This window comes from Halegenticoccus tardaugens (assembly GCF_004116405.1).
In the GTDB taxonomy this organism is placed as follows: domain Archaea; phylum Halobacteriota; class Halobacteria; order Halobacteriales; family Haloferacaceae; genus Halegenticoccus; species Halegenticoccus tardaugens.
Window position 1 is genome coordinate 111663 of sequence record NZ_SDIC01000011.1, and the last position, 54597, is coordinate 166259.

The following is a 54597-nucleotide window of genomic DNA, read 5'->3' on the forward strand; positions in this document are numbered from 1 at the left end:
CCTCGTCGCGCGAACCGCGTGCAACGCTTTTTAACGGAAGAGGGCCAACGGCATGGTGATGCAGGTAGACGACCATGCCGAGGAACTCGCCTCCGACCTCGGCGTAGACAAGGAGGAGGTCAAACGCGACCTACAGAACCTACTGCAGTACAGCGTCCCCATCGAGGAAGCGAAACAGAGCGTCCGACGCAAGCACGGCGGCGGGGGCGGCGGGAGCGCCGCCCCGACGACGAAGGACGTCGCGGACGTGACGCCAGACGGCGGCAACGTCACCGTCACCGCGCGCGTGCTCACCGTCGGCGAACGCTCCATCCGCTACCAGGGCGAAGAGCGCGTCATCCGGGAGGGCGAACTCGCCGACGCCACGGGGAAGATCTCCTACACGGCGTGGCAGGACTTCGGCTTCGAGCCGGGGGACTCGGTCACCGTCGGCAACGCCTCCGTCCGCGAGTGGGATGGCAAGCCCGAGCTCAACCTCGGCGAGAGCACCTCCGTCGCGATGGAGGCGGAGCCGGTCGAGGTCGAGTACGACGTCGGCGGCGACTCGACGCTCCTCGACCTCGAACCGGGCGACCGCGGCCGAAACGTCGAGGTCCGGGTACTGGAGGTCGAACGGCGGACCATCGACGGCCGCGACGGCGAGACGGAGATCCTCTCCGGCGTCCTCGCCGACGGCACGGCGCGGCTTCCCTTCACCGACTGGGACCCCCGCGACGAGGTGGTCGAGGGGGCCGACCTGCGCTTCGAAAACGTGTACGTCCGCGAATTCCGCGGCGTCCCATCCGTGAACCTCTCGGAGTTCACGACCGTTTCTGTGCTCTCGGAGCCGGTCGCGGTCCGCGACTCGGCACCCCGCCTGTCCGTCGCGGCGGCCGTCGGCAGCGGCGGCATGTTCGACGTGGAACTCGTCGGCAACGTCCTCGAAGTCCGCGACGGATCCGGGCTCATCGAGCGCTGCCCGGAGTGCGGACGCGTCATCCAGAACGGCCAGTGTCGGAGTCACGGGGCGGTCGACGGCGAGGACGACCTCCGGGTGAAGGCGATCTTCGACGACGGCACTGACACCGTCACGGTCGTCCTCGACGACGGCCTCACCGAGGAGGTGTACGGCGGGACCCTCGCGGACGCCAAGGAGGCGGCCCGCGAGGCGATGAACAAGGAGGTCGTCACCGACGACGTCGCCGAGACGCTCGTCGGTCGGGAGTTCCGCGTCCGCGGCAACCTCTCGGTCGACGAGTACGGCGCGAACCTCGACGCGACGGAGTTCGAGGAGACCGAGGACGACCCGGCTGAGCGGGCGCGCGACGCGCTCGACTCGGTCGGCGACGAGGGGGTGAGCGCGTGAGCGCCGACGACGGCGGTCCGGGACGCCGGGAGGTGGCCTACCGCCTCTTCGCCGCCGAGTACGACGACGCCTCGCTGTCGTACTCCGAGAGCGACGAGGAGCGCGCGCCGAATTACGTCGTCACGCCGACGGGACTGCGCGTGAACCGCCTGTTCGCGGTCGGCGTCCTGACGGAGGTCGAACGCGTGAACGACGACGTGCTCCGCGGCCGGATCGCCGATCCGACCGGTGCGTTCGTCACCTACGCCGGGCAGTACCAGCCCGACGCCGCTGCGTTCTTCGAGCGGACGGCCCCGCCGGCGTTCGTCTCGCTGACGGGGAAGGCGCGGACCTTCGAGCCGGAGGACTCCGACCGCGTCTACACGTCCGTCAGGCCGGAGAGCGTCAACGTCGTCGACGCCGACACGCGCGATCGGTGGGTCGTCTCGACGGCCGAGGCGACGCTCCGCCGGGTGGGCGTCTTCGCCGAGGCGCTCGAAACGGACGTGCGCGGCGACGACCTCCGAGAGGCGCTGCTCGAAAGCGGCGCGAATCCCGCGCTCGCCGCCGGAATTCCGCTCGCCATCGACCACTACGGGACGACGACAGCGTACCTCGAAGCGGTCCGACGGCTCGCGGTCGACGCGCTCGAAGTCGTCGCCGGCGACCGGGATGGGGTCAGGCCGCTCGATCTCGCGCCCGGCGAGGGCGGCGAGGCGACGCTCGGGCCGCTCCCCGGCGACGGCTTCGAGATCGACGCGGGCGCGGCGACAGAAGAGCGGGCGGCCGTCGCAACGACGGACGCGACTTCCGAGCCGGAATCGGCGAGGATGAGGGACTCAACGGAGTCGGCAGAATCGGCGGAAGCGGCGGCGAACGACGACGTCTCGACCGACGAAGCAGAGGCCGAGGCGACGTCCGCGTCCGACGCCGACGGCGATCTCTCCGATAGAGAGGCCGGTTCGACTCCCGATCTCTCCGGCGACGAGACGGATTCGACCTCTGCACTCGGCGATTTCGACGACGACTCGACGTCCGATCTCTCCGGCGATGAAGCCGGTTCGACTCCCGATCTCTCCGGCGACAGTGCCGGTTCGACTACCAACGTCGACGAGTTGGACGAGGAGGGCCTCTACGAACTGGACGAGGAAGAACGCCGCGAGGTCGAAGAGGAGTTCGGAACGGAGTTCACCACCGGTTCGTCCGTCGACGCGCCCGGCGAGGCCGGAATCGACGTCCCCGACGCCGACGAACTCGCGGACGAAACGAACGAGACGAACGGTGCCGAGGGAGACCCCGCCGGATCGTCGACGGACGAACCCGCCGCCGCGTCGACGGACGAATCGACCGGGTCCGAACCGGAGTCGGAGTCGGAACCGGAAACGGAGCCCAAATCCGACCCGGAGGCTGCCGACGTCAACCTCGAAGCTGCGGCCGTCGCGACGATGGAGGAGTTGGACGCGGGCGACGGCGCAGAGCGCGATCGGGTCGTCGCCGCCGTCGTCGACGAGCACGGCGCGGACCCCGACGCGGTCGAGGACGCGATCCAGGACGCGCTGATGAGCGGCCAGTGCTACGAACCGGACGAGGGGCGCCTCAAGGCGATCTGATGGCGACGGTCGAGCCGGTTCCCGGCGAACCGGCTGCCGTCGCCGAACCCTCGGCGCTGGAGGGCGAGGGAGGAGAGGGCGACGACGCGGAGCGCGCGCTCGTGATCGCGGACTACCACGCCGGCATCGAGGCCGCCCTCCGCTACGAGCGCGGCGTCGAACTGGCGAGCAACGCCGACCGCCGACGCGAGCGACTGCTCTCGCTCCTCGATCGGACCGGCGCGGATCGCGTGATCGTCCTCGGCGACCTCGGCCACCGCATCGGCGAGCCGAAGGGCGCAGAGCGCGAGGAACTCGCGGCGCTCGTCGACGCCGTGACCGAGCGCGTTCCGCTGACGCTCGTCAAGGGGAACCACGACGGCGCCGTCGCGGAGGCGTTCGGCGACCGGATCGACGTGACGCCGGGCGACGGCGCGCGGTTCGGCGACGTGGGGGTTCTCCACGGCCACACGTGGCCCGCGGCGGACGTGCTCGCGGCCCGGACGGTCTGCGTCGGACACGAACACCCGGCGGTGAAACTGACCGACGTCGTCGGCGGCAGTCGCGTCGAACCGGCGTGGCTCCGCGGATCCCTCCGACGTGACGCGTTCGCGGACGCGCTCGGCGTCGGCGCGTCCGCGCTGGCGTGGAACGATCCGGAGCTCGTCGTGTTCCCCGCGTTCAACGAGCGCTCCGGCGGGACGTGGATCAACGTCGACGGACAGGGCTTCCTTTCGCCGTTTCTCCCGGACGGGCTCGCCGACGGGGAGGCGTACCTGCTCGACGGGACGCGGCTCGGTGACTACCGGACCGTGTGAGCTCCGTCGGCCGTCCCCCGTCGGCCGTCCCTCGTCGATCACCCGCCGTCGATCGTTCCCTCTGTCCGTTCCCCCGTTCACCGCGGGGCTGTTCCGACGACCACGGCGTCGATGACCTCCCCGACCGGCGCCCAGTCTTCGGTCGGCTCTTCCAGCGTCGATCGCTGGAGGTGCGCCGCGTGCCACCCGTCCGCCAGCCGGTTCGCCGTCACCTTCAGCCTGCCGTCGAGCGCGGCCGATTCGAGGGCGACGCGGAGCCGTTCGTCGGGCACGCGATCGACGTCGTCGACGCGCGCTTCGACCGTGTCGCCGGTGTCGAGCGTGAGCCGCACCGTGTCGAAAGGTCGCAGTCGAAGGAGTACGGCCATTACCGACATGCTAACCGAGCGGCACGACGCCGCGGGGCATCAATCTCCAGATCGGTTCGGTCGCACCGAACGAAGCCACGGCGACTGCCGACCGCGAACGGATCGCAAATGTCGCTCCACTCACGGTCCGGCCGCAATCCGACCGGTGGCGAACGCACCCGGCGACATCATCACGGGGGTGTTCGGTCCCGAGAGGCGCGCTCGCGCGTCGAGAGCGGTGTCCTTAATCCGCTCGCGCCGGTAGGGGAGACGATGCCGAACAGCGAGCCCGCGTCGGGGGCGGCGGCGTTCGCCAGCCTCGGCGATCGGGTCCGCGACGCGCTCTCCGAACGCGGTTTCTCGACGCCGACCGAGCCGCAGCGCCGCGCGATCCCGCCGCTCGCCGCCGGGACCAACGCCCTCGTAATCGCGCCCACCGGGACCGGCAAGACCGAGACGGCGATGCTCCCGGTGTTCGACTCGATCGTGGAGGCGGAGCCGCGGTTCGGGATCTCCGCGCTCTACGTCACCCCACTGCGGGCGCTCAACCGCGATATGCGCGAGCGACTGGAGTGGTGGGGCGAACACCTCGACGTCGACATCGGCGTCAGGCACGGCGACACGACGCAGTACCGGCGGCAGCGGCAGGCCGAGGAGCCGCCGGACGTGCTCGTGACGACGCCCGAGACGCTGCAGGCGATGCTGACAGGGAAGAAGCTCCGGAAGGCGCTCTCCGACGTGGAACACGTCGTCGTCGACGAGGTGCACGAACTCGCCTCGTCGAAGCGCGGGGCCCAGTTGACGGTCGCGCTGGAGCGGTTGCGGTCGCTCGCGGGACCCTACCAGCGGATCGGCCTGTCGGCGACGGTCGGATCCCCCGAGGAGGTCGCCCGGTTCCTCACGGGCCATCGGGACGGGCTCCCGCCGGCGGAGGCGAGAGAGCGCGCGTTCGAGATCGTCGAGATCGACGTCGGCAGCAGGGTCGATTTCACCGTCGCGCGGCCGCGGGTGACGGAGGCGGACGAGCGGCTCGCCGGGACGCTGGCGACCGATCCCGAGATCGCGAGTCACGTCCGCGCCATCCGGGATCTCGTCCGCGAGAACACGTCGACGCTCGTGTTCGTCAACACCAGACAAACCGCCGAGGCGCTCGGCTCGCGATTCAAGAAACTCGGCGAGCCCGTCGGCGTCCACCACGGGTCCCTGTCGAAGGAGGCCCGGATCGACGTCGAGGACCGGTTCAAGGCCGGCGAGATCGACGGGCTCATCTGCACGTCGTCGATGGAGCTCGGAATCGACGTGGGCCGCGTCGATCACGTCGTCCAGTACAACAGCCCGCGGGAGGTCGCCCGCCTGCTCCAGCGTGTCGGCCGCGCCGGTCACAGAGCCGGCGTCACGAGCGAGGGGACGATCGTCACGAGCCACCCCGACGACACGCTCGAAGCGCTGGCGATCGCCCGTCGCGCGGCCGCGGGCGAGGTCGAACCCGCCAGCATCCACCACGGCAGCCTCGACGTCGTGGCGAACCAGATCGTCGGCGTCGTGATGGATCGCGGCGAGGTGAGCGCCCGGGAGGCGTACGAACTCGTCACGAGCGCGTACCCGTTCCGCGAGTTGACCGAGGAGGGGTTCAAAGCGGTCGTCCGCGAGCTGTCGGGCAACCGCCTGCTGTGGCTCGACGAGGAGAAGGACCTCCTGGAGAAGTCGGGCGGAACGTGGCAGTACTTCTACGCCAACCTCTCCATGATCCCCGACGAGGAGACGTACGAGGTCCACGACATGTCCTCGCGGAATAGAATCGGCACGCTCGACGAGCGGTTCGTCGTCAACTTCGCGGAGCCGGGGGAGGTGTTCGTCCAGCGCGGCGAGATGTGGCGGATCAACGACATCGACGAGGAGGAGGCGCGCGTCAACGTCGCTCCCATCGAGGATCCCGGCGGCGAGGTGCCGTCGTGGGTGGGCCGGGAGATTCCGGTTCCCGAGCCGGTCGCGCAGGAGGTCGGCGAGATGCGGGCCGTCGCGGCGGCCCAGTTCGAGGCGGGCGCGGACGCCGCGTCGGTCGCCCGCGAGTTCGCCGGCCGCTACCCGGCCGACGCGGACGCGATCCGGAACGCGCTGGAGCCGATCGAGCGCCAGGTCGAGGTCGGCGCGCCGGTGCCGACCGACGAGCGGATCGTCGTCGAAGGGCGGGGGCGGACGGTCGTCGTCAACGCGTGCTTCGGTCACAAGACCAACGAGACGCTCGGTAGACTCCTGTCGGCGCTCATCGGCCAGCGGACCGGATCGTCGGTGGGGATGGAGGTCGACCCCTACCGGATCGAGTTCGAGGTGCCGCCGAAGGTGAGCGTCGCGACGTTCGTCGAGGCGCTGGAGACGACGCGGCCGGAGCACGTCGAAGGGCTGCTCGAACTGGCGCTCAAGAACTCCGACTCGCTCAAGTTCACGCTGGCGCAGGTCGCGGAGAAGTTCGGCGCGCTCAAGCGCTATCAGGGCAACGGTCGCTTCGGCGCGGACAGACTGCTCGCGGCGCTCTCCGACACGCCGGTCTACGACGAGGCGGTCCGCGAGGTGTTCCACCGCGATCTCGCGGTCGACGCGGCTGCGGATGCACTCCGACGGATTCGACGCGGCGACCTCGAACTCGCGACCGCGCGCGAGCGGACGCCGATCGGCACCGGCGGGCGGTCGAGCGGCAGGGAGCTACTGGTCCCGGAGAACGCGGACGCGAGCGTCATCGAAGCGATCAGGGAGCGCATCAGAAACGACCGGGTCATCCTCCTGTGTCTGCACTGTGCGAAGTGGACGCGGAAGACGAAGGTGCGTCGGGTTCCGGACCGACCGGAGTGCCCCGAGTGCGGGTCGACGCGGATCGCCGCGCTGAACCCGTGGGACGAGGAGACGGTGAAGGCGGTCCGGTCGCGGGACAAAGACGAGGAGCAAGAGCGGCTGACCCGCCGGGCGTACCGCGCCGCGAACCTCGTCCAGAGCCACGGGAAGCAGGCCGTGATCGCGATGGCGGCGCGCGGCGTCGGGCCGCAGAACGCCGCGCGCATCATCGCGAAGCTCCGCGAGGACGAGGACGACTTCTACCGGGACATCCTGGCGCAGGAGCGTCAGTACGCCCGGACGCAGTCTTTCTGGGACTGAGCGGAATCCGCCGTCACTCGTCGACCATCCAGTTTCCCAGCACCTCCGTCACCGCCGCCGACAGCGCCTCGAAGTCCTGCATCGTGATGCCGTCCGTGGTCACGAACACGCCCGTGTCCTCGGTGGTGATGCGGACGAGGTACCCGTTGTCGAAGACGCGGATCGTGTAGCGGTAGTCGCCGAGCTCCGACCCGCGGTAGGCGTCCTGCGTGGTCTTGAAGTCGTGCCACTCGTTGCCGATGAAGGAACTGAGGTCGGCGTCCTGCCGGAGGTCCTCCCGGAGGTAGACCTGCTCGTAGTCGAACCGGTTGAAGTAGGTGAGCGATCGGAGGCTGTCGCCGGCGGCGGTGCGGCACACGGTCGTGAGTCGGTCCCTCGCCTGAGGGGTCAGCAAGCCGTCGTCCATCGTCCGTGTGGGCGCGACCCACCCACATATAACCGAGGGGGAAAACGGCGACCGCGATCGAAGAAGCGAAAGCCGACCCGCGCAAGCGATTTGACGGTCCGGCGTCGAGAGACGCCATGGGAACCGACGAACTCAGGGCGGGGCTGGAGAACGTCGTCGTCGCGGAGACGCGGCTCAGCTCGGTCGACGGCGAGGCCGGCGAACTGCTCGTCGCAGGCTATCCGATCGAAGAACTCGCGCCGAACGCGTCGTTCGAGGAGACGCTGTACCTGCTCCGCAACGGCCGCCTGCCGACCGCGGACGAACTCGACGACTTCCGCGAGAAGCTCGCGTCGCGTCGATCGATCCCGGACGCCACGATCGACCTGCTCCGCGCCGCCGCCGAAGACGACGGCCAGTCGGCGATGGACGCCCTCCGGATGGGCGCGGCGACGCTGAGCCTCGGGGCGGCCGACGGAAGGGGCGGCGAGGGTGAGCGGGAGCGAGAGGACGAAAGCGGGCCGGTCGGCGGCGACCCCGATCGGGACTCGCTCTCGCTCGTCGCCGCGTTTCCGACGGTCGTCGCCGCATACTGGCGGCTTCGGAGCGGCGAGGAGCCCGTCGACCCGCGGCCGGACCTCCGGCACGCGGCGAACTACCTCCGCATGCTGACCGGCGAACTGCCGACCGAGGCGGAGACGTGGGGGCTGGAGACGTACCTGAACGCGGTCGTCGACCACGGGCTGAACGCCTCGACGTTCACCGCGCGGACGATCGCCTCGACCGAGTCGGACCTCGTCTCGGCGATCACCGGCGCGGTCGGGGCGCTGAAGGGGCCGCTTCACGGCGGCGCGCCGGGACCGGTGCTGGCGATGCTCCTCGACGTGGACGAGTCGGGCGACGCCGAGGGGTACCTCCGGGAGAAACTCGACGCGGGCGAGCGGATCATGGGCTTCGGCCACCGGGTGTACCGGGTTCGCGACCCGCGCGCCGCGGTCCTCTCCGACGCCGCGGAGCGGTTCTACGCGGCCGAATCCGGCGGCGACGAGGCGTTCTTCGAGTCGGCGCGGACGTTCGAGGGGACCGCCGTCGACCTCCTCGCGGAGTACAAGCCGGGGCGAAACCTGGAGACGAACGTCGAGTTCTACACGGCGGTCCTCCTCCACGGGGTCGGGGTCCCGCAGGAGCTGTTCTCCGCGACGTTCGGCGTCGCCCGAGTCGGCGGCTGGACGGCGCACTGCCTCGAACAGCTGGACGACAACCGTCTCATCCGCCCCCGCTCGCGCTACGTCGGCGCGAGGGGGAGGGAGTGGACGCCGATCGAGGATCGGTGATCTCGGTCGACGGCCGCACACCCGCACATCCGCACACGCGCCGATGCGCTCACCCCAGCGTCGCCCCGACGGTCTCCAGCGCCGCCTCGAAGTGCTCGGGGCGGAGCACCACCTCGTCGGCCCGCTCGTTCGCCTCCTCGGGGTCGTACGCCTCCGCGACCTCCCGGATGGCGAGCACCGCGGCCTCCCGACAGACCGCCGTGAGGTCGGCCCCGGAGTAGCCGTCGGTCCGCGCGGCGAGGTCGTCGAGGTCGACGTCCGACGCGAGCGGCTTCTCGCGGGTGTGCACCCCGAGGATCGCCCGCCGGGCCGCCTCGTCCGGCGCGGGGACCTCGACGTGCGATTCGAGGCGGCCGGGGCGCAACAGCGCCGGATCGAGCGCACCGCGTCGGTTCGTCGCCGCGAGCACGACGAGGTTCGGGTTGTCGGCCGCGTTGTCGAGTTCGGTGAGCAGCTGGGAGACGACGCGCTCGCCGACGCCGGAGTCGCCGCCCGCCGCGTCCCGGTTCCCGGCGATCGCGTCGATCTCGTCGAAGAAGACGATCGCCGGGGCGGCCTGGCGGGCGCGCTCGAACACCTCGCGGACCGCCTTTTCGGACTCGCCGACGTAGCGGTCGAGCAGTTCGGGGCCGGCGACGTGGATGAAGTTGACCTCGCTCTCGCCGGCGATGGCGCGCGCGAGGAGCGTCTTGCCGGTCCCGGGCGGGCCGTACAGGAGCACGCCGGACGGCGGGGCGGCGTTCGCCGCCTCGAACAGCGGGCCGTAGGCGAGCGGCCACGTGACCGCCTGCTCCAGCGTCGCCTTCGCGTCGGTCAATCCGCCGACGTGCTCGAAGGTCGTCGTCGGCTGCTCGGCGACGTACTCGCGCATCGCGCTCGGCTCGACGGCCGCGAGCGCCGCCTCGACGTCCGCGCGGGTCACTTCGAGGTCGTCGAGCGAGACCCGCTCGCCCTCCCTGCGGCTGCGTCGCAGGGCGGTCATCGCGGCTTCCTTCGCCAGCGATTCGAGGTCGGCCCCGACGAAGCCGTGGGTGCGCGAGGCGACGCGTCCGAGGTCGACGTCCGACGCGAGCGGCATGTTCCGCGTGTGAACGTCGAGGATTTCGCGTCGTCCCCTCTCGTTCGGGACGCCGATCTCGATCTCGCGGTCGAACCGCCCCCCGCGCCGCAGCGCCGGGTCCAGCACGTCGACGCGGTTCGTCGCGCCGATGACGATAACCTCGCGGCGGGCGTCCAGCCCGTCCATAAGTGTGAGAAGCTGCCCGACGACGCGGTTCTCCACGTCGCCGCCGTCGTCGCGCTTTCCGGCGATCGAGTCGATCTCGTCGAAGAAGACGATCGCCGGGGCGTTCGACGCCGCCTCCTCGAACCGTTCCCTGAGCTTCTCCTCGCTTTCTCCCTTGAACTTCGAGATGATCTCCGGGCCGGAGATGGTGATGAACGTCGCGTCCACCTCGTTCGCGACGGCCTTCGCGATGAGCGTCTTGCCGGTCCCGGGCGGCCCGTGCAGGAGGACGCCCTTCGGCGGTTCGATGCCGAGCCGGGCGAACACCTCCGGTTCCGAGAGCGGGAGTTCGATCATCTCGCGGACGAGGTCGAGTTCGTCGTCTAGACCGCCGATGTCCTCGTAGGTGACGCCGGTCCGCACGTCCGCCGTCGACCCGCCGACCGTCACCCGAACGCCGTCGTCCGCCGGTTCCGCGCCGACGTCGTCGATTCGGTCGCGCCCCGTCCCGCCGCGCTCGTTCCCGCGGCGCTTCGTCCCGTCGCGCTCGCGCATCGAGACGGTCACCCTCGTGTCGTCCGTGACGCGGACGGTTCCGTCCGGCGTCGTCGCGGCGACGACGAACGCGCCGCCGCCGAGCCGTTCGAGGTGTACCTGCTCGCCCTCGTGGACCGGGCGGTCGAGCAGATCGCGCTTCGCCGCCTCGACGATCGTCTCGCGGTCCACGTCGGCGGCTTCGAGACCGGGCGGCGCGGCGATCGTCACGGCCGTCGCCTCGCGGACGGAAACCTTCGACACGCGGACGGTTTCGCCGATCTTGACGCCGGCGTTGGCCCGCGTGTCGGCGTCGACCTGTATCGTGCCGGCGGGCACGCCGCCCCGGGCGGGCCACACCTTGGCGACCGTCTCGCGCCCCCCGGCGATGACGACGGTGTCGCCGCTCAGGACGCCGAGCCGTCGCCGCGCCGCTTCGGGGAGGCGGGCGATACCGCGACCCGCGTCGCGCTTTTCCGCGCTTCGAACCGCGAGTTCGAGGCCCGTCTCGTCGCTCATGTCGTCGCCTTGGTTCGGGCCCGCCTTTACGCTTCCTCAGCCGACGTCCCCCCGTTGTCGGTCCCGGCGCGCAGCCCGCGACCGGAGTAACCGATATATTCCGTGGTATCCCATCACACGCCATGGTGACCGCCACGCAGCGCGAGGAGGGGACCTGGTACGAGTGCGAAAAGTGCGGACTGCTGTTCGACGATCGCGAGGACGCGGCGCAGCACGAGGAGAACTGCGACACCGACTCGCCGTCGTACCTGCAGTAGCGTCGGCACGGTTCGGGAGCGCGGACGGGGATCGACGGCCGAACCGCCGCCGTCGACGTGGAATGCGACCGGGTGGGGACGGACTACCGATGCTCCTCCGCCAGCCGCTCCGCGTGCGCCTTCGACGCCGCCTCCTCCCATCGAACCTTCGTCGCGGTGCCGTACGCGAGCGCCTCCTTCAGTTCGTCGCGCAGCGGCCCGACGCCGAGTTCGACGACCTCACCGTCGGCGTCGCCGAGTTCGTACACGCCGTAGCGGGTCGGCGCGCGCGCGACCGTCTCCCTGTCGAGGGTCCGCCAGCGCTTCCGGAGGCTCATTCGTCGCCGTCGTCTCCGTCGGCGCGGTCGCCCTCGTCTCCGTCGGCGTTCTCGCCGTCGGCGTTCGGGTCGCTCACGAACTCGAAGCTCTCCTCGCCCCAGTCGTCCTCGACGAAGACGAAGACCCGCCCGCGGGCGATCTCGGGGTCGGCCTCGATCTCGTTTCGCTGGCCGCCCGCCCGGCGGACGGTCACGCCGGGGAACACCTCCTCCTCCTCGCCCGGTTGGAGGATGATCCGACCGACGCCGGTGTCTTCGAGGATGTCGTCGTGGGTCTTGAGATCGTTGACGTACAGCATCACGCCCTCCGTCTCGGTCGGGTCGGTGACGAGGACGTGCGTCTCCTTGCCGGGACCGGTCGTGAGGGCGTCCGTCACCGTCTTCGGGACGCCGCGGTACACCGTCCGCCGACCGTCGAGGTACTCCACCTGCACGCCGTACTCGAGGAGTTCGATCCCGAGGGTGCTCGGGGCGACGTCGTTGCGCGCGCTCATGGTCGTCCACTACCGGCGGCGGTGGGAAAAGGCTCGCGTCTCGGCGGCGGGGGAAACGAAGGGACGGCGGGAGGGATCGAGCGAAATCCGCGCGGACCGGCACACCTAAACGCCTCCTCGTCCGTCACCCCGTATGCACGGCCGCGCGGCCGCCCTCGGGGCGGGGACCGTCCTGAACGCCCTCGCGACCGGCGTCGGCTCCGCGTTCGCCATCGACGCGGAGACGCGGGCGACCGTCGAACTGGATCCGACCGGCGACGTCACCGGCGAGGTCGACGGGGCACCGGACGCCGACACGCGCCTCGTCGAGCGGTGCGTCTCGCTCGTCACGGAGACGTACGGCGACGGCGAGGGCGGTCACGTCCGGACCGAGAGCGACCTCCCCATGGCCGCAGGGCTCAAGAGTTCGAGCGCCGCGGCGAACGCGACGGTGCTGGCGACCCTCGACGCGCTCGGGATCGCGGTCGCCGGCGCGGACGACGCGCCCACCGCTGCCGACGACGAACCCGCGATCGTCACCCGCGAGGGGGCGTGTCGGCTCGGCGTCCGGGCCGCCCGGGACGTCGGGGTGACCGTGACGGGTGCGTTCGACGACGCGACGGCGAGCATGCTCGGCGGCGTCACCGTCACCGACAACCGCGAGGACGAACTCCTGCGCCGCGAAGCGGTCGATTGGAACGCACTCGTGTGGACTCCGCCGGAGCGGGCGTTCACCGCCGACGCCGACGTCTCGCGCTGCGAGCGCGTCGCGCCGATGGCCCATCTCGTCGCCGAGCTGGCGCTCGACGGCCGGTACGGCGAGGCGATGACCGTGAACGGCCTCGCCTTCTCTGCGGCGCTCGGGTTCCCGACCGATCCGGCGGTCGAGGCCATGCCCGACGCGACGGGCGTCTCCCTGTCCGGGACCGGCCCGAGCGTCGTCGCCGTCGGCGAACGGGACGATCTGGCGCGGGTGCGGAACCGCTGGGATGAGCGACCGGGGACGACGTGGCTGACCGAGACGCGGAACGACGGAGCACGAATCCTATGAACGGACGAACACGAACGCGAGGACGAGGCGCATGAGCGAGGATCGACCGACGCCCGAGGGCATGACGCTCGACGAACTGCGCGAGGAGATCGAGGAGATCGACCGGGACATCGTCGAACTGATCGCCCGACGGACGTACGTCGCCGACACCATCGCGCGGGTGAAAGCGGAACGCGACCTCCCGACGACCGACGAGTCGCAGGAAGCGCAGGTGATGGAACGGGCGGGCGAAAACGCCGAGCGGTTCGAGGTCGACGCGAACCTCGTGAAGGCGATCTTCCGGCTGTTGATCGAGTTGAACAAGGTCGAGCAAAGGAACCAGAGATAGCTGAATTCGGCATCCTCAGCCACTATAAGCCGATGATTGAATATCTTCCGGTTGCTGTTCAGATAACCCCCATTGAAGCTGGCTGGCGTCGGTGACTCTACAGAGGCTAATCAAGCCAGCGTGTGAGAAACTATTAGGCCAGAGGGTCAACCTCTATCAAGGGTAAAGATTCGATGACCAAACCTCCCGACGACCCGACTAACCAACTGACGGACGAGGAGCGGCCCACCGTTCGCATTCCCGAGTATATGAGTGGTATGAGGTCGTGAGTTGGTCGGAGGTCGATGCCGAGTGGTGGGAACACGTACAGACAGCACGGCGTGTCCACGCACAGGTCGTCGAAGAGTATGCGGATTCGCCCGGAGTGGTGTACATCGAGCGGTCACGAGGCGATTCAGAGATTGCGGGCTATGCAACTACCGTTATCACGATTATAGTTGAAGAGGATGCCCCAGTGTTGGACGTTCCTGATGAAATCGAAGGAATCCCGATTAGCATAGAAGTCGGAGAAATCAAAGATACAATCAACTGAATGACGTTTCAGTAGCCAAATTCCCTGTTACGAGTTGCTTCTCGTGAAACGAGTCACCGTGAGTTGACGGTCTCGCTTCGAAATCGTTGATACCGTAAGACACAGTATTCTGTGTTTCTATAGATATACACATGCCCACCATCACTGTGAATGTGGACGATGCGCTCAAAGAGCGGATGGAGAAGCACCCGGAAATCAACTGGAGCGAGGTCACTCGACAGGCTATCCAAGACAAAATCGAGAAGCTCGAACTGATGGACGAACTCACCGCCGACAGCGAACTCACCAACGCCGACGTTGACGAAATCGCTGCCAAAATCAACGAGAGTGCCCGGAAGCGCCTCGAAGAGGAGTCGGAGTAGTTCTGACGGATGAAGTTGGTCGTCGATGCGAACGTCGTCATCTCTGCACTCATCGCTGACTCGAAGACTCGGGAACTCATCGTCACGCTCGAACCGGAACTCCTGACAGCCGAGGTCGTCCACGACGAAATCGGGAACTACGAAGCCCTCATCGTCGAAAAATCGGGGATGGATGCAGATAGAGTCCAACAGTTCATCGACCTTCTGTTCCAGTACATCGAGACGGTGCCTGCCAGCGAGTTCTACCCGCACATAGAGGAGGTGGACGAGGCGATAGGCGATACCGACCCAGACGACGTACTGTACGTCGCCTGTGCGCTCGCTCGTGACGCAGGTGTGTGGAGCGACGATTCTGATTTCGATGACCAAGACCTCGTGCCGGTGTTCACAACCAGCGAAGTAATCGAATCGTTCGATACGATGTGATTTAGGTGAGTCCCGGGAAACGGAAGAAGAGGTGACGTGCGCCATCTCGTATGGTGGATTTCACCTATCTGAACAAAATTCACCAGCGTGAGAACCGACAACACCTATCACTGTTATTGTACAACGAGTAGTACAGAATCGTCAAACGACCGTACGGACTGTTAAGTGAGAAAAGAAACACCAGTAGCGTATGCCCCCGCAATCGATAATCTCACGTCCTACAAAAAGTACACTCCTCTCCGGAATCGTGGGCGGAATCCTCCACTTGAGTCTCGCGGGTGCGCTCTGGCTTTGGTTCGGATTCACCAGTCGCCTCGTCGGGAACGAGTTCCTCCTTCTCTACACTGCAATTGGTGCATTCACAGTCGGCGCAATTCCGAGCGCTCTGTTGTACGCGAAACGGCTCAAAGTCCCACTTATTATCGTCAGTGGATTATTCGTTGCTTCGGCGTTCAGCAACTGGGCCACCTACGTTGCTCAGTCACCGACACCGACTCCTGTTGATCCGACTGCGTTTGGCTGGTATCTGCTCGGTTGGTTCGTCGTCCTCGGAGTAGCCCTCTTTGCTGGTGGACTTGAACTTTCATTCCGTCGAAGGTGGCGAAATCGACGTGCGGAATCAACCAGTCCCTGAAAAACGGCTCTGTTACTATCTGTCATCCAAATTCCAGTCACCGACGTTCCGGTTCACAGAATTGCGGTAAAATAGGCGAAATCTGTTTCATCAGTTGAGAACCTGAACAAAATTTCCCAGCGCGAAAATCGGTAGCTCAATCCAGCTCGAGACTTAGTTTCAGTGCTTCATCCACCTCGGTCATGGTCGGCTCGCTCAGCCTTCCGACGACCGAGTGAATCCGCTTTTCGATTGAGACGACGCGAATCTGGTCGAGACGAACCGAGGAGTCCTTCTCGAACGGCGACCCTGCTGCTTCGACGAGCACCTCGAACGGGTAGCCTCGATGCGTGCCAGTTGCCGGGGCGACGATGGTCGTGCTGGAATTTCGGTTTCCAACATCGTTCTGCACGACTACGGCGGGGCGGGTCTTCTTCATCTCGTGGCCTTCGGCGGGGTCAAGTCGGACGATGGCAACGTCGCCGCGTCGAACGTCAGTACTCTCACTCATTCATCCAGTCCGCGCCACGCCTCGTCGGACACCTCGTCCCACTCCTCAGAGAGAGCCTCAGCACTCTCAGACGCTTCTCTATACGCGGCGGCCAGTTCCTCTTCGTCAGGACCGTCGGATTCGACCTCGACGATCGCGACGGTCACACGCTTATTCGCATACTCCGTCCCGAGGTAGACTCTCCCCCGGTCGTCTGTATCGTTGGTCCGGAGGTCATGAGCATCTACTTTCATCGTGTTACCCACTAAGACCCACTGCTTAATAACTCTCGCCCACTATTACCCACGAGGATTCTGATGCACGAGTATATTTGAGAAGCGGTAAATTTGGTGAAGTGACGTACGCAGTCTCACGCGGTGGATTTCATCTATCTGAACGAGGTTCATCAGCGAGTGGATAGGTGGCACACGCCACCGGGTAATTCGCGTTATTCCGCCCCGCCGTCGGATTTCTCCGTCGATGCCGTCCCCTCCGCGATCAGCGTCTCGTTTTCGACCTCGCGAACTCGTTTCCCCGCCTTGAACAGTTCGTAGGTCAGTAGGATCAGACCCAAGAGCGTGAACGGAGGGAGCAAAAGGAGCACGCCGAGGATCAATCGCCAGCGGGGAACGTACTCCAGCCGAGCCTCCACCTCCTCGATGACGTTTCTGTCGCTCATTCGGGGACCTCTACGACCGCCCGGGAAAAAAGATTGATGAAGCGACGGGGCGAGGAAGGGTTCAGTACTCCCAGAGCCGCTCGATCCGCGAGTCGATCTCCGGGTGGTCGTCGCGCAGCGTCTCGACGTCCGTCTCGCCGTCGACGTTGATCACGTGGACCTCCCCGCGGCGCTCGGAGTAGACGTCCTGGAAGTCGTACACGACGCCTACGACGCAGACGTCGTCGGGGACGTCGTCGCTCTCGACGAGGAACTCGACCTGCCTGTCGACGTTGTACTCGACGAGCCGGTTTACGGCCTCGGTTCGGCTCACCCCCGACGGGAGCGACCCGACGCCGGCCTCGAGGTGGGGTTTCAGCAGGCCGAGGCAGTGATCGATCCCCGCCGGCTCGGAGAGCCCGTCCGTCAGATCGTCGTACGCGGCCGTCACGGCCCCGCAGCCCGTGTGCCCCACGACGACGACGGTGTCGGTTCCCGTGTGCCGAATCGGATAGAGGACGTCCCCCGAGACCGCTTCCCCGGCGTCGGTTCGCTGAACGACGCGGTTTCCGATGTTGCCGCAGGTGAAGAGGTGGCCGGGTTCGTCGTTCCCCCAGGCGTGATCCTGCAGGACGCGCGAATCCGAACAGCAGACGGTGACCGCGTCGGGCTCTTGGGAGTCCTGCACGCCGTCGAACCGGGACCGGTACTCGCTCGCGTGTTCCGAATTGTTCCGCAGCAACTCGACGATCGTCTCGCGCATGGTTATGCGAACGTCCGCCTTCGGATATATTCCTTGGCTCGACCGCAAGCGAGGGGGCGTTTCGAAAGCCGGTCCGACCGGTCGATCAGTCGCTCGCCGGGTCGGCGACCCGGCCCACGTCGGTCGGATCTTCGAGTTCGCCCATCACCGACTCGAACGCGTCGGTCGCCGTCACGATCCCGACGGCCTCCTCGCCGTCCCGCACCAGCGCGAGCTCCTGCCGCTCCTCCTGAAACCGATCGATGAGTTCGCTGATCGTCGCGTCCGCCTCGGCGGTCAGCGGATCGGCGGCGAGATCCTCGAACGCGACCTCGCCGTCGCGAATCTCGTCGAGGTGCCTCGTGATCGTCGGGACGTAGACGATCCCGCGAAAGTCGGTGAGCGAGTCGCCGACGAGCGGAAACCGGGTGTGAGGATGTTCCTCCAGGACCGACAGGTTCTCTTCGAACGATCGCTCGGTCGAGAGCGTCGCCACGTTATCCGGCGAGATCGCGATCTCTCCGACCGGCCGTTCGCCGACTTTGAGCGCGTTGAGCACCTCCTCGCGACGCTCCTCGGAGAGATCGCCCCGATCGAGCACCTCGCCGATCTCGTTGCGGAGGTCCGCCCTGCTTTCGATCGCGTCGGTCTCCGCTTCCACCCACGACCGGCTGATCTCGACGCCGAACAGCCGCAGGGTCCACTTCGCGACCTTGTCACCGAGATATATGAGCGGATATATGAACATCGTGAACCAGTACAGCGGCCGCGCGCCGTACCGGGCGATGAGCTTCGTCCGCTCGACGCCGAGGTAGGTCGGCGTCTGCTCGCCGTGGGTCAGGTGCAGGAGGTTGATGATGAAAAAGGACAACGCCACGGCGACGACGTGCGTCGATCCCGGCGCGAGCGCGTCGATTCGCGCCGCGCCGAGAAGCGGCTCCAGGACCGCGACGAGCGCCGGTTCGGCGACGATCCCGACCGCGATGCTGGAGGCGGTGATGCCGACCTGACAGCTCGTCAGATAGATCTCGAGCCGTTCCGTCATCTCCCAGGGTCGCCGCAGCCCCGGTTCGTCGAACTCCGATTCCGGGTACTGGCGGACGCGCGTCAGCGCGAACTCCGTCGCGACGAAGAACGCGTTCGCGAGGATGAGAAGCAATCCCGCGACAATCCGCCCGCCGGCTACCAACGTGTCCATCTAGATTTCCCTCCCGCCGCGGTACACGAGGCACCCAAATAAGCGGGTTGGCCGAGAAGGGCGATGGGGGACGAGACAGAGACGGGCGCGCGACGACGACCGCGCCGTCTCGGTACTCGCCGACCTCCCTCGACGTTCGCCTCCTCCGTTCGACCTTCACCGACCGCGGAGCAGCGCGTACGCGCCGCCGACGGCGACGGACAGGGCGTAGCTTCCGGCGAGGAACGGGGCCCAGTACACCCACAGGGCGTAGTTGGGAAAGAGGGCGCTCCCGATCGAGCTGCCGACCGTCATGAGCAGGTAGCCGGGGTACGCGAGCGGCGTCATGAGCCGGGCGTCGAGCCGACCGACGAGAAGCGGAATCACGAGCAGCGCGTAGACGACGAGGACGGCGCGGCCGACCAGGAGGTCGCGCGCCGTCGCATCCCGGCCGCTCATCCGTCGAACGCTCCTTCGGGCACAGTCACGTCCGGAGCGTGGGCGAGCCCGTGCTGCGTGAGAAGCGCCGAGACCAGCAGCTTCGTCCAGCGGATCCGGGTCCGAACGTCGAGCAGGAAGGTCGTCGCCTCGATGATGTACCCGGCGCGTCCCAGGTCGCCGGCGACCTTGTGGACGAGCAGCGGGGCGTCGCCGTCGATGACGTTTCCCCGTTGGAAGCGGTGAAACGGCATCGCCCACGGGACGCGCTCGTCGTTCAGGTGTCCGATCGCCGCGTCGGCGTACGCGACCGCGTCGCCGACGTCCGTCGGGAAGACGGCCTGTCCGACCTGCCCCCGATGGGTCCCGTAGATACCCCGCGCCCAGTGTAAATCGAAGACGACGTCCGGGTCGTGTCGCTCGACGGTCCCCCACAGCGCCCGCGCCAGCTCCGTCGTCGGTTCCTCGCCGGGCGGAAACTGGCGGTTCAGGTCGCCGCCGACCCCGTGTCGCTCGTCCCGCTCTATCGCGACCCGGTTCGCCTCGGGCACCGCGACGAGCGTTCCGGCCTCGAACGACCACTCGGCGACGTCGGCGGCGGCGAGATAGCCGCTCCGCTCGTTGCCGTGCACGCCGCCGAAGACCATCGCGGTCGGGCCCGGTTCCGGGGCGTCGACGACGACGACCTCGGTCTCGTGGCGCGTCCCGTCGAGTATCTTCTCGCGCGACCGCTCCGCTCCAGCGCCGTTCGTCGTCGTCGCGCGACCGACGTCACCGGCGTCGCCGAAGCGGGACGGCCCCGCGCCGACGAACGGGACGGCGGCTCCGACTCCTCCGAGGGCTCTCGCGAGAAACGACCGTCGTCTCATTGTCGGGTGGACCCGTTCCGCGACCATGAGTATGTTCCTTCTCCGCCACAGCGGGCTCGAACGTCGGCGCGGCGAGCGTGCCGCTTATACGCCTGATAAATGAAAGCACCGTACTTACTCCGTCTCGCGACGGAACTCGGACCATGCCCGTGAGAGACCTCGCGAACAGCGACGTCGTGACGGCGAGCAGGGACGAATCGGTGACGGAGATCGCACGGAAGCTCGCGGACGAGAACGTCGGGACCGTCGTGATCACGGAGGGCGACGAGCCGATCGGCGTCGTCTCCGACCGGGATATCGCGCTCGCGATTCCAGAGGGAGACGTGTCGTCGATGACCGCCGAGGACTTCCTCGACAGGGAGGTCGTGACCGTTCGCGCCGACGCCGAGGGGATCGAACTGGCCCGAACGATCGGAGAGGCGAAGGTTCGACGGATCCCCGTCGTCGACGACGGGGGATCGCTCGTCGGCATCGCCACGCTCGACGACATGGTCGCGACGATCGGCGAAGAGATGCAGGAGGTCGCGAACGTCATCGAAGCGCAGTCGCCGGGGTACTCGCCCTGAGCGCCGGCGGGAGAGGCCGTTCCGCGCGGACGCGGCGCTACGGGAGTCCCTCTTCTTCAGGATTGTCCTCCTCGAACGTCCGCCGCATCTCCTCGAAGTACTCGTCGCCCGTGATCGCGTGCAGTTGGCGGAGCTGGTGGATGTGGACGGCGTGGTAGAACTCGTTGCCGCGGTAGCCGCGGTTCAGGCCGTACCAGCTCACCTCGCCGGGTTCGCGGTACTCCTCGATGTGGTCCGCCACCGTGGTGATCGCCGCCTGCACCAGCGCCTCGCTGAACTCGTCTTTCGTGAGGAGCCAGTGCTCGTATATCCCCCACAGTCCGACGTTGAAGCCGTTGAGCACGTGCGTCGGCGGATCGTGGGGGTACTCTTCGATCCAGTAGTAGCCGTCGTCGACCATCGCCGTCCACGGCTCGCCGTCCGCCGCCGATCGTTTCAGACGAGTGAAACTTCGGAACACGTCGTCGGCGACGTCCACGTACCGCTCCTCGCCGGTCGTCTCGTACAGCCGGAGGTACGCGGAGAGGGAGGTCCCCTGCGCCATCCCGGAGTACCAGGGCGCTTCGAGTTGGACGCCGGACCCGCCCTTGTCCATCGTGTAGGGGAAGTACGGGATCCCGCCGTCGACCGTCGTCGCGGTGTCGAGGAAGGCGTCGCCGATCTCGATGGCCTTCTCCAGGTACGGCTCGCGTTCGATCTCGCGGTAACAGTGCAACAGGCCCATCGCGAGCCGCGAGGTCCGAAGCGGCATGAGGCCCTCCTCGCCGCCTATGTTCGCCTCGACGACGTTCGGGAGCTCGTCGACCTGGTCCGCGTTGTACCGACACTCCTGCGGTTCTCGGCGGTCGTCGTGGATGAACTGCGGCCGCTCCTCGTAGGGGACCTCGCGCAGTTCGTACGGCTCCCGTTTCGCGACGACGCCGTCGATCTCGATCTCGGCGGCGTCGGGGCGGGGAGTCGCGGTCGCCGTCTCCGTCGCGGTCGTCTCCGTCGGCCGCTCGGTTTTCGTTCCCCCCGCGGTCGTCTCCGATCCTCGTCGGTCCGGATTTTCGATCGCGTCGGTGCAGCCGGCGACGCTCGCGGCGAGCAACGCGTCGAAGGAACGCCGATCCATCCCTCACGACCTCCGAACCAACCGGAGAGTAATAGCGGCGGCCGGAGCGTGCGGATTCCGCGGAGGGCTGAGGAGTTCAACAGGTGACATATAATTCCGGTCACAATAGTTGGCGAAGCGATATTAATGTGACGGCCGCGAACACGTTCACGTTCGACGACAGGCCGGCCGAGACGGGGGCACAGAGCGGACCGGCTGGAGTCGATCGAAGAAGCGCGGTCGATCGTTCCGATCCGGCGGCCAGAGCCGCATATATATCCGCCAGAGCGGTTCGGCAGCACCGCTATGGCTCCGCGCGTCGTGGAACCGTCCGTGATGGAGAGACGGTCGACAGAAGCGCCGCGATCGCCCTCGTTCGGCGCTCGACGGTGGTGATTCGAGTGGCACTCACGGACTGGCTGTTGGATCGGGCGTTCGGGAACCCGCGGGGGATACTCGGAAACGTCGGCGGGAGAGTGATGGCACGAACGAACGACGACGCGGCGCGGTGGGTCGTCTCGCTTCTCGACCTCGCCCCGACCGATCGCGTCCTCGAAGTCGGCTTCGGTCCCGGCGTGGGGATCGAACTCGCGAGCGCCGCCGCGTCCGAGGGATTCGTCGCGGGTGTCGACCCCGCGAAAGGGATGGTCGAGCAGGCGCGGCGGCGAAACGCGACGGCGATCGAGGCTGGCCGGGTCGAGCTCCGCCGCGGGGTCGCAGACGACCTCCCGTACGCGGACGGGACGTTCGACGCCGCGTTCAGCGTGAACTCGATGCAGGTGTGGCCCGACGCGGTCGCGGGGCTTCGGGAACTCCACAGGGTTCTGAAACCCGGCGGGAGCGTCGCCCTCGCGTTCACTCCGCACGCCGGAGGGTCGCGAGACGAACTGCCGGGACCGCTCGCCCGGGCGGGATTCGAGCGCGTCCGAATCCGGGAGCAGGACGAGGCGTTCTGTGCGACCGCGACCGCGACGAAGTGAGCGATCGGGGCCGTCTCACTGATCGACCGGCGCGGGATTCCGGTCCGCGTCGACGCCGGCGGTCGCGAGGCTCGCGCCGACGATCGCGGCCAGCGTCACCGGCCAGACGAGGATCGGGAAGTAGTCCGAGAAGACGTAGACGTTGGCGATCGAACTCGCCAGCCCGACCGCGACGCCCGCGAAGACGCCCGCGCCGGTCGTGTGGTCCCAAAAGAGGACGAAAAGCAGCGGGAGCCCCAACGAGACGCCGAGACCGACGTAGGCGAACTCGATGATCTCGAAGATCGTGCCCGGGCGAACCCACGCCAGCAGGACGCCGAACCCGGCGGCGACGACGACGACGGCGCGGCCGACCGCGATGAGTGTACGCTCGTCCGCGTCCGGATTCACGTGCGTCTCGTAAAAGCGCGTGACGTCCGAGGAGGTGACGAGCAGCATCGAGTCCGAGGTCGAGAGGACGGCGCTGACGATCGCCGCGAGGAGGATTCCGGCGAAGACCGGCGGGAACAGGTCGGTGATGGCGATCATCGCGACGTTCTCCGGGTCGTTCACGGAGCCGTAGAGGACGCGCCCGGAGATGCCGATGAAAAGCGGCACGGTCAGCCGGAGCGACTGGAACGCCACCGCGATCACCGACGCCTTGCTGACGATCCGCTCGGACCGGATCGCCTGAAACCGCATCAGCGAGTGCGGCTGGCCGATCGTTCCCATCGCGAAGGTGACCCACACGAGGACGAAGACCGCCAGTTCCGCGCCGCCGAGACCCGCGTCCATGCGGAGCAGCGCCGGGTCGATGGCGCTCGCGCGATCGACGAAGGCCGACCATCCCCCGACCTCACGGATCGCGAGCACCGGCAGCGCGACCGCGCCGACGAAGATCAGGATGCCCTGGAAGAAGTCGGTCCACACCGAGGCGTTGAACCCGCCGAGCGTGGTGTACAGCGCCACCGCCGCCCCGCCGATCACGATCGCCCACGTGTAGTCGATCCCGAAGCCGGCGTTCATCGCCTCGCCGACCGCGATGACCTGCGCGCCGACGTACGAGACCATGAACACCACGACCGCGACCGTCGCGACGACTCGGATCGCCGGTCCGAACCGCTCTCCGCCGAACGTCGACGAGACGTGGTCGGTGACCGTGACGCTGTCTATCGCCTCGGACTCGCGACGGAGCGGGGACGCGACGTACCGGTACATGAGGAGGACGATGACGAGCATGGTCAGCGAAAACCACAATCCGCTCAGACCGAACGCGAATCCGGTCCCGACCCACGCGAAAAACGTCCACCCGCTCGCGACCGACGAGACGTCCGACACCGCGATCGGCCACGTCCCGACGTCGCGACCGGCCAGCAGGTAATCCGACAGCCGCTTCGTCTCCGTCGTGAAAAAGAAGTACAGCCCGATGGCGATCAGGCCGAGCAAGTACAGGCCGAACGTGACCTGCATTCCGATCGACATTTACCGCCGTCCCCACGCGGAGACGTAGCCGCCCGTCCGACGCGCGTCGAGGCGGTAGAGGAGGTACGCGGCGATCGGTATCGCGACCATCAGCGCGAGGGCGACGGCCGTTCCGAGCGGTAATCCGGTTCCGGGAGTCATACCAGACGACCAACCAAGAGCATAATATAAAGTTTTCGAATTTTGAAGTTTTCTCATAGCTAGAGTGATAGAATCGGAGGTGTTCGATTCAAAGGAGCGCGAGAAACAGCGGAACGAGCACGAGAAGGGCGAGGAACGCGGCGAACGTCCGTCCGTCAGACACCAGTCGGTCGTACGGGATTCCGACGGCGGTCGCGTACCGGTCGTGGTTCGCGAGAAAGAGCGTTGCGACGGCGGCGGCGGCACCGCCGAGAACCAAGACCGCTCGGATGCCGGCCGGCGTGTCGAGAAGGAGGGCGACCAGCAGCGTGTCGGTGACCGTTCCGACGCTCGCGCCCATGACGTACGGCACCATCTCGTCTCGATCGACGTAGCCGCGATTGTACAGGGGAACGACGACGCCGACGGAGAAGGCGATGCTCGTCGTGAACCCGGTCAGGGCGAGACCGACGCCGAACGAGAGCCACCGCTTTCGGAGGTGGCGAACGTACCGATCGCGGAGCCGACGCCTGTCGAGGCCTGCGACCGTCCGACCGAAGAGCTTGAGACTGCCGAACAGCAGCGCGAGCGCCAGGACGAACGCCGCCGGCCCGCCGAGGACGTCCGTGAGCGCACCCGCGGCCGGCGCGAAGAAGGAGAGCAAGCCGGGGTCGGCGACGGGGGCGCCGCCGCTGCCGTCGGACGTGATCCGGAACCGCGAGAAGACGGCGAATCCGGCGACGGTCGCCGGGAGGTAGATCGTGTACGAGACGAGGACCGTCAGCACGCCGAGACCCGTCGCGCGCCGGAGCGGCTGACGCCTTCCGACGGAATCGAGCCCGCCGATGACGAGGACGATGCCCGCGGCCCCGAGCCGCGACCCCGCGATCATCAAAAACAGCTGCTCGGGCGTCACGAGACCGGCTCCGAAGAGCGAGAGCGCGAGCGCCGCGACGACCGATCCGTTCAACATCGCGTAGGCGGCGAGCCAACTCGTGCCGAGCGCGGAGGCGGGCGACCGCGTCACGATCCGAAGCGTCGACGCCAGATCGGGGGCGAGCACCGGCGTCGCGGCCCCCAGCAACTGTACCGCGAACAGGAAGACCGCGACCGCTACCAGCCCCGCGAACGCCCGCACGGCGGTCGGTAGCCGCCGCGGGGACGCGTCGCTCGCGTCGCCACTCGTCATACGTCTTCGTCTACGACCGAGAGGGGGATGTGAGTTGCCCGGGCGTCGGTTCCGTACCGTTCCCCGCTGCAACTCGCGCGGTCGGTTCCGACGGCGATTCGGTGGCGGGTTCGGCGGCTGAATGGACGCTACGACTCTCTGGATTTAACCTTTGACCTACTTGTTACTGCTCACTACCATTCACAGAACAGATGGGCGCTGCATGCTTGCGTTCGACTGTCGAACGGATCGACCTTTCAGGAGTGAGTCATCCAAGTTCGGGGAACGAAACACCAAGTTTTGCAAAGTTTCGATAACCTCTCGATCGGTGGAAGAAACAGGAGGGAGTTATTCGAACGATCGTTGGACGTTCGTGCTGCTAGCAACAGTCTTGGAACTGAGTTAAACGATACCTCCGCATCTCAAAGCCCTCAGCCTCTGAGAAGTGACGCTTGTGAATTCAGAACTGTGCATCACTCCGCCTAAGCGGCCTACAATGGCGAATCGGTCCCGTCAGTGTGTCCCAATCGGCCTGCCGCCGTATTCCGCCGGTCCGATGCGGGCACGATCTCTGTGCCATCGCTTGCGGCAAGGCCGTGGGGTGGCATATTGTTGTAGACCGTCTCATACCCGTCAGGATCCACGACGAATGTTTCGTGCCAGATCCCGACGGCCGCGTCTTCTTTCGTCCCGTCCTCGTAGTAGTTTTCCCAAGCAGGGAAGTGAAGGCGATCACTATCCCGTGCGTAATCACGCAGGGCCTCAAAGGAGTCCCAGTATTGGATGAATCCGACGTTTCGGATACCAGGCCCGACTACTGTTCGGCTTCCGAGCAGACTTGATTCCGAATCCAAGACGAGTTCCCGGATCATCCGTGGCGCGAGCAGGAAGACCGGCAGCCAACGATGGACCTTCCAGAACGCGTTGATTCTGAGCCCAATATGGAAGACTACGAACCCCTCGTCGCGCTCCGCAGCCACCTTCTGTTCGATCGGTTCGTTAGTTTGGTGGTGATCGTCCGTCATTATGATGCTGATGGGCAACCATCCTGTTGTGGATTTCCCTAACATGTTGGGAAAACTCTGACTGCGGTAGCTGGTAACCGTTAGATATGGACATCGAGGATACCCTTCCGATCGAACTGCCGACAACTGAGACCAGTCTGACGCGGACGTTTTATGGAAAATTCGAGGCTAAAACCCCGCCCTTCAGGGCGGGGAGGATGTCAATCGCTATCAGTCACTACCTGACGCTGACCCGCCGTGTCGAGTCCGGGTACTGGGCAGGCTTTTTCGGGATTAGTGCCGCGATGCTCGCGTATTTTCACATCAGCCCGTGGGCGGTCGAACCACCACAGGACGTGATGATGCCATATGCGAATCTAGTGACTGGCTATTTGGCGTTCGGAATCGTGCTCGCACTCGGTGCCTCGGTCGTCATCGGATTCGTGCACGCGGCAGTTTTGTGGACGATCCGGAACGTCAGGGTGGTCGAGCCATAAGACGAAACCCGGAAGATGGAACGACGAGCGGGTCGGCGTTTTTCCCGACGCAAAGAGAACAAGGGCTCACGATGGTGTGGTTTCAGCTGCGATACTCAGACCCAGGGCGGTCGATATGATCCGTGCACGCTTTCGTATGACCTTGCCCGACGATGTCTGGGTCTCCGAGGTGTCCAGGTCGTTTTCGGATGCGACGCTCCGATTACTCACTGGCGTTCCAAAGGGTGATCGGGCGCTCGAACTCGGTGAAGTGCGGGCCGAGAGCCCAGAGTCGGTCACCGATGCAATACAGGAACATGCAGATATCTTCAAGTACGATCAGTTGTACGTTGGCGACCGTCGGGCCATCGGGCAGTACGAGGCCGACGAGAAGAGCCTCTACGAATTCCTGTGGGCGTCCTCGCTCCCGCCAGAGTTCCAGATTCTCGTCGAAAACGGCGAGATGGAGTTCGGTCTGACTGCGACACGGGACCAGTTCGAGGCGTTCGGGTCAGCGCTCGATGACACCGGTCGTCAGTACGACCTCTTGACGCTGGTCCATACCGACGAGGAGGATGCCCTACTGACGGACCGTCAACGAGAATACTTGACCGTCGCGTACCGCCGCGGTTACTTCGAGGTGCCGCGAGAGTGCACCCTCGCTGAATTGGCAGCTACGCTGGGCGTAGACAAGTCGAGTGCCAGCGGGACGATTCGACGTGGCGCGGGCCGTATCATCGGGCAGTTCATCGTCAGTTGTGAGTGACCGCTGGGCAAACGACCAGGATTCCACAAACCCGTGGTCGAGAGAGCGTCTGTCTCCAGCACGGATCTCTGAGGTACCCAAAGAGATACTGAATCGAGCGTATCTATCCAGCGCAACCGAGGCTGTGGCTCAATCAGCGATTGATTTTCTCCCACCGGCCAGTTCGGCTGTACGCGAAACACAGGGAATCCGATCCGTCGTTCGGCCATCGAACGAAAGCACAGAACCTGACTGTTCGACTGACAATCACCACGCTGCCGGGCGGTTATTGGTCTAAAATCTATGGGCGCTGCAGGATTTGAACCACGGTCGCTCACTTCGTTCGCTCCCTGATTCAAATCCTTCGCGCGACGTCATTCGCTCCTCACGTTCGTTCGTCGCAGAAACATGGGCGCTGCAGGATTTGAACCCGCGACAACTTGGTCCGAAGCCAAGCACTCTGTCCAGACTGAGCTAAGCGCCCGTACAGTATCCTACCGCGGCACGGTCGTTTAAATCACGTGGTTTTCGTCCACCGCCCGCGCGCTTCGCGTCATTTATCACGACCCGCCGGACAGGCATGCCTAATGACCCTCGTCGACCGCGCCCGCGGGTGCTTCGAACTCGCCCGCCCGGGCAACGCCGTCGCGGCCGGCGTCCTCACGTTCACGGGCGCGTTCGTCTCCGGGGCGGGGTCGGCGCAGGCACTCCCCGCGGCGCTCGCCGTCGCCGCCACGGTGTTCGCCACCGGCGCGGGCAACGCGGTCAACGACTACTTCGACCGCGAGATCGACCGGATCAACCGCCCCGACCGGCCGATCCCGCGCGGGGCGGTCTCCCCCCGCGGGGCGCTGCTGTTCAGCGCGGCGTTGTTCCTCGGTGCGACCGTTTGCGCCGCCCTGCTCCCGCCCCTGGCGATCGCCATCGCGGTCGTGAACCTCCTCGCGCTCGTCGCGTACACGAAGTTCTTCAAGGGTCTCCCCGGCGTCGGGAACGTGGTGGTCGCCTACCTCACCGGATCGACGTTCCTCTTCGGCGACGCGGCGGTGAACCCCGTCGACGCCGGGGGGGTGCCCTTCTCCGACGCGACGCTCGTGCTGTTCGGGCTCGCGGCCGTCGCGACGCTCACCCGCGAGATCGTAAAGGACGTTGAGGACCTCGAAGGCGACCGCGAGGAGGGGCTCAGGACCCTGCCGATCGCCATCGGCGAGCGACCGGCGCTGTGGCTCGGCGTCGTCGCCATGCTCCTCGCGGCGCTGGCGAGCGTGCTCCCGTACCTCCGCGGGACGTTCGGACTCGTCTACCTCGCGTTCGTCCTTCCCGCCGACGTCGTCATGGTCGGCGCGGCGGTGCGGTCCTTCCGCGACCCTTCGGCGGGCCAGCGTCGGCTGAAACAGGGGATGTTCCTCGCCGCCGGGGCGTTCGTCGTCGGGCGGGCGGCCGCCATCCTCGGCGTCGGCGTCTGAGCGTCAGTGCCCCGTCGAGATAATCAAAAAGAATATTACCAATTCACGGTATCTTTCCACCAGTTGATGACTCCTGCCGAGACGGAGCGTCACGCAGGCGGACGCACGCGGCGGTTCAGGCCGGCGACGAGGCCCCCGTATGTATGATCTCGGCCCCGCGCTCGACGTCGACGTCGATCCGGGAACGAATCTCCTCGTCTCCGGCCCGCCGCTGACCGGGAAGCGCGCGCTCGCGCTCGACGTCCTCGCGGAGGGAACCGACCGGGGCGAGGGTGCGATCGTCGTAACGACCAAGGACAGCGCCGATCGCGTCCTCGACGAGTTCGCGCTACGGATCGGCTCCGAGGACCGTCCAGTCGCCGTCGTCGACTGCGTCACGCGCCAGCACGGCATCGGCGACGTCCGCGACGACGACCGCGTCAAGTACACCTCGTCGCCGGTTGATATGACCGGCATCGGCATCAAACTCTCCGAGTGCCTCCAGGCGTTCTATCGGGACCAGCGCGTCGAGCGAAACCGAATCGCGATGCACTCGCTCTCGACGCTTCTCATGTACTCGAACCTGCAGACGGTGTTCCGATTCCTGCACGTGTTCACCGGACGGATCCAGAGCGTCGACGGGCTCGGACTGTTCTGTATCGACTCGACGGCCCACGACGACCGGACGACGAGCACGCTCACGCAACTGTTCGACGGTGTCGTCGAGACGCGAGACGACGCCGATCCGGTGCTTCGGCTCGCGAGCGCGTGAGCGGCGAACGCTTTTGGCCGCCCGCGTCCACCTCTGACGTATGCCAGTCACCACGGACGACGGCCTGCGCGACCTGCTCGAACTCGACGTCGTCGCGGTCGTCGGCTGCTCGTCGACGCCCGGCAAGGCGGCTCACGAGATTCCGGCGTACCTCCAGCGACACGGCTACGACGTCATTCCGGTCAACCCCTACGCGGACGAAATCCTCGGCCGCGAAGCGTACGACTCGCTCGCGGACGTCGAGGAGGAGGTCGACCTGGTCGACGTCTTCCGCCCGAGCGAGGAGGTTCCGAACGTCGTCGATCAGGTCATCGCGCGCAAAGCGGACCGCGGCGACGTGCGCGCGATCTGGCTCCAACTCGGCATCGAGCACGACGAGGCGGCGGCCCGCGCCGAGGAGGCCGGGCTCCGGATCGTACAGGACCGCTGCATGAAGGTCGAACACGGCCGGCTCGTCCGCTGACCGGCGCGCCGAGCGCGATCGGATTCGTCTCCACGCCCGACACACCCCGACTTACCCTACCCGCCCGACTTACCCTTCCCACTCCTCGAACGACCCGTAGAGGCCCTTCGAGAGGTACCGCTCGCTCGAATCGGGGAAGACCGTCGCGACGGAATCGTAGGGCGCGTCGATCTCGCCGTCGCGGATCCGGCGTGCGACGTCGCGAGCGACGACGCTGTTGGCGGCGGAGCTGGACGCGACGAGCTGTCCCTCCTCGCGGGCGAGCCGCTGGATTTCCTCGTGCGTCCGGCGATCGGCCACCTGCGAGACCTCGTCGACGAGCGCGGGGTCGAACAGCTCGTTCGTCGCGGGATCGTGCGTCCCGATCCCCTCCGTCTTGTACTCGGCCTCCTCGGCCTCCTCCCCGACGACGGTCGCGTACAGCGACCCCTCGGGTTCGACGGCGACGACGTACGTGTCGGGGTGTCGCTCGCGCCCGTAGCGGGCCATCCCCATCAGGGTACCCGCCGTGCCGCAGCCGGCGACGATCGCCCCGACCTCGTCGTCGAGCGCGTCGTACACCTCCGGGCCCGTGGTCGCGTAGTGCGCCTCCGAGTTCAGCGGGTTCGAGAACTGCTGCGGGACGACGGCGTCGTCCAGCTCCTCGGCGAGCTCGTGCGCGCGGTCGATCGCGCCGCCCATCCCGTCGTCGGTGGGCGTGTTTATCACCTCCGCGCCGAGCGCGCGCATCAGCCGCTGTTTCTCGACGCTGAAGCGCTCCGGGACGACGAACACCGCGTCCACGCCGAGTTGCCCGGCGGCGACGGCGATCCCGATGCCCGTGTTACCGGCCGTCGGCTCGACGACCGTCCCGCCCGGTTCGAGGGTTCCGTCGTCGAGCATGCGCTCCAGCATGTACTTCCCGATCCGATCTTTGACGCTCGCGCCCGGGTTGAACGACTCCAGCTTCGCGTAGACGGGGACCTCCTCGGGCGCGGCGTGGACGGCCACGAGCGGGGTGTTCCCGATCGTATCGAGTACCGACGGGAGGGGCTCTCGGTGGGTCGTCATCGGGCTGGCAAATGTTGCCCCCGACCGTTAACGTTGTTATCCGCTATTCGCCGGTCGCGTCGTCGGCGTCCGTTCGGGTCGCCGTCGCGGACTCCGTCCGAGTCTCCGCGCCCGAGTCGGCGTCCGTCGCCGCGCCGTCGACTCCACCAGTCTCCGCCTCGTCGATGTGCGCCGTCGCCTTCACGCCGTCGAGGTCGATGCCCTGCTCTTCGGCCAGCGCTTCGAGGACGGCGCGCTGCTCCGCGACCTCGGCTTCGAGGTTGCCGACGCGGTCGCGCGTTTCGACGACGGTGTCCTGCGTCTCTCTCACCTGCTCGCGGACGTCGTTGAGGCGCTTGTACACGTCCTCCGCCATGTCCGTCATCTTCTGGAGCGTCCGTGCGGTATTTCCGAGTCCCATACCCCCGCATTCGTCGCCTCCCTTGTGTGCGTTCCGCTTGCCGCCGATTCCGACGCCGTCGCGCGGATGACCGTCTCGTCGCTCGACGTCGGCGGCTCACATCCGCCGCGAGCAGAAACCGACGTCTCGTGACACCCCCCGTTTCGACCCCGTCGGAGTCCATGCTCACCGGAGGCTCGACGCGCGGATAAGCCGCACTTCGCGCCGGCTTGACCGTCACAAGGTGACCGGATGGAAGTGGACGATGCGGACGGACGATCGATCCGAGAGCGGTGCGCTTTTGCGCCCCGCGTCAGATTGCCACGCATGGCCACGCCTCGGATCCTGCTGACGAACGACGACGGCATCGGAAGCGTCGGGTTCCGCGCCCTCTACGACGCGCTCTCCGAGGTCGCCGACGTGACGGCGGTCGCCCCCGCAACGGACCAGAGCGCCGTCGGCCGCGCGCTGTCGCACGAGGTGACCGTCTCGGACCACGAACTCGGGTACGTCGTCGAGGGGACGCCGGTCGACTGCGCCGTGATCGGCCTCGAAGCGCTCCGCCCGGACGCGGACATGGTCGTCGCCGGCTGCAACAAGGGGGCGAACCTCGGCGCGTACGTCCTCGGACGCTCCGGGACGGTCAGCGCGGCGGTCGAGGCGGCATTCTTCGGTGTCCCCGCCATGGCCGTCTCGCTGTACGTCCCCGGCGGCGACGTGTCGTGGACCGACGCGGCGACCGACTCCGAGGACTACCGGGAGGCGACCGCCGCGTCGACGTACCTCGTCGAGAACGCCCTCGACGCCGGCGTGTTCGAGGAGGCGGAGTACCTGAACGTCAACGCGCCGATGCCGGGCGACAGCCCCGCGAGGCTCGCCGTCACGCGCCCGTCGACGCTGTACGACATGACCGCCTCGCGCGAGGGGGAGAGCGTCCGCCTCCGCGACCGGGTGTGGGACCGGATGCGCGAGGGCGACCTCCCCGAGCCGGACGGCACGGACCGCAAGGCGATCGTCGACGGGAACGTCAGCGTCTCGCCGCTGACCGCGCCGCACACGACGCGGAGACACGACGAACTCGACAGGCTCGCGGCGTCGTACCGGGGCTGAGCGCTACTCGCCTCAGTCGACCTCGACGGCGGTGGCCGTCTCGTCCGTTCAGACCTCGACGGCGGTGGCCGTCTCGTCCGTTCAGACGCCGCCGACGCCGCTCGTCGCGGACGGCAGGTCGTGCGCCTCGGCGTCGATCCCGAGTTCCTCCAGCGCGGCTTCGAGGTGTTCTTCCTTCGCGTACTCGGCGCCCGCCTCCTCGCGGATGCGCTGGGCGGCCGCGAGCACCTCGCCGCGGCGGTCGTCCGGAACGTCGTACTTGTCGGTCGAGAGTTCGATCACGAGGCCGTCGTTGTCGCGCGTGTAGATCGAGTGGAAGATTCCTCTGTCGAAGACGTTGTAGCCCCGGCCGTCGGCCTCCAGCGCCGCCGCCACCTCCTCGAAGCGCTCGGGATCGATCCGGAACGCGAGGTGGTGGACGGCCCCGACGCCGCCGCGCTGGGGGCTCGGGTCGGACGGACGGTCGTCGCTGACGAAGAAGGTGAGGATCCGCCCGTCGCCCGTGTCGAAGAACAGGTGCGTCTGCGACGGATCGTCGAGGTTCGGCTGCCGCAACACGAGCGGCATCCCGAGGAGATCGCGGTAGAACGCGATCGTGTCGTCGGCGTTGCTCCCCCAGACGGTGACGTGGTCGGTTCCCGCCGCGTGAATCGGGCTGTTCGGCCTCTCCGCCGTAACCGGGTGCGGGTCGTCGGGCATGGCCGGAGGGTTGTCGCTCCGCCGAAATACGTCTGTCTCCCGTTTTCGGAAGGCACATTTCGCGCGACGACCACGTACTCCACGACGTGAACGACGTACTCGCGTTTCTCGCGCTCGCGGTCGTCTCCACCGCCGTCGTCTGGAAGGGGAGCGAGTTCCTCGAACGCGCGGCGGAGCGCCTCAGCAAGCACTACGGCCTCCCCGTCGCCGTCCACGGGGCCGTCGTGCTCGCCGTCGGGTCGAGCTTCCCCGAGTTCAGCGCCGTCGTCATCAGCACGCTCGTCCACGGCGAGTTCTCCCTCGGCGTCGGGGCTATCGTCGGGAGCGCCATCTTCAACCTCCTCGTCATCCCGGCCGCCTCCGCGCTCTCCAGCGAGAAGCTCGAAGCGACGCGCGACATCGTCCACAAGGACGCGCAGTTTTACATCATCAGCGTCCTCGTTCTGTTCATCACGTTCGCCCTCGGCGCGACCTACGTCCCCGGGGGGACGACGACGGCGGCGATCCTCACGCCGACGCTCGTGCTCCTCCCCCTCGCGACGTACGGGGTCTACGTCTTCCTCCAGTACCAGGACACCCGCGATCACGTGACGGCGGGGTCGGTCGACGTCGATCCGCGCCGCGAGTGGGGGTGGCTCGCCGTCGCGCTCGCCCTCATCACCGTCGGCGTCGAGGGACTCATCCGCGCCGCCCTCGGCTTCGGCGCGATATTCGACACGCCGAGCTTCCTGTGGGGGCTGACCGTCATCGCTGCCGCGACGAGTCTGCCCGACGCCTTCGTCAGCGTCCGCGCGGCCAAGAACGACGCGAGCGTCACGAGCCTCACGAACGTCCTCGGAAGCAACACGTTCAACCTGCTCGTCGCCATCCCCGTCGGCGTCCTCCTCGCGGGATCGGCCACGGTCAACTTCCTCACCGCCGTCCCGATGATGGGCTTTCTGGCGCTCGTCACGCTCGTGTTCGTCGTCTTCACGCGCACGCACCTCGAACTCACCGACCGCGAGGCGTTCGCGCTCCTCGGGCTGTACGCGCTGTTTCTCGCATGGATGACCCTCGAAACCGTCGGCGTCGTCGAGACGGTTCGAGGGATCTGACCGCCCTCAACGTGAACCCTCGCCGCCGTCGTCGTCCCCGCCCTCGTCGTCGAACCCGGCGTACTCGGCGTACACCGCCCACGAGGGATCCGCCGTCGGGCGTTCGATCCGCTCGCCGTCCACGATCACCCCGTCGCCCTCCTCGACCGTTCCGACGACGCCGACGGGCGTCCCGCGTCCCCTGATCGCCGCCACGACCGCGTCGACGCCGTCGGGCGCGACCGTCAGCACGAGCGTCCCGGAGCTGGTCGCGGTCCACGGGTCCATCCCGAGATACTCGCAGGTGTCGAGGACTCCGGGTCGGATCGGAACGGCGTCGCGGTCGACGTCGAGGCGGACGCCCGCGCCCGCGCCCGCCGCGACCTCGCAGAGCGCGCCGTGGAGTCCGCCCTCGGTGGCGTCGTGCATCGCCGTCACCGGTCCCGCGGCGGCGGCCGTGACGGCGTCCCGGACCGTCCGCGTCTCGTCCAGCCGCTCGCGGGCGGCCGCGAGCGTCTCCTCGGAGAGGTCCATCTCGTCGCCGAAGAGCGTCGTCAGGAGGCCGGTCGCCTCGACCGCCGGTCCCTTCGTGACGAGCACCCGATCGCCCGGCCGCGCGCCGTCGGGGCGGACCACGTCGGCCGCGTCGCCGACGGCGATCGCGGTCGCGCCGCCGACCCACGAGAACGCCACGCCGCTGTACCGGGCGGTGTGGCCCGTCACGACGCTCACGCCGAGGTCGCGCGCCTCGTCGTCGATCGCCCCCCAGAGTTCGGCGAACTCCTCGTCGGTCATCGCGGGCGGGAGGGTAAAGGAGATGGCGAGGTGCGTCGGGGGGAGGCCGGAGACGGCGACGTCCGAGAGGACGACGTGCAGCGCGAACCGGCCGGCGCGGTCGAAGCCGAGCTCCGGGAGCACGGAGAGCGGATCGGTCGCGAGCACGACCGCCGTTCCCCCGGCGTCGATCATCCCGAAGTCGACGCCGTGTTTCGGCCCGAGCGCGACGTCGTCGCGGTCGGCGCCGAGCCGCGGGTAGATGTGCTCGTCGAAGAAGGCCCGGTCGATCTTCCCGAGGTCTGCCATGCGGGCGATCTCTCGGCGGCGCGCAAAACGCTACCTTTCTACCTCTTGCGCTCGGCCGCGCGGACGGGTCCCCGCTGCGGTCGGCGGCGCGGCTGACGCCGCCGGCGACGCCGAGCACCGACCCGTAACGCTTCTGACCGTCGGCGGACAACGATCGTCGATGACCGGAGACGAGGTCGTCGTCGGCGACGACGACGCGACGCGGGCGGACGCCTTCGCCGTCCGCCGGGAGGTGTTCGTCGAGGAGCAGGGCGTGCCGGCGGACCTCGAATGGGACGACCACGACGAGCGCGCGGTCCACTTCGTCGCGTACGACGGCGGCCGGGCGGTCGGGGCCGCGCGCCTTCGCCGGTTCGCCGGATCCGAGGGGGGCTGCAAGAGCGGCGATTTCGGAACGGCCGACCGAGGCGACGTCGGGAAAGTCGAGCGCGTCGCGGTGCTCCCCGACGCGCGGGGCAGCGGCTGGGGCAGGCGGCTGATGGAGGCGGTCGAGCGAGCCGCCGCCGATCGCGGGGTCGCGGAACTGACGCTCAGCTCCCAGACCCACGCGGAGGCGTTCTACCGGCGGCTCGGCTACGAGACGGTGAGCGACGTGTTCCGCGAGGCGGGCATCCCGCACGTGAAGATGGTGAAATCGATCGAGGTGGTGGCGTGATCGTCGAGCCGTTCGGCGTCGACCGCCCAGTGATCGGCATGGTCCACCTCCCGGCGCTCTCGGGATCGCCGGGGTTCGAGGGCGACCGGGAGGCGATAAGAGAGCGCGCCGTCGCGGACGCCGAGGCGCTCGACGGGGGCGGCGTCGACGGCGTGCTGGTCGAGAACTTCGGGGACGCGCCCTTCCACCCGGACGACGTCCCGAAACACGTCGTCGCGTCGATGACGCGGTGCGTCGGCGCGGTCGCGGACGCGGTCGACGCGCCGGTCGGGGTGAACGTGCTTCGGAACGACGCCGAGGCCGCGCTGTCCGTCGCCGCGGCGACCGGAGCCGACTTCGTCCGGGTTAACGTCCACGCGGGAGCCCGCGTCACCGATCAGGGCGTGATCGAAGGGCGCGCCCACGAGACGGTGCGCCTCCGGGAGCGCCTCGACGCCGACGTGCGCGTCTTCGCCGACGTGGCGGTGAAACACTCCGCGCCGCTCGGCGAGCGCGGGATCGGCGAGGTCGTCGCCGAGACGGTCGACCGGGGCCTCGCGGACGGCGTGATCGCCTCCGGAACCGGAACGGGGCGCGCCGTCGACCGTGACCACCTCGCCGCCGTCGCCGCTGCGCGGGACGACCTCGACCGCCGCGTTCCGATCCTCGTCGGCAGCGGCGCGACGCCGGCGACCGTCGCGGACCTCCTGACCGTCGCGGACGGGGTCGTCGTCGGCACGGCGCTGAAGGAAGGAGGCGAGACGGCGAAACCGGTCGATCCCGACCGCGTGGCCGCCCTCGTCGACGCCGCGGACGAGGCGCGTCGGTGAGCGATGGGGCGGAGACGAAGGGGATTCAGCCGCCGAACTCCCGCTCCGCGAGTTCGGCCGCCTTGCGGATCGCGCCGACGGAACCGAGGTGACCCGCGCCGACGGTCGCCTTCATCGCCTTCGCCGCCGCGCCGGTGAGCACCGTCGGTCCGATCTGCGCCACCGCCCCGTCGCCGACGGAGACGATCCATCCGGGGACTTCGAAGCGGTAGGGTTCGAGGCGAGGTTCGAAGCCGCCGTCGCCCGTGCGGTCGTGCTCGACGAGGCGGACGAGGTTCGACGCGACCGTCCGGGCCTCGCGGACGGCCGCCGCGGCGCTCGCGGGCACCGGTTCGCCGTCGGCGTCGACGGCGCGGGCGGCGTCGCCGACGACGAACGTCGAGCGGTTCACCCGCAGGTCCCCCCGAACCGTCGGACGGTCGCCGCCCATCGCCGCCGGGCCGGCGATGCCGCCGGTCCAGACGAACTGGTCGTACGCGAGCGTCCCCGAGTCGAGTTCGAGTTCGTCGGCCGTCGCCCGCTCGACCGCGGTCCCCGTCCGTATCTCGACGCCGCGCGCGTCGAGTTCGTCGCGGACGGCGCGCTGGAAGTTGGCCGGGAAGGTCGGGGCCACCTCGTCGAACTGTTCGAGCAGGACGACGTCGACGCGCTCCTCTGTGCCCTCTTCGCGGGCGAGCGCGGCGAGCTCGCCGGCGACCTGCACCCCCGAGAGGCCCGCCCCGCCGACGACCGCCCGGCCGCCCGACGCGCACGCGTCGAGGAAGTCGGCGCGGATGCGCTCCGCGTGTTCGATCCGCTTCAGGGGCGTTCCGTACTCCTCGACACCCGGCAGGCCGTAGTAGTTCGTCTCCGCGCCCAGGCAGACGGCCGCGTAGTCGTACGTCAGCGTCTCGCCCGTATCGATGGCGATCGTCCCGGCGTCCGGATCGATTCGCTCGATCCGGGCGGTGACGACCTCGGCGCGCTCCAGCACGTCCGCGAGCGGGACCGTGATGACGTCCGCGATCGCCGGACGGCGGACGACCCGGTGGACCTCGTGTTGGACGAGGTGCGACGGGGATTCGTCGACGACGACGAGGTCGACCTCGGGAGGGAGGCGGTCTTCGAGGCGGCGGGCGAGCGTGAGACCGGCGTAACCGGCTCCGAGGACGGCGATTCGCATGGCGTCCCTAGGGACCGGACGCAAATGAGGGTGGGGGTGACGGAAGGGAGGTGGTGGAAGGAGGGTGACGGAAGGGAGGCGGTGGGACCGGTCGGCGGACGGGAAGCGAACGCGAGGCGGCCGGCGTCAGAACAGCGCCGCCGACTCGTCGAGGATCTCGGCGGGGCCGCCGACCCCCCACACCTCGGTCTCCACGCCGCAGTCCGCGACGGCGGCCTCGACCTCGTCCGCGTAGTCCGCGGTCGTGTTGACGTAGACGCTCGCGCCGGTGTCGGTGGAGAAGTACGCCGGCACGTCCCGCTCCGAGCGGAGGTCGCGGACCGCGTTGAAGATCGCGAGGGTGCGCGGCTGCCAGTACACCCAGCCGGCGGGGCCGGTCATCGTCGTCGCCGCGAGCGACAGCGAGTCGTGCTCGGCGAGTTCGAACGCGCGGTCGAAGTCCGCCGCGCGGAGCGCGTCGCGCATCTCGGCGATCTGGCCGTGAACGTGCGCCATCCGCGCCTGGAACATGTGGCTGTCGGCGGCCTCCGCGTGCGCCTGCTCCGTCTCCTTGTACGCCGGGACGAGCCCCGCGACGATCCGCACGTCGTCTTCGAGGTCGGTCTCGATGCGCTCGGAGCGGCAGTCGTGGTCGTTCAGTCCGGCGTAGAGGTGCGAGTACGCGCCCGTGACCGCACGGGCAGCCGACGAGGAGCCGCGGCGGGCGACCGTCGAGATCTCGGGCCGGGTGAGGTCGAGCCCCGCGGCGGCCGTGAGCGCCATCGCGGCCGCGGCGAAGCCGGACGACGAGGAGCCGAAGCCGACGTTCGACTGGAAGGAGTTCTCGCTCTCGAAGCGAACCGCGTGGTCGATCCCGGCGAGGTCGCGGACGTGCTCGACGACCGCCGCGATGCGCTCCGCGCCGCGTCCCGTCACCTTCTCGCCGTCGACCACGTACGAGTCCTCCCTCGCGTCGGATCGGAACTCGACGGTCGTGGTCGTGTTCGACGGGGCGGTGCAGACGCTGATGCTGTCGTGGTACGGGAGCCGAAGCTCCGGGTCGCGCATCCCGTGGTACTTGACGAGCCCCTGTATCGGGTGGGCCCGCGCGGTGGCCTTCATGCTTCGAATCCCGACTGGCGGGGGGTTAAGCGTCCCGGATCGGCCGGCGCTCGGACGCCGAACAGCCGCCGACCGACGATCGCCGCGACGGCCGTCCGGGTGAACAGATTTAACACTAAGTAATATCACTAGCTACTCGCATGCCGGGCACGCAACTTCAGCGGGCGCGCGACGGAGAAATCACGGCGGAGATGCGGCGCGTCACGGAGCGCGAAAACCGGGATCCGACGCTCGTCCGCGAGGCGATCGCGGACGGACGGGCGGTGATACCCGCGAATCGCGCGCACGACGCGCTCGATCCGATGATCATCGGCCGGGAGTTCGCCACGAAGGTCAACGCCAACATCGGCAACAGCGAGACGACGAGCGATCCGCAGGAAGAGCTTCGAAAGCTGCACGCTGCGGTTCACTACGGCGCCGACACGGTGATGGACCTGAGCACCGGCGGCGACCTCGACCGCATCCGCGAGGCGAACGTCGCCCGCTCGCCCGTACCGGTGGGGACGGTGCCGATCTACGAGGCGGTAAAGCGCGCCGGCGACGCGGCCTCGATCACCGGCGACCTGCTGCTCGACGTGATCGAAAAGCAGGCGCGGCAGGGGGTCGACTACCAGACGATCCACGCGGGGGTCCTGATGGAACACCTGCCCCTGACCGACGGGCGAAAGACGGGGATCGTCTCGCGCGGTGGGTCGATCCTCGCGCGGTGGATGGAGGAGCACGGGGCGCAGAACCCCCTTTACGCCCGATTCGAGGAGATCTGCGAGATCTTCGTCGAGCACGACGTGACGTTCAGCCTCGGCGACGGGCTTCGCCCGGGCTGTCTGGCGGACGCGAGCGACGCCGCGCAGTTCGCCGAACTGGAGACGCTGGGCGAACTGACGAGGATCGCGCGCGAGCGGGGCGCGCAGGTGATGGTCGAGGGGCCGGGGCACGTTCCCCTGAACGAGGTCGAGACGAACGTCGAACGCCAGCGGGAGGTGTGCGACGGCGCGCCCTTCTACCTCCTCGGGCCGCTCGTGACGGACGTCGCGCCGGGCTACGACCACATCACGAGCGCCATCGGCGCGGCCGAGGCGGCCCGCGCCGGTGCGGCGATGCTCTGTTACGTGACGCCGAAGGAGCACCTCGGCCTCCCCGACGAGGCGGACGTGCGCGACGGACTGGCCGCCTACCGCATCGCGGCGCACGCCGGCGACGTGGCGAGCGGACAGTCCGGCGCGCGCGACTGGGACGACGCGCTCTCGGAGGCCCGCTACGCCTTCGATTGGAACCGACAGTTCGATCTCGCGCTCGACCCGGAGCGCGCCCGCGACTACCACGACCGGACGCTGCCCGGCGACAACTACAAGGAGGCGCGCTTCTGTTCGATGTGCGGCGCGGCGTTCTGCTCGATGCGGATCGACCAGGACGCCAGAGCGGCGGGCGCGGACATGGACGCACTCGAGGAGACGACGGATCTCGGCGCGTCGGCGGCGGCCGAGGTGAACCTGCCACCGACCGGGACGCACGACACGAGTCGCGTGCCGGAGTCGGCCGACCTCGCGGCGGAGGTCGACGTCGCCGAGGAGGGCTCCGCCGACGACTGACCGGGTCGAGGCTCGGTTCCCGTCGTCTATCTTCCGTCCCCGTCTCCGCTACCCTACTCCCTACTCGTCCGATTCGCCCGTGGCGAGCGTGCGGAGGAGTGTCGAGACCATCCCGATCCGCTCGTCCTGCCCCTCGATCCCGTGTCGGTCAGCGAGGAACTCGGAATCGTTGTACGTCACGAGCACCTCGCCGTCTTCGTCCTCCCAGACGAGCAGTTTCTGCGGGAGGTCGATGCCAGCGGACTGGCTCTCCTGCATCAACGGCGTCCCGACTTCGGGGTTCCCGAACAGGAACAGCGTCGTCGGTCGTAGCTCCAGCCCGGCCGAGTCGGCGTTCGCGGCGTGGTCGATCGTCGCCACCGGGGTGAGGTCCTCGTTCGCCTCGATCGCCTCCTCGATCCGATCGACCGTCTCCTCGAAGCACTCGTCGCTCTCGACGGTCACGAGACCGACGCCGTCGAGGTCGCACTCGGCCGCCGATTCCTTCGCGTCGTTTTCGTCGCCCGAGGCGTCCGATCCGCCCGCGACGGCCGTTCCGGCGCCCGCGAGTCCGAGGGTGACGCCGGTGAGTTGCATGAACGTTCGTCTGTTCTCGCGCATGATTCGATCGGAGAGAACGTCCGCGCGGTGTAAGTAATGCGGCCGTTACAGCGCGTATTTCGCCCCTACCGTACGGCGCATCCGCCCTCTCCCCCACCGCGCGTTTCGACGCTCGTCTCAGCGGAGCCGTCGACCCCCGGCTCGAGTCGGTCTTGCGAAAGTCCGGTCAGTACTCGTAGAATCCCTTTCCGGTCTTCTTCCCGAGGTCGCCCGCGGCGACCTTCCGCTTCAGGAGGTAGGCCGGTTTGTACCGGTCGCCGAGCTCCTCGAACAGCGTCTCCGTCGCGTCGAGACAGATGTCCAGCCCGATGTGGTCCGCGAGTTCGAGCGGTCCCATCGGGACGTTCGTGCCGAGCGTCATCCCGGCGTCGATGTCCCCCTTCGCGGCGACGCCCTCGTCGTAGGCGCGGATCCCCTCGTTGATCCACGGCATCAGGATGCGGTTGGTGACGAACCCGGGCTTGTCGTCGGACACCCACGTCTCCTTGCCCAGTTTTTCGGAGAGATCGTGCGCCAAATCGACCACCTCGTCGTCGGTCTTCTCTCCGACGACCACCTCGACGCCCGTCATGATCGGCACGGGGTTCATAAAGTGCAGCCCGACGACGAGTTCGGGTCGATCGGTCGCGCTCGCGATCGTCGTGATCGAGAGCGTGCTCGTGTTCGTCGCGAGCACCACGTCCCCCTCCGCGATCCCGTCGAGGTCGGCGAAGACGTCTCGCTTCACCTCCATGTTCTCGACCGCCGCCTCCACGATCAGATCGCAGTCGGCGAGGTCGGAGAGGTCCGTCGTCCCCTCGACGCGCCCGCGGATCTCCTCCGCCTCCGTCTCCGACAGCCGGTCCTTCTCGACGAACCGCGAGAGGCTGTCGTCGATGCTCGAAAAGCCTCGGTCGAGAAAGTCGGCTTCGAGGTCGCGCATGACCACGTCGTAGCCCGCGGTCGCCGCCACCTGCGCGATCCCGTTGCCCATCGTCCCCGCACCGACCACGCCGATCCGCTCGATGCTGTCCAAACCACGCATGGGCGCGACTGCGCCCGGCGTCGTTGTAAGGATAGCGGACGGGGCGCGTCGACCGGGACCGCCGAAAATTAAAACAATATAACATATATGGAAAGTTTCAAGTCTCGGTGGGGGAACGTTCGAGTATCAGGAGGGTGTGATGAGCGAGGTGAGCGAGGAGATCGACGAGGTGGAGGCGATCGACGATCCGACGGACCTCCGATTCGTCGGGCCGGCGACCGCGACTGCGCTCGAATCGTCGAAGATAGACGCCGTCGGAATCGCCACGAAGCGCGTCTCGTACACCGAACTCGTCGACGCCGGCGTCAACCCCGGCGTCGCGGCGCGCATCCGCAGGGAGCACTCGCTGTCGTGGTCGTTCGAATCGTCCGGCGAGGACCTCGCGCGGCGGTCCTCGCAGATCCGCGGTCTGGACGCCGCCGAACGGGCGTGGGTCGCCGCCAGCGCCGGCGACTGGCGGGAGGACGATGACGCGAGCACCGCCTCGGAGCCCGCCGAAACCGACGGAAGCGGCGATCCGGCCGCCGCCGAGGCCACGTGGCGCGAACGGAGCAAGCCGACGCCCACCTCGGCGCTCGACGAGGTCGGCGACGACGACGCGACGCGCCTCTCGGAGGCGGGGATCACGTCGATCCGCGGCCTCGCGACCGCCGATCCGGAGCGCGTGGCGGACGTCCTCGAACTCGACGGTACGACGGTTCGGACGTGGCACGCCGCCGCCCGCGAGCGATACGATTGAGTCGCATTTTACTATCTGAGTAGTAATTTTCTTTCCTACTCGGATTCGCGTAAATACCTGATTGAAGCCTCCTGTCTCGAGATATCAGACATTCACGGTTTTACCCGTGGCCGCACCATTTATATAATTGGTTACCGGATTTCAGACCGAATGCTCCCACACGCCGACGATGCGATCACACGGGACGGGAAGGCGCTAATCCTCGCGTACGACCACGGGCTGGAGCACGGGCCGGTCGACTTCGAGCCGGTGCCGCAGACGATCGACCCCGAGACGGTGTTCGAGGTCGCGACGCACGACGCCGTGACGGCGCTCGCGGTGCAGAAGGGAGTCGCTGAGGGGTATTATCCCTCGTACGAGGACGACGTGACGCTCCTGGCGAAGCTCAACGGTACTTCGAACCTCTGGATGGGCGAGCCCGACAGCTCGGTCAACTGGTCGGTCGACTACGCCGCCGACATCGGCGCCGACGCCGTCGGCTTCACCGTCTACGGTGGGTCGAACAACGAAGTCGAGATGACGGAGGAGTTCCGGAAGGCGCACGAGGCCGCCCGCGCCAACGACATGGCGGTCGTCATGTGGTCCTACCCACGCGGTCAAGGACTGAAAAACGACACCAGCGCGGGAACGATCGCCTACGCTGCGCGGATGGGGCTCGAACTCGGTGCCGACATCACGAAGATCAAGTACCCCGGCTCCGGCGAGGCGATGGAGTGGGCCTGTCGGGCCGCCGCGGGGACGAAGGTCGTCATGAGCGGCGGATCGAAGGCGGACGATCGCGCGTTCCTCGAAACCGTCGAGACGGCGATGAACGCCGGAGCGTCGGGTCTCGCCGTCGGACGGAACGTCTTCCAGCGGGAGAATCCGACGGAGATCCTCGACGCGCTGGAGGCGGTGATCTTCGAGGACGCCACGGCCGACGAAGCGCTCGAAGGACTGTCCTCCGGGGGCGAAAAGACCGCGGACGCGGCGCTCGACTGATGGCCACGACCGTAAACCCTCCGAACGCGTCGGACGCCGATTCCGTCGACGAGATCGTCAGGGCCGTCGCGTCGCTCGCCCCGGAGATCCGCGCGTGTCTCCCAGGCCGTCGAGTCGAGCGCGGCGAGACGAATCCGAGCGGCGAGACGCAACTCGCCGCGGACGCTCACGCCGACGACCTTCTCCTGGAGGAGATCGGCGCGATCGACGACGTCGTCGAATACGCGAGCGAGGAGCGCGAATCGGTGCTCGACGTCGGAGACGGGACCGGGCTCTCCGTCGGCGTCGATCCGCTCGACGGCTCGTCGAACCTCAAGCCGAACAATACGATGGGAACGATCGTCGCCGTCTACGACGCGCCGCTGCCCGCGTCCGGGCGCGACCTCGTCGCGGCGGCGTACGTCCTCTACGGGCCGATCACCACGATGGCCGTCGCTCGAGACGGGCACGTCACAGAGTACGTCGTCGACGACGGGACGCTCGAAGCCGTCCGCGAGGAGGTCGAACTCCCCGCGGACCCGCTCGTGTACGGCTTCGGCGGGCGCGTTCCCGACTGGACGGACGAGTTCGCCGAGTACGCCCGCGAGGTCGAGAGCGACGAGCGCATGAAGCTCCGCTACGGCGGCGCGATGATCGGCGACATCAACCAGGTGCTCACTTACGGCGGCGTGTTCGCATACCCGACCCTCGAATCCGCGCCGGAGGGGAAGCTGCGCCTCCAGTTCGAGGGGAACCCCATCGGGTACATCATCGAGTGCGCCGGCGGCCGGTCGTCGGACGGCGAGCGGTCGCTGCTCGCGGTCGAGCCGACGGACCTCCACCAGCGCGTGCCGCTGTACGTCGGCAACGAAGGACTGATCGACCGCCTCGAATCGGCGCTGGCCTGAGCGACTTTTTGATTCCGGAGGACGTCGCGTCTCCGCAGTGGCGGACAGGCGGTGCCGGGAGATCGCGGGACGGTGCACCGCGCACCCGCCTCGGCCGCCCCGCGGCGCGTTTTCAGATCACGCTGTCGGTGGTCCCGTCCTCGAATAAGAATCTTCGGTCGCGACACGCCCGGTCCCACATGGAAAACCATTTGCAACCGTCGGACGCAGACCGCACCATGAAGGTCCGCATCGGCGAGGGTGCGAACGACGAGGAGGCAAGCGCCATCGCGACCGCGCTGGCGGAGCATCTCGGCGTCGACGTCGAGGTACACGTCGGGGACGCGGACGCGCCGGCGGCGACGGCGCGACCGCCGGCGATCGAGTACCCGCTCGACGACGACCTGGGGCCGACGGCGCGCGAAGAGGCGCTGCGGTCGGAGATCGAGGACATCCTTCAGGGAGGTCCCGAAAAGTACAGGGACCGTCTGCCGGAGCAGGGGAAGCTATTCGTCCGCGACCGCCTCGACCTGTGGTTCGGCGAGGACGGGGTGAAGTTCGAGGACGGCAAGTTCGCGGCGTTCGACGAGTGGCACCCCGACAGCCCCGAAGTGGCCGAGTACGACCCGGGCGATCGCCTCCCCGCCGACGGGATGATCACGGGCGCGGCCGAGTTCGAGGGGCGGGAGCTGCACTTCATGGCGAACGACTTCACCGTCAAGGCCGGCAGCATGGCCCGCCGGGGCGTCGAGAAGTTCCTCCGCATGCAAGAGCGCGCCCTGAAATCCGGCAAGCCGGTGCTGTACCTCATGGACTCGTCCGGCGGTCGCATCGACCAGCAGACGGGCTTTTTCGCCAACCGCGAGGGGATCGGCAAGTACTACTACAACCACTCGATGCTCTCCGGGCGCGTCCCGCAGATCTGCGTCCTCTACGGGCCGTGTATCGCCGGTGCGGCGTACACGCCCGTCTTCGCAGACTTCACGATCATGGTCGAGGGGATGAGCGCGATGGCCATCGCCAGCCCCCGGATGGTGAAGATGGTCACCGGCGAGGAGATCGACATGCGGGACCTCGGCGGTCCGGAGATCCACGCGCGGTATTCGGGCAGCGCCGACCTCGTCGCGCGCGACGAGGCGCACGCCCGCGACCTCGTGGCGCGACTTCTCGCCTACCTCCCCGACAAGGCGGGAGAGAAGCCGCCGCAGAGCGAGTCGAAGCCCCCGACGTACGCGCCCGCCGGCATCGACGAACTCATCCCCGAGTCGCCCAACCGGCCGTACGACGTGTTCGACCTGATAGAACGCGTCGCGGACGCCGAATCGGTGTTCGAACTCAGACCCGACTACGGGACGGAGATCGTCACCGCGTTCGTTCGCATCGACGGCCGACCCGTCGGCGTCGTCGCCAACCAGCCGACGGAGCGCTCGGGGGCGATCTTCCCGGACGCCGCGGAGAAAGCCGCGGAGTTCATCTGGACCTGCGACGCCTACGAGATCCCGCTTCTCTACCTCTGCGACACGCCGGGATTCATGGCCGGGTCGCAGGTGGAAAAGGACGCCATCCTCGAGAAGGGCAAGAAGTTCATCTACGCCACCTCGTCGGCGACGGTGCCGAAGCAGACGGTGATCGTCCGCAAGGCGTACGGCGCGGGCATCTACGCGATGGGCGGTCCCGCCTACGACCCCGAGAGCGTCATCGCGCTGCCGAGCGGCGAGATCGGCATCATGGGTCCCGAGGCCGCCATCAACGCAGTCTACGCGAACAAGCTCGCCGCCATCGACGATCCCGAGGCGCGCGCGGAGCGCGAGCGGGAGCTCCGCGAGGAGTACAGACAGGACATCGACGCCCACCGCATGGCGAGCGAGGTCGTCATCGACGAGGTCGTCCCCCCGAGTACGCTCCGCGAGGAGCTCGAAGCGCGCTTTGCGTTCTACGAGACGGTCGAAAAGTCCCTGCCGAACAAGAAACACGGCACCGTCCTCTAGCGATCGTCGATCGTCGCTCGAAGCACCTTAGGCGCCTGTTAAGCGCGCTTCCCGTGAGTTTTGGCAGTCGATAGTAATGGGCCTCGCGGCCCTCGGTCGGTCCGACGCGATCCGGAGGACGAAGGGATGTCACACTCGAACGATCGGCGTGGACGACTCGTCCCCGCGATCCGAACGCGCTGGGCCGCCTCGATCGGCGAGCTCTCTCGACGGGAGGCCGCCCTGTGGACGCTCGCGCTCGCCACGTTCTGGCTCGACATCGGCGTGACGACGGTCGGGCTCGATCGAGGGTTGGTCGAGTCGAATCCGATCGCGGTGGCGTCGATGGCCGCGATCGGTCCCGTCGCCGGACTGGTGGCGCTCAAAGGCGGATCGCTCGCGGTGGGCGTCGGCGGGTGGCTCGCTCTCCCCGCCCGTAGCCAGTGGATCGTTCCCGCGCTGCTTTCGGTGCCGTGGGGCGGCGCGGTCTGTCTCAACGTCGCGCGGCTCGTCGGTCTACTCTGACCGTCCGTCTCCGTCCTCTCTACAATCCCCGCGCAGCGCGGGTGTTTCGACCGCCGCGCGAACGTCCCTGATCGTCGCCAGAATCGCCCGCCACTGATCGATTCGGCCCGGGATCCCTCCGTCGTGCGGCGCACAGTTGGCGATCAGCTCCTCGACGCTTTGGGGGTCCCGTACGTCGAAGAATCGGACGTCGGAACCTCCGGCCACCTCCGCGACGACGGTTCCGTACCCGAAGAGCGACCCGCGAACCGACTGCCGGTAGGCCGTGTTCTGGATCCGGTCGCCGTTCACCCGCCGGACGGTTCGCCCGAGGACGCCGGTTTTGACCCAGAGCCCGCGCGACGTGACGACGAACTCGGTGTTCGTCACCCGAAGGAACGCCGCCGCCGGGGGGACGACGCCGAACGCGGCGAGCGCGACGGCGACGGGGTCGACGAGGATCGCCAGCCCCGTCGCCGTTGCGACGATCGCGAGACCGAAGACGACCGACGGGAGAATCCGGGCGACCCGCGGGCGGCCTCGCCAACGCACTTCTTCGCCCGTCCGGAGCCACAACCACGGTTCGGCTTTGTCGGCGCTCACGGTTCCCGTCCGTCGACGTTTCGGGGCGACTCGGCCGCCGCGGGGTCGACGTCGGGGTCCCCGTCGCCGTCGTCGGTCGCGGATCGCCCCGCCTCCAGCGCGAGCCTGATCGCCCGCAGTTCGGCGAGTATCTCGTCCAGAACCTCGGACGGGTCGTCACCGTCACCCGCTTTGGCCGTGCGGTCGGCGCGGGAACCGGTCCGCCGACCGATGAGTTCCTGTACCGCCGCCGGATCGGGAACGTTCCGGAAGCGCAACTCCACGCCGGCGCTTCCGGCGGTGCTGACGTCGACGTTACCGTACCCGAGGGCCGAGCCCAACGCCGTCTGGTTGTACGAGATGTTCTGGACCTTGTCGAACCCGACCGTCTGTACGTCGCGGGAGAGAATTCCCGTTTTCCGGTACAGCCCGGCCGTCGTGACGACGTAGTGGGTGTTTCGGTAGCTCAGGTACGCGGCGACGACGATGGGGATGCCGATCAGCACGAGCGAAAGGGGGATTCCGACCGCGAGTTCGGGGGCGAGGCTGTAGCGGTGCGGCGTGCTCGACCAGAGGATCTCCTCGTCTTCGTCGAGCGTCAGCCACTCGAACGAAGGATCTACGTCCATGCGATCGCCATCACAGGCGACCGATAAAACGCTTGGCTGGATGGCTCCGACGACGAAACCCAGTACGTCGACGCGATGGGTCCGTCGCTCCGCCGTCGGGGGTCGATCACTCGGGGCGTTTCAACGACAGCACCGTGCGGTCGAACTCGCAGACGAGGGCGTCGTCCTGGTTGAACGCCTCGACGTGCATCGTCACGATGCCGCGCTCGCCGTCGGAGGTTTCGCGCGTTTCGGTCACCGTCGAGCGCGCGCGGATCGTGTCGCCGTGGAACACCGGGTGGGGGTGCTCGACGCCGTCGTACGAGAGATTGGCGACGATGGTTCCGTCCGTCGTCTCGGGGATCGTCAGCCCGACGGCGAGGCTCATCGTGTACAGCCCGTTGACGAGCCGCTCGCCGAACCGCGTGTCGGCGGCGAACTCGGCGTCGAGGTGCAGCGGCTGCTGGTTCATCGTCATGTCGCAAAAGCGCTGGTTGTCGCTCTCGCTCACCGTCCGGCGCTTTTCGTGTTCGATCGTTTCGCCGACTTCGAACTCCTCGTAGTAGCGTCCCGCCATGTCCGCCACGTCGGAATCTCGGTGCAAAACCCTAGCGGTCGTGGCGGTCCGAATCCGTGCGCCGGTCGGCAAATACTGACACGACCAAAATAAATTAAAAATAATTATGTGCGTCGAGGACGCACCGTCCGACGGATGCCCCCGACGCGTCACCGACGGTTCGATCGACGGGGGCTTTCACCGACGCGACCGTGCGAAATCTTCGCATGGTCAGCCGCACGAGCTCTCACATGACGTCAGCAACAGCCACAGCATCCGAACGGGACGAATCGGAGGCGGAAACGGCGGTCGAAACGGCGCGACGACAGCTCGAACGCGCCGCCGCGCACCTCGACGTCGACCGCGGGGTGATCGAGCGCCTGAAACACCCCGACAAGGTCCACCAGGTGTCGATCCCGCTCCAGCGAGACGGTGGCGAGACGGCGGTCTACACCGGTTACCGCGCGCAGCACGACAGCGTCCGCGGACCGTTCAAGGGCGGCCTGCGGTACCACCCCGGCGTGAACGCGGAGGAGTGCATCGGCCTCGCGATGTGGATGACGTGGAAGTGCGCGGTGATGGACATCCCCTTCGGCGGCGGGAAGGGCGGGGTCGTGGTCGATCCCAAGGACCTAAGCGAAGGCGAAAAGGAGCGGCTCACGCGCCGCTTCGCGGAGGAACTTCGCGACGTCATCGGGCCGATGCGCGACATTCCGGCCCCGGACATGGGGACCGACCCGCAGGTGATGGCGTGGTTCATGGACGCCTACTCGATGCAGGAAGGCGAGACGATCCCGGGGGTCGTCACCGGTAAGCCGCCGGTCGTCGGCGGGAGCCACGGTCGCGAAGAGTCGCCGGGCCGGAGCGTCGGGATCGTCGCCCGCGAGGCGATCGAGTACTACGGCTGGGACGTGACCGAGACCACGGTCGCGGTGCAGGGGTTCGGGAGCGTCGGCGCGAACGCCGCGCGCTTCCTCGACGACCTCGGCGCGACGGTCGTGGCCGTCTCGGACGTGGACGGCGCGGTGTTCGACCTCGACGGGCTCGACACGCGGGATCTCGAAGGTCACGACGAACAGCCCGGCATGGTTTCCGGGTACGACGCGCCGGAGACGCTCTCGAACGAGGAACTGCTCCTGTTGGACGTGGACGTCCTGATCCCCGCCGCCGTGGGTAACGTCCTCACGGCGGCGAACGCCGGCGACGTGCGCGCGCGGATGGTCGTCGAGGGGGCGAACGGACCGACGACGACCGGCGCGGACGCGATCTTCGAAGAGCGCGGAATTCCGGTCGTCCCCGACATTTTGGCGAACGCAGGCGGCGTCACGGTCTCGTACTTCGAGTGGCTCCAGGACATCAACCGCCGGGCGTGGTCGCTGGAACGGGTCAACGAGGAGCTGGAGGCGGAGATGCTGAAGGCGTGGAACGCGGTGCGCGAGGAAGTAGAGACGAGGGGTGTGACGTGGCGCGACGCGGCGTACATCGTCGCGCTCTCGCGGGTCGCCGAAGCGCACGAAGCGCGCGGCCTGTGGCCGTAGAGCGGGTTGTACCGCGCGGAGGCCGCTGAAGGGGCGGGGGGCGGACAGGCGGCGCGGTCGAGACGCGAAACGGCGCGCCGCGCGACCGCAGCCCGTTCCGCGGCGGACGTCAGATCACGGGGCGTCTGGCCGCGCCATAGTATATAAACGTCCGCCGCCCTCGTACCGACTATGGCTCGCAGAAGCGTGCTGTTCTCGCCGGGCGATCGACCCGAACTGATGCGAAAAGCGCCCGAAACCGGCGCGGACGCGCTCGTGTTCGACCTCGAAGACGCGGTCGCGCCGCCGCGGAAGTCGGAGGCGCGCGGGTCCGTCCGCGACGTGCTCTCGGACCCGGCGTTCGATCCCGAGGCGGAAGTCTGCCTCCGCGTCAATCCCGGCGAGGCCGCGCGGGACGATCTCGCCGACGTGCTCGCGGCCGACTGTCGGCTCGACGCGGTGATGGTCCCGAAGGTCGCCTCGGCGGCGGACGTCGCGAAGGTCGACGACGTGCTCGCCTCGCACGGGTGGGAGCTCCCGATCTTCGCGCTGATCGAGAGCGCCGCCGGCGTGCTCGCGGCCGACGAGATCGCGCTCGCGGACGGGACCGACGCGCTCGTGTTCGGCGCGGAGGATCTCGCGGCCGACGTCGGTGCGACGCGGACCGAAGAGGGGACCGAGGTGTTGTACGCTCGCGAGCGAGTGGTGCTGGCGGCGAGCGTCGGCGGCGTCGACGCGATCGACACCGTCTACACCGATTTCGAAGACGGGGAGGGACTGGCCGCCGAAACGACGTTCGCGATCACGCTCGGCTACGACGGCAAACTGGCGATACACCCCGCGCAGGTCCCGGTGATCAACGACGCCTTCACGCCCGACCGCGAGCGCGTCGAGTGGGCGCGGAAGGTGCTCGCCGCCCGCGAGGAGGCCGACGAGTCGGGACGGGGCGTCTTCCGCGTCGAAGGGGAGATGATCGACGCGCCGCTCGTCGCGCAGGCGAAGCGCGTCGTCGAACGAGCCCGCGCGGCCGGCATGTTTAAGGAATATTAATTTTCAGGTATGGTAAGAATTCGGCATCCTTAACCGTCGTCCCGTCGGTGGCTGAAGCATGGCGGAGGAGGCCAACCCGTTCGAGAGTCTGCAACGGCAGTTAGACGACGCCGCGGCGTATCTCGACGTCTCGCCCGACGTGCTGGAGCGACTGAAGAACCCCGATCGCGTGCTGGAGGCGAACCTCTCGGTGGAGATGGACGACGGAACGATCGAGGTGTTCCGGGCGTACCGGTCGCAGTTCAACGGCGACCGCGGCCCGTACAAGGGCGGGATCCGGTACCACCCGAACGTCTCCCGCGACGAGGTGAAGGCGCTGTCGGGGTGGATGGTGTACAAGACCGCCATCGTCGACGTGCCCTTCGGCGGCGGCAAGGGCGGCATCGCGCTCGATCCGGACGACTACAGCGAGGCCGAACTCGAACGGATCACGCGCTCGTTCGCGAAGGAACTCCGGCCGTTCATCGGCGTGGACAGGGACATCCCCGCGCCGGACGTGAACACCGGCCAGCGCGAGATGAACTGGATCAAGGACACCTACGAGACGCTCGAAAACACGACCGCGCCGGGCGTCATCACCGGCAAGGCCCCCGACAGCGGCGGCAGCGCGGGTCGCGTCGAGGCGACCGGTCGCTCCACGATGCTCACGGCGCGCGAGGCGTTCGATTACCTCGGAAAGGAGATGGAGGGCGCGACGGTCGCGGTACAGGGCTACGGCAACGCCGGCTCGATCGCCGCCTTCCTCATCGAGGATCTCGGAGCGACGGTCGTCGCCGTCTCCGACTCGAGGGGTGCGGCGTACAACTCCGAAGGGCTCGACGCGCGCGCGGTGAAGTCCCACAAGAACGAGACGGGGAGCGTCACGGGCTATCCGAACGCCGAGGACGAGATCTCGAACGAGGACCTCCTGACGCTCGACGTCGACCTGCTCGTCCCCGCGGCGCTCGAAAACGCCATCGACGGCGACCTCGCGGAGGAGGTCCGGGCCGACGTGATCGTCGAAGCCGCCAACGGACCGCTCACGCCGGAGGCCGACGACGTCCTCACCGCCCGAGACGTGTCCGTGTTCCCCGACATCCTCGCGAACGCGGGCGGGGTCACCGTCTCGTACTTCGAGTGGGTGCAGAACCGCCAGCGGTTCTACTGGTCGGAAGAGCGCGTCAACGACGAACTGGAACGGATCGTCGTCGACGCGTTCGCGGATCTCATCGCGGCGTACGAGACGAAGAATCTGCCGAACTTCCGCACCGCGGCGTACGTCGTCGCCGTCGAACGGGTGCTCAAGGCGTACGAGCAGGGCGGCACCTGGCCGTAGGATCGGGACGCGGCCGCAGGGCGGGAGAGCGCGTCGAGTTCGACGGCGGGGAATGACCACGTTCGTGTATAACTCTGGGAGGGAGGCACCCGGGACATTCAAGCCCCTGCACCGTCCCCTCACAGGTGATGCGTCAGGACCACCTCATCTCCGCACACCAGCTCGCGCGGGAGGACATCGAGGCGGTGCTCGACCGCGCGTCCGAGATCGCCGAGAACACGGCGGCGTTCCGGGAGCGCCACGCCGGGACGGTGCTCGCCCTCTGCTTTTTCGAGCCGAGCACGCGCACGAAGATGAGCTTCGACGCGGCGATGAAGCGCCTCGGCGGCGACACGGTCGACATGGGCACGGTCGAATCCTCATCCGTGAAGAAGGGTGAAACCCTCGCCGACACCGTTCGGGTCATCTCCGGCTACGCCGACGGGATCGTGCTCCGTCACCCCAGCGAGGGGGCGGCGAAGATGGCCGCCGAGTTCGTCGACGTGCCGCTCGTGAACGCCGGTGACGGCGCGGGCCAGCACCCGACGCAGACGCTCCTCGACCTCTTTACGATCCGCGAGAGTCACGGCCTCGACGACCTCACGATCGGCGTCATGGGCGATCTGAAGTACGGTCGGACCGTCCACTCGCTGGCGCACGCGCTCACGAACTTCGACGCGCGGCAACACTTCGTCAGCCCAGAGAGCCTCCGACTCCCGCGGAGCGTCAGATTCGACCTCCACGAGGCGGGCGCGCAGGTCCGAGAGCACGAGGAACTCGGCGAGATCCTGCCGGAACTCGACGTGCTCTACGTGACTCGAATCCAGCGCGAGCGCTTCCCCGACGAAAACGAGTACCGCGCCGTCGCGGGCGAGTACCGGATCGACGCCGACACCCTCGGCGCGGCGGCGGACGACCTGACGGTGATGCACCCGCTGCCGCGCGTCGACGAGATCGACCCCGCGGTCGACGCGACCGACCACGCGCGATACTTCGAACAGGCGCACAACGGCGTCCCCGTGCGAATGGCCCTGCTCGACCAGCTACTATGAGCGACCACCAACTCCGCGTCAGCAAGATCCGAAACGGCACCGTCATCGACCACGTCACCGGCGGGCAGGCGCTGAACGTGCTCGCGATCCTCGGCATCGACGGGAGCGCGGGCGAGAGCGTCAGCGTCGGGATGAACGTCCCGAGCGACAGGCTCGGCCGCAAGGACATCGTCAAGGTGGAGGACCGCGAGCTCAGCCAGTCGGAGGTGGACGTGCTCTCGCTCATCGCGCCCGAGGCGACGATCAACATCATTCGCGAGTACGACGTCGCGGAGAAGCTCCGGGTCGAACGACCCGAC

At 67.8% G+C, this 54597-nt stretch carries 61 protein-coding genes and 1 tRNA gene (1 of these 62 cut by a window edge); 33 read left to right on the forward strand and 29 right to left on the reverse strand.

The window, feature by feature from the left end:
* The first annotated feature begins 58 nt into the window (after positions 1–58).
* The 3 genes from C3L37_RS22855 to C3L37_RS22865 are packed head-to-tail and all read left to right on the forward strand — an operon-like array spanning position 59 to position 3731.
* Entirely contained in the window at positions 59–1345 is a 1287-nt protein-coding gene (locus C3L37_RS22855; RefSeq protein WP_129116846.1) for a Single-stranded DNA binding protein, read from the forward strand.
* The gene (locus C3L37_RS22860) at positions 1342–2934 is read left to right on the forward strand and encodes a hypothetical protein (protein ID WP_129116847.1); all 1593 of its coding nucleotides are present in this window, start codon (positions 1342–1344) and stop codon (positions 2932–2934) included. Before C3L37_RS22855 ends, C3L37_RS22860 begins: the two co-directional genes overlap by 4 nt.
* Positions 2934–3731 (forward strand): metallophosphoesterase, encoded by a 798-nt coding sequence (locus C3L37_RS22865; protein WP_129116848.1) that lies wholly within the window; start codon positions 2934–2936, stop codon positions 3729–3731. The genes C3L37_RS22860 and C3L37_RS22865 overlap by 1 nt, the downstream gene beginning before the upstream one ends.
* 77 nt (positions 3732–3808) lie before the next feature.
* Here C3L37_RS22865 and C3L37_RS22870 read toward each other — a convergent pair whose 3' ends face one another.
* Complete coding sequence (locus tag C3L37_RS22870) at positions 3809–4063, reverse strand: hypothetical protein (RefSeq protein ID WP_129116849.1); 255 nt, start codon at positions 4061–4063, stop codon at positions 3809–3811.
* Between the two features lie 288 nt (positions 4064–4351).
* On the opposite strand from C3L37_RS22870, the gene C3L37_RS22875 reads away from it, so the two are divergent.
* On the forward strand, positions 4352–7225 hold the full coding sequence (locus C3L37_RS22875) for a DEAD/DEAH box helicase (RefSeq protein ID WP_129116850.1): 2874 nt from the start codon (positions 4352–4354) through the stop codon (positions 7223–7225).
* A gap of 13 nt (positions 7226–7238) precedes the next feature.
* Here the strand turns inward: C3L37_RS22875 and C3L37_RS22880 are convergent, their stop codons facing one another.
* Positions 7239–7631, reverse strand: coding sequence for a DUF7522 family protein (locus C3L37_RS22880; RefSeq protein ID WP_129116851.1), 393 nt, complete (start codon positions 7629–7631; stop codon positions 7239–7241).
* Positions 7632–7747: 116 nt separating this feature from the next.
* Here C3L37_RS22880 and C3L37_RS22885 point away from each other — a divergent pair, with 116 nt between their 5' ends.
* On the forward strand, positions 7748–8944 hold the full coding sequence (locus tag C3L37_RS22885) for a citrate synthase/methylcitrate synthase (RefSeq protein WP_129116852.1): 1197 nt from the start codon (positions 7748–7750) through the stop codon (positions 8942–8944).
* Positions 8945–8993: 49 nt separating this feature from the next.
* Here C3L37_RS22885 and C3L37_RS22890 read toward each other — a convergent pair whose 3' ends face one another.
* Positions 8994–11222: an AAA family ATPase gene (locus tag C3L37_RS22890; protein WP_129116853.1), complete on the reverse strand. Its 2229-nt coding sequence runs from the start codon at positions 11220–11222 to the stop codon at positions 8994–8996.
* A 122-nt stretch (positions 11223–11344) separates the two neighbouring features.
* Between C3L37_RS22890 and C3L37_RS25485 the strand changes: the two genes are divergently transcribed.
* The gene (locus tag C3L37_RS25485; protein ID WP_267195358.1) at positions 11345–11479 is read left to right on the forward strand and encodes a DUF7128 family protein; all 135 of its coding nucleotides are present in this window, start codon (positions 11345–11347) and stop codon (positions 11477–11479) included.
* 83 nt (positions 11480–11562) lie between these two features.
* On the opposite strand, the gene C3L37_RS22895 is transcribed toward C3L37_RS25485, so the two are convergent.
* Positions 11563–11796, reverse strand: coding sequence for a DUF7508 domain-containing protein (locus tag C3L37_RS22895; RefSeq protein WP_129116854.1), 234 nt, complete (start codon positions 11794–11796; stop codon positions 11563–11565).
* Complete coding sequence (locus C3L37_RS22900) at positions 11793–12290, reverse strand: DUF5796 family protein (protein ID WP_129116855.1); 498 nt, start codon at positions 12288–12290, stop codon at positions 11793–11795. The genes C3L37_RS22895 and C3L37_RS22900 overlap by 4 nt, the downstream gene beginning before the upstream one ends.
* 133 nt (positions 12291–12423) lie before the next feature.
* On the opposite strand from C3L37_RS22900, the gene C3L37_RS22905 reads away from it, so the two are divergent.
* The 5 genes from C3L37_RS22905 (at position 12424) to C3L37_RS22925 (ending at position 14968) form a co-directional block, all read left to right on the forward strand.
* Entirely contained in the window at positions 12424–13320 is an 897-nt protein-coding gene (locus C3L37_RS22905; RefSeq protein ID WP_129116856.1) for a shikimate kinase, read from the forward strand.
* Positions 13321–13351: 31 nt separating this feature from the next.
* Positions 13352–13648 carry a chorismate mutase gene (locus C3L37_RS22910; RefSeq protein WP_164974852.1) on the forward strand — a complete coding sequence of 99 codons (297 nt, stop codon included), beginning with the start codon at positions 13352–13354 and terminating at the stop codon, positions 13646–13648.
* A gap of 265 nt (positions 13649–13913) precedes the next feature.
* Positions 13914–14180: a hypothetical protein gene (locus C3L37_RS22915; protein WP_228546439.1), complete on the forward strand. Its 267-nt coding sequence runs from the start codon at positions 13914–13916 to the stop codon at positions 14178–14180.
* A gap of 131 nt (positions 14181–14311) precedes the next feature.
* On the forward strand, positions 14312–14542 hold the full coding sequence (locus tag C3L37_RS22920; RefSeq protein WP_129116857.1) for a hypothetical protein: 231 nt from the start codon (positions 14312–14314) through the stop codon (positions 14540–14542).
* Positions 14543–14551: 9 nt separating this feature from the next.
* Positions 14552–14968 carry a PIN domain-containing protein gene (locus C3L37_RS22925; protein WP_129116858.1) on the forward strand — a complete coding sequence of 139 codons (417 nt, stop codon included), beginning with the start codon at positions 14552–14554 and terminating at the stop codon, positions 14966–14968.
* Between the two features lie 770 nt (positions 14969–15738).
* On the opposite strand, the gene C3L37_RS22930 is transcribed toward C3L37_RS22925, so the two are convergent.
* The 7 genes from C3L37_RS22930 to C3L37_RS22960 form a co-directional block, all read right to left on the reverse strand.
* On the reverse strand, positions 15739–16092 hold the full coding sequence (locus C3L37_RS22930; protein ID WP_129116859.1) for a type II toxin-antitoxin system PemK/MazF family toxin: 354 nt from the start codon (positions 16090–16092) through the stop codon (positions 15739–15741).
* Positions 16089–16325 carry a hypothetical protein gene (locus C3L37_RS22935; protein WP_129116860.1) on the reverse strand — a complete coding sequence of 79 codons (237 nt, stop codon included), beginning with the start codon at positions 16323–16325 and terminating at the stop codon, positions 16089–16091. Before C3L37_RS22935 ends, C3L37_RS22930 begins: the two co-directional genes overlap by 4 nt.
* A gap of 194 nt (positions 16326–16519) precedes the next feature.
* Positions 16520–16750 carry a hypothetical protein gene (locus C3L37_RS22940; protein WP_129116861.1) on the reverse strand — a complete coding sequence of 77 codons (231 nt, stop codon included), beginning with the start codon at positions 16748–16750 and terminating at the stop codon, positions 16520–16522.
* 61 nt (positions 16751–16811) lie between these two features.
* Positions 16812–17492, reverse strand: coding sequence for a carbonic anhydrase (locus C3L37_RS22945; protein ID WP_129116862.1), 681 nt, complete (start codon positions 17490–17492; stop codon positions 16812–16814).
* 85 nt (positions 17493–17577) lie between these two features.
* A complete protein-coding gene (locus C3L37_RS22950; RefSeq protein WP_129116863.1) occupies positions 17578–18669 on the reverse strand; it encodes a CNNM domain-containing protein in 1092 nt (363 codons plus the stop codon).
* A 156-nt stretch (positions 18670–18825) separates the two neighbouring features.
* A complete protein-coding gene (locus tag C3L37_RS22955) occupies positions 18826–19107 on the reverse strand; it encodes a hypothetical protein (protein ID WP_129116864.1) in 282 nt (93 codons plus the stop codon).
* The gene (locus C3L37_RS22960; RefSeq protein WP_129116865.1) at positions 19104–19955 is read right to left on the reverse strand and encodes a succinylglutamate desuccinylase/aspartoacylase family protein; all 852 of its coding nucleotides are present in this window, start codon (positions 19953–19955) and stop codon (positions 19104–19106) included. The genes C3L37_RS22955 and C3L37_RS22960 overlap by 4 nt, the downstream gene beginning before the upstream one ends.
* 143 nt (positions 19956–20098) lie before the next feature.
* On the opposite strand from C3L37_RS22960, the gene C3L37_RS22965 reads away from it, so the two are divergent.
* Positions 20099–20521 carry a CBS domain-containing protein gene (locus C3L37_RS22965; RefSeq protein WP_129116866.1) on the forward strand — a complete coding sequence of 141 codons (423 nt, stop codon included), beginning with the start codon at positions 20099–20101 and terminating at the stop codon, positions 20519–20521.
* 37 nt (positions 20522–20558) lie between these two features.
* On the opposite strand, the gene C3L37_RS22970 is transcribed toward C3L37_RS22965, so the two are convergent.
* On the reverse strand, positions 20559–21635 hold the full coding sequence (locus tag C3L37_RS22970) for a D-glucuronyl C5-epimerase family protein (protein ID WP_129116867.1): 1077 nt from the start codon (positions 21633–21635) through the stop codon (positions 20559–20561).
* A 380-nt stretch (positions 21636–22015) separates the two neighbouring features.
* On the opposite strand from C3L37_RS22970, the gene C3L37_RS22975 reads away from it, so the two are divergent.
* Positions 22016–22594 carry a class I SAM-dependent methyltransferase gene (locus tag C3L37_RS22975; RefSeq protein ID WP_228546440.1) on the forward strand — a complete coding sequence of 193 codons (579 nt, stop codon included), beginning with the start codon at positions 22016–22018 and terminating at the stop codon, positions 22592–22594.
* 15 nt (positions 22595–22609) lie between these two features.
* Here the strand turns inward: C3L37_RS22975 and C3L37_RS22980 are convergent, their stop codons facing one another.
* The 4 genes from C3L37_RS22980 to C3L37_RS22990 form a co-directional block, all read right to left on the reverse strand.
* Entirely contained in the window at positions 22610–24055 is a 1446-nt protein-coding gene (locus C3L37_RS22980; protein WP_228546441.1) for a sodium/proline symporter, read from the reverse strand.
* Positions 24056–24196 (reverse strand): hypothetical protein, encoded by a 141-nt coding sequence (locus C3L37_RS24630; RefSeq protein WP_164974853.1) that lies wholly within the window; start codon positions 24194–24196, stop codon positions 24056–24058. It abuts the gene before it with no gap.
* Positions 24197–24284: 88 nt separating this feature from the next.
* Positions 24285–25364, reverse strand: coding sequence for a sodium:phosphate symporter (locus C3L37_RS22985; protein ID WP_129116868.1), 1080 nt, complete (start codon positions 25362–25364; stop codon positions 24285–24287).
* 470 nt (positions 25365–25834) lie between these two features.
* Entirely contained in the window at positions 25835–26368 is a 534-nt protein-coding gene (locus C3L37_RS22990; protein WP_129116869.1) for a DUF4188 domain-containing protein, read from the reverse strand.
* Between the two features lie 86 nt (positions 26369–26454).
* Here C3L37_RS22990 and C3L37_RS22995 point away from each other — a divergent pair, with 86 nt between their 5' ends.
* Together C3L37_RS22995 and C3L37_RS23000 are read left to right on the forward strand one after the other, a co-directional pair.
* On the forward strand, positions 26455–26844 hold the full coding sequence (locus C3L37_RS22995; protein WP_129116870.1) for a hypothetical protein: 390 nt from the start codon (positions 26455–26457) through the stop codon (positions 26842–26844).
* Between the two features lie 76 nt (positions 26845–26920).
* Positions 26921–27589 carry a helix-turn-helix domain-containing protein gene (locus C3L37_RS23000; RefSeq protein ID WP_228546442.1) on the forward strand — a complete coding sequence of 223 codons (669 nt, stop codon included), beginning with the start codon at positions 26921–26923 and terminating at the stop codon, positions 27587–27589.
* 388 nt (positions 27590–27977) lie between these two features.
* Here C3L37_RS23000 and C3L37_RS23005 read toward each other — a convergent pair.
* Positions 27978–28052: transfer RNA gene (locus C3L37_RS23005), tRNA-Arg, on the reverse strand.
* 103 nt (positions 28053–28155) lie between these two features.
* On the opposite strand from C3L37_RS23005, the gene C3L37_RS23010 reads away from it, so the two are divergent.
* The 3 genes from C3L37_RS23010 to C3L37_RS23020 all read left to right on the forward strand — a co-directional run bounded on the left by C3L37_RS23010 (position 28156) and on the right by C3L37_RS23020 (position 30248).
* Positions 28156–29034 (forward strand): geranylgeranylglycerol-phosphate geranylgeranyltransferase, encoded by an 879-nt coding sequence (locus tag C3L37_RS23010; RefSeq protein ID WP_129116871.1) that lies wholly within the window; start codon positions 28156–28158, stop codon positions 29032–29034.
* Between the two features lie 139 nt (positions 29035–29173).
* Positions 29174–29785 (forward strand): RAD55 family ATPase, encoded by a 612-nt coding sequence (locus C3L37_RS23015; RefSeq protein ID WP_129116872.1) that lies wholly within the window; start codon positions 29174–29176, stop codon positions 29783–29785.
* A gap of 40 nt (positions 29786–29825) precedes the next feature.
* Complete coding sequence (locus C3L37_RS23020; protein WP_129116873.1) at positions 29826–30248, forward strand: CoA-binding protein; 423 nt, start codon at positions 29826–29828, stop codon at positions 30246–30248.
* 69 nt (positions 30249–30317) lie between these two features.
* Here C3L37_RS23020 and C3L37_RS23025 read toward each other — a convergent pair whose 3' ends face one another.
* Both C3L37_RS23025 and C3L37_RS23030 read right to left on the reverse strand, forming a co-directional pair.
* The gene (locus C3L37_RS23025) at positions 30318–31298 is read right to left on the reverse strand and encodes a PLP-dependent cysteine synthase family protein (RefSeq protein ID WP_129116874.1); all 981 of its coding nucleotides are present in this window, start codon (positions 31296–31298) and stop codon (positions 30318–30320) included.
* Positions 31299–31341: 43 nt separating this feature from the next.
* Complete coding sequence (locus tag C3L37_RS23030; RefSeq protein WP_129116875.1) at positions 31342–31698, reverse strand: DUF5798 family protein; 357 nt, start codon at positions 31696–31698, stop codon at positions 31342–31344.
* A 306-nt stretch (positions 31699–32004) separates the two neighbouring features.
* On the opposite strand from C3L37_RS23030, the gene surE reads away from it, so the two are divergent.
* Positions 32005–32787, forward strand: coding sequence for a 5'/3'-nucleotidase SurE (gene surE / locus C3L37_RS23035; RefSeq protein ID WP_129116876.1), 783 nt, complete (start codon positions 32005–32007; stop codon positions 32785–32787).
* A gap of 81 nt (positions 32788–32868) precedes the next feature.
* Here surE and C3L37_RS23040 read toward each other — a convergent pair whose 3' ends face one another.
* On the reverse strand, positions 32869–33486 hold the full coding sequence (locus C3L37_RS23040; RefSeq protein ID WP_129116877.1) for a VOC family protein: 618 nt from the start codon (positions 33484–33486) through the stop codon (positions 32869–32871).
* 86 nt (positions 33487–33572) lie between these two features.
* Between C3L37_RS23040 and C3L37_RS23045 the strand changes: the two genes are divergently transcribed.
* Complete coding sequence (locus C3L37_RS23045) at positions 33573–34580, forward strand: sodium:calcium antiporter (protein ID WP_129116878.1); 1008 nt, start codon at positions 33573–33575, stop codon at positions 34578–34580.
* Positions 34581–34586: 6 nt separating this feature from the next.
* On the opposite strand, the gene C3L37_RS23050 is transcribed toward C3L37_RS23045, so the two are convergent.
* Positions 34587–35642 (reverse strand): AIR synthase family protein, encoded by a 1056-nt coding sequence (locus C3L37_RS23050; protein ID WP_129116879.1) that lies wholly within the window; start codon positions 35640–35642, stop codon positions 34587–34589.
* Positions 35643–35802: 160 nt separating this feature from the next.
* Here C3L37_RS23050 and C3L37_RS23055 point away from each other — a divergent pair, with 160 nt between their 5' ends.
* Positions 35803–36297 (forward strand): GNAT family N-acetyltransferase, encoded by a 495-nt coding sequence (locus tag C3L37_RS23055; protein ID WP_129116880.1) that lies wholly within the window; start codon positions 35803–35805, stop codon positions 36295–36297.
* Positions 36294–37106 carry a BtpA/SgcQ family protein gene (locus C3L37_RS23060; RefSeq protein WP_267195359.1) on the forward strand — a complete coding sequence of 271 codons (813 nt, stop codon included), beginning with the start codon at positions 36294–36296 and terminating at the stop codon, positions 37104–37106. Before C3L37_RS23055 ends, C3L37_RS23060 begins: the two co-directional genes overlap by 4 nt.
* 25 nt (positions 37107–37131) lie before the next feature.
* On the opposite strand, the gene C3L37_RS23065 is transcribed toward C3L37_RS23060, so the two are convergent.
* Both C3L37_RS23065 and mvaD read right to left on the reverse strand, forming a co-directional pair.
* Positions 37132–38268, reverse strand: coding sequence for an NAD(P)/FAD-dependent oxidoreductase (locus C3L37_RS23065; RefSeq protein WP_129116881.1), 1137 nt, complete (start codon positions 38266–38268; stop codon positions 37132–37134).
* Between the two features lie 126 nt (positions 38269–38394).
* A complete protein-coding gene (gene mvaD, locus C3L37_RS23070) occupies positions 38395–39369 on the reverse strand; it encodes a phosphomevalonate decarboxylase MvaD (RefSeq protein ID WP_129116882.1) in 975 nt (324 codons plus the stop codon).
* A gap of 140 nt (positions 39370–39509) precedes the next feature.
* On the opposite strand from mvaD, the gene thiC reads away from it, so the two are divergent.
* Positions 39510–40958: a phosphomethylpyrimidine synthase ThiC gene (thiC, locus tag C3L37_RS23075; RefSeq protein ID WP_129116883.1), complete on the forward strand. Its 1449-nt coding sequence runs from the start codon at positions 39510–39512 to the stop codon at positions 40956–40958.
* A gap of 60 nt (positions 40959–41018) precedes the next feature.
* Here thiC and C3L37_RS23080 read toward each other — a convergent pair whose 3' ends face one another.
* Together C3L37_RS23080 and C3L37_RS23085 are read right to left on the reverse strand one after the other, a co-directional pair.
* Positions 41019–41558 (reverse strand): DUF302 domain-containing protein, encoded by a 540-nt coding sequence (locus C3L37_RS23080; RefSeq protein ID WP_228546443.1) that lies wholly within the window; start codon positions 41556–41558, stop codon positions 41019–41021.
* Positions 41559–41724: 166 nt separating this feature from the next.
* Complete coding sequence (locus tag C3L37_RS23085) at positions 41725–42582, reverse strand: 3-hydroxyacyl-CoA dehydrogenase family protein (RefSeq protein WP_129116884.1); 858 nt, start codon at positions 42580–42582, stop codon at positions 41725–41727.
* 139 nt (positions 42583–42721) lie between these two features.
* On the opposite strand from C3L37_RS23085, the gene C3L37_RS23090 reads away from it, so the two are divergent.
* The 5 genes from C3L37_RS23090 (at position 42722) to C3L37_RS23110 (ending at position 47660) form a co-directional block, all read left to right on the forward strand.
* Positions 42722–43321 (forward strand): DUF7409 domain-containing protein, encoded by a 600-nt coding sequence (locus C3L37_RS23090; RefSeq protein WP_129116885.1) that lies wholly within the window; start codon positions 42722–42724, stop codon positions 43319–43321.
* Positions 43322–43471: 150 nt separating this feature from the next.
* Positions 43472–44302 (forward strand): class I fructose-bisphosphate aldolase, encoded by an 831-nt coding sequence (locus C3L37_RS23095; RefSeq protein ID WP_129116886.1) that lies wholly within the window; start codon positions 43472–43474, stop codon positions 44300–44302.
* Positions 44302–45189: a class 1 fructose-bisphosphatase gene (locus tag C3L37_RS23100; RefSeq protein ID WP_129116887.1), complete on the forward strand. Its 888-nt coding sequence runs from the start codon at positions 44302–44304 to the stop codon at positions 45187–45189. Before C3L37_RS23095 ends, C3L37_RS23100 begins: the two co-directional genes overlap by 1 nt.
* A 218-nt stretch (positions 45190–45407) precedes the next feature.
* Positions 45408–47156 carry an acyl-CoA carboxylase subunit beta gene (locus C3L37_RS23105; RefSeq protein WP_129116888.1) on the forward strand — a complete coding sequence of 583 codons (1749 nt, stop codon included), beginning with the start codon at positions 45408–45410 and terminating at the stop codon, positions 47154–47156.
* A gap of 126 nt (positions 47157–47282) precedes the next feature.
* Complete coding sequence (locus tag C3L37_RS23110; protein WP_129116889.1) at positions 47283–47660, forward strand: hypothetical protein; 378 nt, start codon at positions 47283–47285, stop codon at positions 47658–47660.
* Here the strand turns inward: C3L37_RS23110 and C3L37_RS23115 are convergent.
* From C3L37_RS23115 to C3L37_RS23125, 3 genes are all read right to left on the reverse strand, one after another.
* Positions 47652–48242 carry a PH domain-containing protein gene (locus tag C3L37_RS23115; RefSeq protein ID WP_164974854.1) on the reverse strand — a complete coding sequence of 197 codons (591 nt, stop codon included), beginning with the start codon at positions 48240–48242 and terminating at the stop codon, positions 47652–47654. The two genes, C3L37_RS23110 and C3L37_RS23115, sit on opposite strands and share 9 nt — an antisense overlap.
* A complete protein-coding gene (locus C3L37_RS23120; protein WP_129116891.1) occupies positions 48239–48850 on the reverse strand; it encodes a PH domain-containing protein in 612 nt (203 codons plus the stop codon). The genes C3L37_RS23115 and C3L37_RS23120 overlap by 4 nt, the downstream gene beginning before the upstream one ends.
* Positions 48851–48956: 106 nt before the next feature.
* A complete protein-coding gene (locus tag C3L37_RS23125; RefSeq protein WP_323740478.1) occupies positions 48957–49460 on the reverse strand; it encodes a MaoC family dehydratase in 504 nt (167 codons plus the stop codon).
* 176 nt (positions 49461–49636) lie between these two features.
* On the opposite strand from C3L37_RS23125, the gene gdhB reads away from it, so the two are divergent.
* The 5 genes from gdhB to pyrI form a co-directional block, all read left to right on the forward strand.
* Positions 49637–50923 carry a glutamate dehydrogenase GdhB gene (gene gdhB, locus C3L37_RS23130; protein WP_129116893.1) on the forward strand — a complete coding sequence of 429 codons (1287 nt, stop codon included), beginning with the start codon at positions 49637–49639 and terminating at the stop codon, positions 50921–50923.
* 171 nt (positions 50924–51094) lie between these two features.
* Positions 51095–51952, forward strand: a complete 858-nt coding sequence (locus tag C3L37_RS23135) for an HpcH/HpaI aldolase/citrate lyase family protein (RefSeq protein ID WP_129116894.1) — start codon at positions 51095–51097, stop codon at positions 51950–51952.
* A 58-nt stretch (positions 51953–52010) separates the two neighbouring features.
* A complete protein-coding gene (locus C3L37_RS23140) occupies positions 52011–53267 on the forward strand; it encodes a Glu/Leu/Phe/Val family dehydrogenase (protein WP_129116895.1) in 1257 nt (418 codons plus the stop codon).
* A 128-nt stretch (positions 53268–53395) separates the two neighbouring features.
* Positions 53396–54298, forward strand: coding sequence for an aspartate carbamoyltransferase (gene pyrB / locus C3L37_RS23145; RefSeq protein ID WP_129116896.1), 903 nt, complete (start codon positions 53396–53398; stop codon positions 54296–54298).
* Positions 54295–54597, forward strand: the 5' portion of a protein-coding gene (pyrI, locus tag C3L37_RS23150) for an aspartate carbamoyltransferase regulatory subunit (RefSeq protein ID WP_129116897.1). Its footprint extends 189 nt past the window's final position; 303 of the gene's 492 nt are visible here — the first part of the coding sequence; the start codon lies at positions 54295–54297; its stop codon lies beyond the right edge, outside the window. Before pyrB ends, pyrI begins: the two co-directional genes overlap by 4 nt.

Bases quoted from the DNA above. Each gene is read 5' to 3' on its own strand.
- C3L37_RS25485 (WP_267195358.1), top strand. From the start codon at position 11,345: ATGGTGACCGCCACGCAGCGCGAGGAGGGGACCTGGTACGAGTGCGAA.
- C3L37_RS22995 (WP_129116870.1), top strand. From the start codon at position 26,455: ATGGACATCGAGGATACCCTTCCGATCGAACTGCCGACAACTGAGACC.
- C3L37_RS22950 (WP_129116863.1), bottom strand. From the start codon at position 18,669: ATGGACACGTTGGTAGCCGGCGGGCGGATTGTCGCGGGATTGCTTCTC.
- C3L37_RS23025 (WP_129116874.1), bottom strand. From the start codon at position 31,298: ATGACGACCCACCGAGAGCCCCTCCCGTCGGTACTCGATACGATCGGG.
- C3L37_RS23015 (WP_129116872.1), top strand. From the start codon at position 29,174: ATGTATGATCTCGGCCCCGCGCTCGACGTCGACGTCGATCCGGGAACG.
- C3L37_RS22935 (WP_129116860.1), bottom strand. From the start codon at position 16,325: ATGAAAGTAGATGCTCATGACCTCCGGACCAACGATACAGACGACCGG.
- C3L37_RS22880 (WP_129116851.1), bottom strand. From the start codon at position 7,631: ATGGACGACGGCTTGCTGACCCCTCAGGCGAGGGACCGACTCACGACC.
- C3L37_RS22940 (WP_129116861.1), bottom strand. From the start codon at position 16,750: ATGAGCGACAGAAACGTCATCGAGGAGGTGGAGGCTCGGCTGGAGTAC.
- C3L37_RS22980 (WP_228546441.1), bottom strand. From the start codon at position 24,055: ATGTCGATCGGAATGCAGGTCACGTTCGGCCTGTACTTGCTCGGCCTG.
- C3L37_RS23055 (WP_129116880.1), top strand. From the start codon at position 35,803: ATGACCGGAGACGAGGTCGTCGTCGGCGACGACGACGCGACGCGGGCG.
- C3L37_RS22875 (WP_129116850.1), top strand. From the start codon at position 4,352: ATGCCGAACAGCGAGCCCGCGTCGGGGGCGGCGGCGTTCGCCAGCCTC.
- gdhB (WP_129116893.1), top strand. From the start codon at position 49,637: ATGACGTCAGCAACAGCCACAGCATCCGAACGGGACGAATCGGAGGCG.
- surE (WP_129116876.1), top strand. From the start codon at position 32,005: ATGGCCACGCCTCGGATCCTGCTGACGAACGACGACGGCATCGGAAGC.
- C3L37_RS23090 (WP_129116885.1), top strand. From the start codon at position 42,722: ATGAGCGAGGTGAGCGAGGAGATCGACGAGGTGGAGGCGATCGACGAT.
- C3L37_RS22895 (WP_129116854.1), bottom strand. From the start codon at position 11,796: ATGAGCCTCCGGAAGCGCTGGCGGACCCTCGACAGGGAGACGGTCGCG.
- C3L37_RS23080 (WP_228546443.1), bottom strand. From the start codon at position 41,558: ATGCGCGAGAACAGACGAACGTTCATGCAACTCACCGGCGTCACCCTC.
- C3L37_RS23135 (WP_129116894.1), top strand. From the start codon at position 51,095: ATGGCTCGCAGAAGCGTGCTGTTCTCGCCGGGCGATCGACCCGAACTG.
- C3L37_RS23105 (WP_129116888.1), top strand. From the start codon at position 45,408: ATGAAGGTCCGCATCGGCGAGGGTGCGAACGACGAGGAGGCAAGCGCC.
- C3L37_RS22965 (WP_129116866.1), top strand. From the start codon at position 20,099: ATGCCCGTGAGAGACCTCGCGAACAGCGACGTCGTGACGGCGAGCAGG.
- C3L37_RS23020 (WP_129116873.1), top strand. From the start codon at position 29,826: ATGCCAGTCACCACGGACGACGGCCTGCGCGACCTGCTCGAACTCGAC.
- C3L37_RS23100 (WP_129116887.1), top strand. From the start codon at position 44,302: ATGGCCACGACCGTAAACCCTCCGAACGCGTCGGACGCCGATTCCGTC.
- C3L37_RS22885 (WP_129116852.1), top strand. From the start codon at position 7,748: ATGGGAACCGACGAACTCAGGGCGGGGCTGGAGAACGTCGTCGTCGCG.
- C3L37_RS22855 (WP_129116846.1), top strand. From the start codon at position 59: ATGCAGGTAGACGACCATGCCGAGGAACTCGCCTCCGACCTCGGCGTA.
- C3L37_RS22890 (WP_129116853.1), bottom strand. From the start codon at position 11,222: ATGAGCGACGAGACGGGCCTCGAACTCGCGGTTCGAAGCGCGGAAAAG.
- C3L37_RS22990 (WP_129116869.1), bottom strand. From the start codon at position 26,368: ATGACGGACGATCACCACCAAACTAACGAACCGATCGAACAGAAGGTG.
- C3L37_RS22865 (WP_129116848.1), top strand. From the start codon at position 2,934: ATGGCGACGGTCGAGCCGGTTCCCGGCGAACCGGCTGCCGTCGCCGAA.
- C3L37_RS22930 (WP_129116859.1), bottom strand. From the start codon at position 16,092: ATGAGTGAGAGTACTGACGTTCGACGCGGCGACGTTGCCATCGTCCGA.
- C3L37_RS23010 (WP_129116871.1), top strand. From the start codon at position 28,156: ATGACCCTCGTCGACCGCGCCCGCGGGTGCTTCGAACTCGCCCGCCCG.
- C3L37_RS22920 (WP_129116857.1), top strand. From the start codon at position 14,312: ATGCCCACCATCACTGTGAATGTGGACGATGCGCTCAAAGAGCGGATG.
- C3L37_RS22960 (WP_129116865.1), bottom strand. From the start codon at position 19,955: ATGAGACGACGGTCGTTTCTCGCGAGAGCCCTCGGAGGAGTCGGAGCC.
- C3L37_RS23030 (WP_129116875.1), bottom strand. From the start codon at position 31,698: ATGGGACTCGGAAATACCGCACGGACGCTCCAGAAGATGACGGACATG.
- C3L37_RS23050 (WP_129116879.1), bottom strand. From the start codon at position 35,642: ATGGCAGACCTCGGGAAGATCGACCGGGCCTTCTTCGACGAGCACATC.
- C3L37_RS24630 (WP_164974853.1), bottom strand. From the start codon at position 24,196: ATGACTCCCGGAACCGGATTACCGCTCGGAACGGCCGTCGCCCTCGCG.
- C3L37_RS22910 (WP_164974852.1), top strand. From the start codon at position 13,352: ATGAGCGAGGATCGACCGACGCCCGAGGGCATGACGCTCGACGAACTG.
- C3L37_RS22905 (WP_129116856.1), top strand. From the start codon at position 12,424: ATGCACGGCCGCGCGGCCGCCCTCGGGGCGGGGACCGTCCTGAACGCC.
- C3L37_RS23140 (WP_129116895.1), top strand. From the start codon at position 52,011: ATGGCGGAGGAGGCCAACCCGTTCGAGAGTCTGCAACGGCAGTTAGAC.
- C3L37_RS23095 (WP_129116886.1), top strand. From the start codon at position 43,472: ATGCTCCCACACGCCGACGATGCGATCACACGGGACGGGAAGGCGCTA.
- C3L37_RS22970 (WP_129116867.1), bottom strand. From the start codon at position 21,635: ATGGATCGGCGTTCCTTCGACGCGTTGCTCGCCGCGAGCGTCGCCGGC.
- C3L37_RS23085 (WP_129116884.1), bottom strand. From the start codon at position 42,582: ATGCGTGGTTTGGACAGCATCGAGCGGATCGGCGTGGTCGGTGCGGGG.
- C3L37_RS23040 (WP_129116877.1), bottom strand. From the start codon at position 33,486: ATGCCCGACGACCCGCACCCGGTTACGGCGGAGAGGCCGAACAGCCCG.
- C3L37_RS23065 (WP_129116881.1), bottom strand. From the start codon at position 38,268: ATGCGAATCGCCGTCCTCGGAGCCGGTTACGCCGGTCTCACGCTCGCC.
- pyrB (WP_129116896.1), top strand. From the start codon at position 53,396: ATGCGTCAGGACCACCTCATCTCCGCACACCAGCTCGCGCGGGAGGAC.
- C3L37_RS22945 (WP_129116862.1), bottom strand. From the start codon at position 17,492: ATGCGCGAGACGATCGTCGAGTTGCTGCGGAACAATTCGGAACACGCG.
- C3L37_RS22925 (WP_129116858.1), top strand. From the start codon at position 14,552: ATGAAGTTGGTCGTCGATGCGAACGTCGTCATCTCTGCACTCATCGCT.
- C3L37_RS22955 (WP_129116864.1), bottom strand. From the start codon at position 19,107: ATGAGCGGCCGGGATGCGACGGCGCGCGACCTCCTGGTCGGCCGCGCC.
- C3L37_RS22985 (WP_129116868.1), bottom strand. From the start codon at position 25,364: ATGACGAGTGGCGACGCGAGCGACGCGTCCCCGCGGCGGCTACCGACC.
- thiC (WP_129116883.1), top strand. From the start codon at position 39,510: ATGCCGGGCACGCAACTTCAGCGGGCGCGCGACGGAGAAATCACGGCG.
- mvaD (WP_129116882.1), bottom strand. From the start codon at position 39,369: ATGAAGGCCACCGCGCGGGCCCACCCGATACAGGGGCTCGTCAAGTAC.
- C3L37_RS23110 (WP_129116889.1), top strand. From the start codon at position 47,283: ATGTCACACTCGAACGATCGGCGTGGACGACTCGTCCCCGCGATCCGA.
- C3L37_RS22900 (WP_129116855.1), bottom strand. From the start codon at position 12,290: ATGAGCGCGCGCAACGACGTCGCCCCGAGCACCCTCGGGATCGAACTC.
- C3L37_RS23120 (WP_129116891.1), bottom strand. From the start codon at position 48,850: ATGGACGTAGATCCTTCGTTCGAGTGGCTGACGCTCGACGAAGACGAG.